Source organism: Acinetobacter piscicola (assembly GCF_015218165.1).
Lineage (GTDB): Bacteria > Pseudomonadota > Gammaproteobacteria > Pseudomonadales > Moraxellaceae > Acinetobacter > Acinetobacter piscicola_A.
This window is the reverse complement of sequence record NZ_CP048659.1, coordinates 1-57,671: the sequence shown is the minus strand read 5'-3', so window position 1 is coordinate 57,671 and position 57,671 is coordinate 1. Positions and strand designations below refer to the sequence as shown.

At 39.6% G+C, this 57,671-nt stretch carries 37 protein-coding genes, 2 tRNA genes, 3 rRNA genes and 1 pseudogene (1 of these 43 running past the window's edge); 14 read left to right on the top strand and 29 right to left on the bottom strand.

The window, feature by feature from the left end; translation table 11 throughout:
- Both dkgB and G0028_RS00210 read left to right on the top strand, forming a co-directional pair.
- On the top strand, window positions 1-77 hold the 3' end of the coding sequence (gene dkgB / locus G0028_RS00215) for a 2,5-didehydrogluconate reductase DkgB (protein ID WP_180047501.1). The gene continues 733 nt to the left of window position 1, outside the view; 77 of the gene's 810 nt are visible here — the last part of the coding sequence; its start codon lies beyond the left edge, outside the window; it ends in the stop codon at window positions 75-77.
- Between the two features lie 6 nt (window positions 78-83).
- Window positions 84-1,256: an MFS transporter gene (locus G0028_RS00210; protein ID WP_180047502.1), complete on the top strand. Its 1,173-nt coding sequence runs from the start codon at window positions 84-86 to the stop codon at window positions 1,254-1,256.
- 56 nt (window positions 1,257-1,312) lie between these two features.
- Here the strand turns inward: G0028_RS00210 and G0028_RS00205 are convergent, their stop codons facing one another.
- Together G0028_RS00205 and dapB are read right to left on the bottom strand one after the other, a co-directional pair.
- Window positions 1,313-1,963: an START domain-containing protein gene (locus G0028_RS00205; protein WP_174494090.1), complete on the bottom strand. Its 651-nt coding sequence runs from the start codon at window positions 1,961-1,963 to the stop codon at window positions 1,313-1,315.
- 50 nt (window positions 1,964-2,013) lie between these two features.
- Complete coding sequence (gene dapB, locus G0028_RS00200) at window positions 2,014-2,835, bottom strand: 4-hydroxy-tetrahydrodipicolinate reductase (protein ID WP_130075472.1); 822 nt, start codon at window positions 2,833-2,835, stop codon at window positions 2,014-2,016.
- A gap of 260 nt (window positions 2,836-3,095) precedes the next feature.
- Between dapB and G0028_RS00195 the strand changes: the two genes are divergently transcribed.
- Together G0028_RS00195 and G0028_RS00190 are read left to right on the top strand one after the other, a co-directional pair.
- Window positions 3,096-3,314: a hypothetical protein gene (locus G0028_RS00195; RefSeq protein ID WP_180047503.1), complete on the top strand. Its 219-nt coding sequence runs from the start codon at window positions 3,096-3,098 to the stop codon at window positions 3,312-3,314.
- Between the two features lie 172 nt (window positions 3,315-3,486).
- On the top strand, window positions 3,487-4,410 hold the full coding sequence (locus G0028_RS00190) for a LysR family transcriptional regulator (RefSeq protein WP_180047504.1): 924 nt from the start codon (window positions 3,487-3,489) through the stop codon (window positions 4,408-4,410).
- 12 nt (window positions 4,411-4,422) lie between these two features.
- Here the strand turns inward: G0028_RS00190 and G0028_RS00185 are convergent, their stop codons facing one another.
- A complete protein-coding gene (locus tag G0028_RS00185; protein WP_180047505.1) occupies window positions 4,423-5,166 on the bottom strand; it encodes a sulfite exporter TauE/SafE family protein in 744 nt (247 codons plus the stop codon).
- A gap of 213 nt (window positions 5,167-5,379) precedes the next feature.
- On the opposite strand from G0028_RS00185, the gene G0028_RS00180 reads away from it, so the two are divergent.
- A complete protein-coding gene (locus tag G0028_RS00180; protein ID WP_130075404.1) occupies window positions 5,380-5,880 on the top strand; it encodes a nuclear transport factor 2 family protein in 501 nt (166 codons plus the stop codon).
- Between the two features lie 61 nt (window positions 5,881-5,941).
- On the opposite strand, the gene G0028_RS00175 is transcribed toward G0028_RS00180, so the two are convergent.
- From G0028_RS00175 to G0028_RS00140, 8 genes and pseudogenes are all read right to left on the bottom strand, one after another.
- A complete protein-coding gene (locus G0028_RS00175; RefSeq protein ID WP_130075410.1) occupies window positions 5,942-6,229 on the bottom strand; it encodes a chorismate mutase in 288 nt (95 codons plus the stop codon).
- Window positions 6,210-7,544 carry a hypothetical protein gene (locus G0028_RS00170; RefSeq protein ID WP_180047506.1) on the bottom strand — a complete coding sequence of 445 codons (1,335 nt, stop codon included), beginning with the start codon at window positions 7,542-7,544 and terminating at the stop codon, window positions 6,210-6,212. The genes G0028_RS00175 and G0028_RS00170 overlap by 20 nt, the downstream gene beginning before the upstream one ends.
- Window positions 7,545-7,739: 195 nt before the next feature.
- Window positions 7,740-8,105, bottom strand: a complete 366-nt coding sequence (locus tag G0028_RS00165) for a hypothetical protein (RefSeq protein ID WP_174494084.1) — start codon at window positions 8,103-8,105, stop codon at window positions 7,740-7,742.
- 65 nt (window positions 8,106-8,170) lie between these two features.
- The gene (gene ilvD / locus G0028_RS00160) at window positions 8,171-10,000 is read right to left on the bottom strand and encodes a dihydroxy-acid dehydratase (protein WP_174494083.1); all 1,830 of its coding nucleotides are present in this window, start codon (window positions 9,998-10,000) and stop codon (window positions 8,171-8,173) included.
- Window positions 10,001-10,336: 336 nt separating this feature from the next.
- Complete coding sequence (locus G0028_RS00155; RefSeq protein WP_180047507.1) at window positions 10,337-10,771, bottom strand: hypothetical protein; 435 nt, start codon at window positions 10,769-10,771, stop codon at window positions 10,337-10,339.
- Window positions 10,772-10,802: 31 nt separating this feature from the next.
- Entirely contained in the window at window positions 10,803-11,603 is an 801-nt protein-coding gene (gene tpgA, locus G0028_RS00150) for a trimeric autotransporter adhesin/peptidogylcan-associated protein TpgA (RefSeq protein ID WP_180047508.1), read from the bottom strand.
- 65 nt (window positions 11,604-11,668) lie between these two features.
- A pseudogene (locus tag G0028_RS00145) lies at window positions 11,669-21,658 on the bottom strand (YadA-like family protein); the annotation flags it as partial.
- Window positions 21,651-22,649: an ESPR-type extended signal peptide-containing protein gene (locus tag G0028_RS00140; RefSeq protein WP_180047610.1), complete on the bottom strand. Its 999-nt coding sequence runs from the start codon at window positions 22,647-22,649 to the stop codon at window positions 21,651-21,653. The pseudogene G0028_RS00145 and the gene G0028_RS00140, both read right to left, overlap by 8 nt.
- A gap of 446 nt (window positions 22,650-23,095) precedes the next feature.
- Here G0028_RS00140 and fmt point away from each other — a divergent pair, with 446 nt between their 5' ends.
- Window positions 23,096-24,058 carry a methionyl-tRNA formyltransferase gene (fmt, locus tag G0028_RS00135; RefSeq protein ID WP_180047608.1) on the top strand — a complete coding sequence of 321 codons (963 nt, stop codon included), beginning with the start codon at window positions 23,096-23,098 and terminating at the stop codon, window positions 24,056-24,058.
- The gene (rsmB, locus tag G0028_RS00130) at window positions 24,055-25,365 is read left to right on the top strand and encodes a 16S rRNA (cytosine(967)-C(5))-methyltransferase RsmB (RefSeq protein ID WP_180047607.1); all 1,311 of its coding nucleotides are present in this window, start codon (window positions 24,055-24,057) and stop codon (window positions 25,363-25,365) included. The genes fmt and rsmB overlap by 4 nt, the downstream gene beginning before the upstream one ends.
- A gap of 88 nt (window positions 25,366-25,453) precedes the next feature.
- Here the strand turns inward: rsmB and G0028_RS00125 are convergent, their stop codons facing one another.
- The 4 genes from G0028_RS00125 to G0028_RS00110 all read right to left on the bottom strand — a co-directional run bounded on the left by G0028_RS00125 (window position 25,454) and on the right by G0028_RS00110 (window position 29,466).
- Window positions 25,454-25,564, bottom strand: a complete 111-nt coding sequence (locus tag G0028_RS00125) for a methionine/alanine import family NSS transporter small subunit (protein ID WP_081406165.1) — start codon at window positions 25,562-25,564, stop codon at window positions 25,454-25,456.
- Between the two features lies 1 nt (window position 25,565).
- Window positions 25,566-27,050 (bottom strand): sodium-dependent transporter, encoded by a 1,485-nt coding sequence (locus G0028_RS00120; RefSeq protein ID WP_180047605.1) that lies wholly within the window; start codon window positions 27,048-27,050, stop codon window positions 25,566-25,568.
- A 333-nt stretch (window positions 27,051-27,383) separates the two neighbouring features.
- Window positions 27,384-27,971, bottom strand: a complete 588-nt coding sequence (locus tag G0028_RS00115; RefSeq protein WP_180047603.1) for a DUF1287 domain-containing protein — start codon at window positions 27,969-27,971, stop codon at window positions 27,384-27,386.
- 64 nt (window positions 27,972-28,035) lie between these two features.
- Complete coding sequence (locus tag G0028_RS00110; RefSeq protein ID WP_180047601.1) at window positions 28,036-29,466, bottom strand: aldehyde dehydrogenase family protein; 1,431 nt, start codon at window positions 29,464-29,466, stop codon at window positions 28,036-28,038.
- A gap of 137 nt (window positions 29,467-29,603) precedes the next feature.
- Between G0028_RS00110 and G0028_RS00105 the strand changes: the two genes are divergently transcribed.
- Window positions 29,604-30,287 (top strand): TIGR04219 family outer membrane beta-barrel protein, encoded by a 684-nt coding sequence (locus G0028_RS00105; RefSeq protein ID WP_130075517.1) that lies wholly within the window; start codon window positions 29,604-29,606, stop codon window positions 30,285-30,287.
- A 478-nt stretch (window positions 30,288-30,765) separates the two neighbouring features.
- Here the strand turns inward: G0028_RS00105 and rrf are convergent.
- The 6 genes from rrf to G0028_RS00075 all read right to left on the bottom strand — a co-directional run bounded on the left by rrf (window position 30,766) and on the right by G0028_RS00075 (window position 38,807).
- Window positions 30,766-30,880: ribosomal RNA gene (gene rrf, locus G0028_RS00100) — 5S ribosomal RNA — on the bottom strand.
- A 161-nt stretch (window positions 30,881-31,041) separates the two neighbouring features.
- A 23S ribosomal RNA gene (locus tag G0028_RS00095) occupies window positions 31,042-33,934 on the bottom strand.
- Between the two features lie 361 nt (window positions 33,935-34,295).
- A tRNA-Ala gene (locus G0028_RS00090) sits at window positions 34,296-34,371 on the bottom strand.
- Between the two features lie 74 nt (window positions 34,372-34,445).
- Window positions 34,446-34,522: transfer RNA gene (locus G0028_RS00085), tRNA-Ile, on the bottom strand.
- Between the two features lie 59 nt (window positions 34,523-34,581).
- A 16S ribosomal RNA gene (locus G0028_RS00080) occupies window positions 34,582-36,118 on the bottom strand.
- The 16S, 23S and 5S rRNA genes sit together here with 2 tRNA genes alongside, the layout of an rRNA operon.
- 565 nt (window positions 36,119-36,683) lie before the next feature.
- Entirely contained in the window at window positions 36,684-38,807 is a 2,124-nt protein-coding gene (locus G0028_RS00075) for an AAA family ATPase (RefSeq protein WP_180046937.1), read from the bottom strand.
- Window positions 38,808-39,416: 609 nt separating this feature from the next.
- Here G0028_RS00075 and G0028_RS00070 point away from each other — a divergent pair.
- The 4 genes from G0028_RS00070 to erpA all read left to right on the top strand — a co-directional run bounded on the left by G0028_RS00070 (window position 39,417) and on the right by erpA (window position 43,497).
- On the top strand, window positions 39,417-40,421 hold the full coding sequence (locus G0028_RS00070) for a putative solute-binding protein (protein WP_130075109.1): 1,005 nt from the start codon (window positions 39,417-39,419) through the stop codon (window positions 40,419-40,421).
- Window positions 40,422-40,838: 417 nt separating this feature from the next.
- Window positions 40,839-41,843: a putative solute-binding protein gene (locus G0028_RS00065; protein WP_180046934.1), complete on the top strand. Its 1,005-nt coding sequence runs from the start codon at window positions 40,839-40,841 to the stop codon at window positions 41,841-41,843.
- 184 nt (window positions 41,844-42,027) lie between these two features.
- On the top strand, window positions 42,028-43,032 hold the full coding sequence (locus G0028_RS00060) for a putative solute-binding protein (RefSeq protein ID WP_174494073.1): 1,005 nt from the start codon (window positions 42,028-42,030) through the stop codon (window positions 43,030-43,032).
- Between the two features lie 129 nt (window positions 43,033-43,161).
- The gene (gene erpA, locus G0028_RS00055; protein ID WP_130075112.1) at window positions 43,162-43,497 is read left to right on the top strand and encodes an iron-sulfur cluster insertion protein ErpA; all 336 of its coding nucleotides are present in this window, start codon (window positions 43,162-43,164) and stop codon (window positions 43,495-43,497) included.
- A 66-nt stretch (window positions 43,498-43,563) separates the two neighbouring features.
- On the opposite strand, the gene G0028_RS00050 is transcribed toward erpA, so the two are convergent.
- Both G0028_RS00050 and G0028_RS00045 read right to left on the bottom strand, forming a co-directional pair.
- Window positions 43,564-44,403 (bottom strand): alpha/beta fold hydrolase, encoded by an 840-nt coding sequence (locus G0028_RS00050; protein WP_218946344.1) that lies wholly within the window; start codon window positions 44,401-44,403, stop codon window positions 43,564-43,566.
- A gap of 149 nt (window positions 44,404-44,552) precedes the next feature.
- Window positions 44,553-45,680 (bottom strand): anhydro-N-acetylmuramic acid kinase, encoded by a 1,128-nt coding sequence (locus G0028_RS00045; RefSeq protein WP_130075113.1) that lies wholly within the window; start codon window positions 45,678-45,680, stop codon window positions 44,553-44,555.
- Between the two features lie 80 nt (window positions 45,681-45,760).
- Here G0028_RS00045 and tyrS point away from each other — a divergent pair, with 80 nt between their 5' ends.
- Window positions 45,761-46,975 carry a tyrosine--tRNA ligase gene (gene tyrS / locus G0028_RS00040; protein ID WP_180046932.1) on the top strand — a complete coding sequence of 405 codons (1,215 nt, stop codon included), beginning with the start codon at window positions 45,761-45,763 and terminating at the stop codon, window positions 46,973-46,975.
- Window positions 46,976-47,097: 122 nt separating this feature from the next.
- Here the strand turns inward: tyrS and G0028_RS00035 are convergent, their stop codons facing one another.
- Window positions 47,098-48,117, bottom strand: a complete 1,020-nt coding sequence (locus G0028_RS00035; protein ID WP_373687893.1) for a putative solute-binding protein — start codon at window positions 48,115-48,117, stop codon at window positions 47,098-47,100.
- Window positions 48,118-48,334: 217 nt separating this feature from the next.
- On the opposite strand from G0028_RS00035, the gene G0028_RS00030 reads away from it, so the two are divergent.
- The gene (locus G0028_RS00030) at window positions 48,335-50,272 is read left to right on the top strand and encodes an ATP-binding cassette domain-containing protein (protein WP_180046929.1); all 1,938 of its coding nucleotides are present in this window, start codon (window positions 48,335-48,337) and stop codon (window positions 50,270-50,272) included.
- 582 nt (window positions 50,273-50,854) lie between these two features.
- On the opposite strand, the gene G0028_RS00025 is transcribed toward G0028_RS00030, so the two are convergent.
- The 5 genes from G0028_RS00025 to dnaA form a co-directional block, all read right to left on the bottom strand.
- Entirely contained in the window at window positions 50,855-51,220 is a 366-nt protein-coding gene (locus G0028_RS00025; protein WP_174494069.1) for a hypothetical protein, read from the bottom strand.
- A 178-nt stretch (window positions 51,221-51,398) separates the two neighbouring features.
- Window positions 51,399-53,870 carry a DNA topoisomerase (ATP-hydrolyzing) subunit B gene (gene gyrB / locus G0028_RS00020; protein ID WP_180046927.1) on the bottom strand — a complete coding sequence of 824 codons (2,472 nt, stop codon included), beginning with the start codon at window positions 53,868-53,870 and terminating at the stop codon, window positions 51,399-51,401.
- A 52-nt stretch (window positions 53,871-53,922) separates the two neighbouring features.
- On the bottom strand, window positions 53,923-55,005 hold the full coding sequence (gene recF, locus G0028_RS00015) for a DNA replication/repair protein RecF (RefSeq protein ID WP_130075118.1): 1,083 nt from the start codon (window positions 55,003-55,005) through the stop codon (window positions 53,923-53,925).
- 23 nt (window positions 55,006-55,028) lie between these two features.
- Window positions 55,029-56,177, bottom strand: a complete 1,149-nt coding sequence (gene dnaN, locus G0028_RS00010) for a DNA polymerase III subunit beta (protein WP_130075119.1) — start codon at window positions 56,175-56,177, stop codon at window positions 55,029-55,031.
- 108 nt (window positions 56,178-56,285) lie between these two features.
- Window positions 56,286-57,671, bottom strand: coding sequence for a chromosomal replication initiator protein DnaA (gene dnaA, locus G0028_RS00005; protein ID WP_130075120.1), 1,386 nt, complete (start codon window positions 57,669-57,671; stop codon window positions 56,286-56,288).

The window sequence follows — 57,671 nt, the reverse complement described above, 5'->3', positions numbered from 1 at the left end:
AAATGCAGATGATTGCAGAGTTGGAACGCAACGGACGAGAGGTTAATCCTGAAGGCTTAGCGCCGATTTGGGACTGATCCACAATGAAAATTAATTTCCCTTTATTTGCGCTTGCCATTGGGGCTTTTGCCATTGGCACCACAGAATTTTCCCCCATGGGCTTCTTGCCCCAGATTGCGGAAAACCTGAATATTTCCATTCCCACCGCAGGTATGCTGATCACCGCCTATGCCTTAGGTGTGATGATTGGAGCACCGATCATGACGCTTTGGTTTGGACATTTTTCCAAACGTAAAGCCCTGATTCTTGCTATGAGTATTTTTACGGTCGGAAATATTTTAGCTGCCATAGCACCCAATTATTGGGGACTGATGAGCGCACGAATTCTGACCAGTTTGAATCATGGCGTGTTTTTTGGGATAGGTTCCATTGTTGCAACCAGCGTCGTTCCAAAAGAAAAGCAAGCCAGTGCCGTTGCCACCATGTTTATGGGGTTGACCATTGCCAATATTGGCGGTGTTCCGCTTGCCACATGGGTTGGGCAAAATATTGGTTGGCGCACGTCCTTTGCCACTATTGCTGTTTTGGGTGTCGTCACTATGTTGTGCCTATGGAAGGCATTGCCTGAGGGAACTGCGGGACAACGTCCCAATGTCAAAGCTGAATTAAAGGTGCTGACCCGTCTACCTGTCATGCTTGCCTTACTCACCACGGTGATGAGCGCAGGTGCAATGTTTACCTTGTACACCTATATTGCCCCAACACTGCAAAATATTACCCATGCAAGTCCAGGCTTTATTACGTTCATGCTGGTGCTGATCGGGGTGGGTTTTTCGATTGGGAATCATTTAGGCGGTACACTTGCAGACAAATCTTTAACTAAAACCCTGACCGGCTTTTTGTTATTGCTGATGCTGTCCATGTTGCTCTTCCCTATTTTGGCAACTACGCATATCGGTGCAGCTTTGGCATTGGTGGTGTGGGGCACAGCCGCTTTTGCTGTAGTTCCTCCCTTACAAATGCGCGTCATGTCTGTGGCACATGAGGCACCTGGTTTGGCATCATCTGTCAATATTGGGGCATTTAACTTAGGAAATGCTGTGGGTGCAGCAGCAGGCGGTGCCGTACTCAGTCTAGGCATGAGCTATGTTATGGTATCGATTACAGGTGCGCTACTCACCGCTCTAGGGCTACTCTTAGTTTGGCTGCAAATGCGCTTACCTGAGGCAAAACTTCAGTATTCATCTAAATCGTAAATAAAAAATCCCACTATCAAATGGGTGGGATTTTTAGATCTTCACTTTTGTACGATTTATTTTAAAATTTCAGGTAACGCAGGCAATGCCTTATTTTTAGCCAACTCAGCTTTCATTTTTTGCAACATCTGATACGGCTGCTGCTCGACTAGCATGTTGGTCACACTTTGTGGAATAGCGCCTTCGGGATCGGCAAATCCTGTGGTACTGACTTTAACTTTATTGGCTGCTAATTTTTGGAAAGTCCAATCACCTTCATAGTTCCTTAAACGTACAAAGTTCGCATTCGGGGCTTTACCTTGTGTAATCGCTTTATTTTTAATGCTGATTACACCATTACTGTCTTTGGAAATTTTTCCTTTCACCACCATATCACGGTCTTTGAGTGGAAATGGAAAATCCAAAACCATATAGAGCGTAAATTCACCTTTTTTATCATCACGGGAAAGTACTTCAGCTTTCGCCACATTCGGCACCCATTTTGGCGCATTATTCACATCAAAAACCAATGCAACCGCACGTTCAATCGGCACATCCAAAGTGGTTTCTGCTTTATAAGACATCACCGTATTGTTCGGGGCTTTAAATGTCCATACTTTGATATTGTTTTTGTCAAGGCTAAGCTTGATATCATTTGGAGCAGCAGCCTGTGTAGTCAGGCTCATGGCACTGACTACACCTGCAAGAAACATCACTGTTTTTTTCATTTTTTTTATTCAAATTGATTTCGTTGTTTTAGATCATAATGGATTATGCTTTAAGCTTGAATATCATTTAAACCTAAAACATCTTTCATATCGTATTTTTTAGCATCTTTACCTACAACCCATGCCGCTGCACGTACCGCACCCGATGCAAAGTTCATGCGACTGGTGGCTTTATGGGTCACTTCAACACGCTCGCCTTCACCAATAAACATCACCGTATGTTCACCGACAATATCACCACCACGGATGGTTTCAAAACCAATAGTTTCACGTTCACGTGGACCTGTATGCCCTTCACGACCATAAACAGCGACTTTCTTCAAATCACGACCTAAAGTATCAGCAACCGCCTCACCCATCATCAGTGCTGTACCTGATGGTGCATCTACTTTATGGCGATGGTGTGCTTCAATGATTTCAATATCCACCGTATCACCAAAAACTTTTGCAGCAAGCTCAAGTAATTTAATCGATACATTCACACCCACAGAGTAGTTTGCGGCATAAACCACAGGTGTTTGCGTTGCTGATTCATTTAAAACTTGTTTTTGTTCTTCTGAAAAGCCCGTGGTACCAATCACCATCGCCACACCTGCTTCACGGCAGAGTTTTAAGTTATTTTCAGTTGCCGCAGGTGCAGTAAAATCAATTACAACGTCCACATCTGCAAGTACTTCTTCCAAGCTACCCACGACTTTCACGCCAACAGCACCAATGCCTGCAAGCTCACCTGCATCTGCACCAATTAATGAACTTTCTGGGCGCTCAACGGCTGCTGCCAATTGATAACCTGCTTGTTGTACCGCTTGGATCAATGTACGACCCATACGACCACCTGCACCCAAAATACCAATGCGTGGAGTAGCTGACATGCTGATCTTCCTAAATCTATGTTTAAAATTTTATCTACTATAACAAAACTCTGCGAAGAGGCTAAGTTGCGTTATTGAAAATTCGGCAAAAATATCTCAGCTATTTTTGCATTTCACTCGAAATAGTTGACCGAAATGCGCAATTTTTTTCAAAATGACACACTTGTAAAGCGAAAAATGTTTTTCTATATTTTTGTTGAAGTTTAAATGATAGCGAAAATGAGAACTTCATCATTACAATAAAGATATAGGATATTCCCATGAATTTGAAAAAAATTGCATTTGTCATCTTCTTTTCTAGCATCATGTCTAGTGCATGGGCAGATGATGCGCTCGATGCCGCGATGGCTGCAGCAAATGATGTAGTTGAAACAGCAAATATCGAGACCACAAATACTGAAACTAAAACATCTACAACAGATGACACTTCAGATCCCACAGTAATTGATGCACCTGTGATTGAGGATGCTGCCGAATAATTTGCTTGTCAAGGCTACAAAATTTTCCTTCAATCATAGAGCTTCGACAAAGAACATTACGGTGTGCTTTGTCGTTATGTCCAAAATTTCTTTGATGAACATACAAGAACACTGCGCTATTTCAACAAAATCCTGTTTAATATATGAAAAGCCCATTTCACTGTTGTTTATTATGCGTTTCGACTTTTTCGATTTACATTTATTTTTAAATATTGTGGATACCGGTAGCCTGACTAAGGGGGCTGAACGTTCTGCCATTTCATTACAAGCAGCCAGTGAACGTATTAAAAAACTTGAACAACAATTTAATACCACGCTCTTTACCCGTCATGCATTGGGTGTGAAATTAACTGTTGCAGGTCAAGTCTTTACTGAACAAGCACAACGACTGATTCAACAAGAACAGCAGCTCCAACACGCCATGTCTCCCTTTGCGCAAGACTTAGCAACACAGGTGACTTTATGGTGTAATTCATCGGCACAAAGTGAATATTTACCGATACTTTTACCACAATATTTAGTCGAAAATCCGCATATTCAAATTGAACTCAAAGAAGCTGAAAGTCACGATATTATTCAAGCAATTGAAAAAGGCACTGCTCAGCTAGGCTTAATTTCTAGTTTTTTTAATTCCCGAAATCTACACACTTTAGACTTTTCACCCGATCCTTTGGTGCTGATCTGCCCACAACAACATGCGCTCACGCAGCATAAAACTTTAAATTTATCCGAAACTTTAAATTTATCCGAAATTTTAAATTATCCCTTTGTGGGACTGATGCAATATCATTCTTTACAACAGTCCATTGAAGCACAAGCCAAACGCTTAAATTGCACGATGCAATATCGCTTACGTTTACCCAATTTTGCAGCGATTGCACACGTCGTTGCTGATGGTGTCGGAGTGGCTATCATTCCAAAACGTGCAGCACAACGTTTGAATAAATTGTATAAATTTCATCAAATTGAACTGTCAGGTGCTTGGGCAAATCGTAAATTATTATTGGCGGCTACACAGTTCGATATACTTCCTACCGCTTATCAACACTTTGCTCAATTTCTCATTTCACAAAAAACTAAATTGATTTTGGACTGATTCATAGCATTGTTAAAGCACACCCAATTGGTGTAAAACCGAGTACATACCAAAAATTACTAAGCCGAAGAAAAATACTTTACGGAACTTTTGTTCGGAGATGCGATAACGGATTTTTGTACCTAACCACATCCCTATGAGTGCAGGAAATAAGGCCATCAAAGACAGTTGATAATCGATGGGCGTATCATCCACGGGGTTGAAGTGTAAAAAAGCAGCTAAACAAAAAGTCGATACGGTAAATGCCAAACCTAAAGACTGTACCAAATCGTCACGTTTTAGTTGTAAAGACTGTAAATAAGGCACCACAGGAATAACCACTACACCCGTTGCCACAGTTAATGCACCTCCCAAATAGCCCATCACAGGCGATAACCATTTTTCATAGGGTGCAAGATTTGGCATCTTTTTAGCAAATAAACCATAAAGCCCATACAAAGCTAACATGCCTCCCAATAACGCTTCACTGTGAAAATGATCATTGGCATGTCCTAAAGTGGGAAAAATACTGAAAACTGAACCAAGGATAATGCCGAGCAATAAGGGATAAAAACGGCGCACTAAACGCCAAACCTGCCCTTCTGCAAAAAGTTGCCAAATATTGGTCACTACGGAAGGAACAATCAACAAAGTCGCTGCTTGAAATGGGCTAATCATTAAGGTTAATAACCCCATCGACACAGCAGGTAAACCTAAGCCGATCGTCCCTTTAATCATCCCTGCAATCGCAAAGACAGCAATAACAAAACCTAGCACGACATGCGCCTCATCATATTTTAGGTCATGCTACAAAAAATTTTTAAAATGAAATATCAGCTTTTTTAGAAGTCAGCCTCAATAAAATATTGAGGCTTCGAATATCCTATTTTTGATATTCTGCATATTATTTCCCAACTTTATTTTGGGATCCTATTCACAGCATAATGATCATCACATTCATAATTTTTATCATCACAGTAGGTGGATCCAATGTCGAATGATTTGATTGAAAATGCATTAAAAACAAAAAATCCTAAAGATGTGGTCTTAGCTTTCTTAGCCAATTCATCAAAAGAAAATGTTAAACATGCCGCTGAAAAATTGGTTGCAGAAGATGCAACTTATATGTCTCTAAGTTTTGAAAATAAAGAACTTGAAGCGATTGAGCCATGGTGCGGCGTGCGTAGAGGCCGTCAAATTTATATTGATACGTTTTCCAATGTCGGCACATATTGGGAAGTGAATGATTTCCAAATCACCCAAGCTTTGGCTGAAAATGAAGATGTAGCGGTCTTTGGCCAATTCACTTATACCTCAGTCGAAGTAGATTATCGTTTTACCTCGCCATTTTCAATTTGGGCAAAAGTAGTTGATGGTCAAATCATCTATTTCCGCTTTATGGAAGATACCTATCTTTCAGCTCGCTCGTTCCGTAAATCTGGAACATGGGAAATTCAAAATAATGGACGTGGCTTTAGTGTAGGTGAATAACCCCTAAGATCATTTTCTTACGTTCAAATGAGAAAGCTGTAGTAAAACTACAGCTTTTGATTTATGGGCGAATTTCTTTTAATTCTCGTTGAATAAAATGCTGAATCATTTCACGATAAATCTTTTCAACCAAATCTGGGTCGGTGTGTAATTGATTGGCTTTTTCTCGGACTTTATTAATGACCTGTTGCACACGTTCAGGAGACTGAACATCTTCAGCAGTACGCTTAAAACGAGTCGCTTGATCGACATAAAACTGGCGTACAGCAATCATTTCAATTAAAGCCTGATCAATTTCATCAATATGCACTCGGGCTTGTTCAAGTGATTCACATTTTTCTTTTTTCATTGCTGAGGTGTTCTGCATCTTTTAGCTCTGTATCATTATCACTTTTGTACTTCTGTTCTAACACATTACTGAAAATACTTTCAATCATCCAAACGCGATATAAGCTATTAAATACGTAACGTTTTCCTTCAATTGTCAGTTCTAACACTGGAAAATCAGGTTGATGCTTCTCTGCACAACGTTGATCATTTTCCTCTAAGAACGATGCGACATCTACATCTGCAAGTTTTTCAATTCCTAGATCTTGTTGTAATTTTTGTAAATGTGCTTTACATGAAGGGTCTTTGCCCTTTGTCCATACTGCCTCTAAAATCGTATACATCGCATCGGTGCGCTGTTCTTCATCCACACTATAGAAAAGCTGTGCCATATTTAAAATACTGTCCGCCGTTGGACGACAAAATGGCGTAAACTTTACTTCGGTACGTTTTGACAAACGGCTTGCCAAGCTCCAATCAAAAAAGTCCCGTCCATGATACGTTAAAGGACAAACATTCAACTGAATATTATAATAATTAGCGAGTTCTTCTTTAATATACGCGAGCAATAACCAACTGATCGGATCTTCAAGCGCAATATACAAATTTAACTCAGGATGCATCGCTTGAATTTCAGCAAGCTCCTCAGCATCACTCATCAGATGTTCACGCCACTCGATGTGATTAATCAAGAAAATAGGATTATCAATCAATAATTTTTGCTGTTTTAAACGGCGTGTTAAACGTAATAAATCATCAACTGCATGATATTTACGCCCACCAAATTCAAAATAGCTTTCTAAAACAGGCGTATGATCAAAGATTCTTTCTGGAAAATGTTGTTCTTTTTGTTGTTTACTTGCCATTACAAACAGCATTCGTAATTTTCCGTATTGTTGCTGCCACAACATATGGAACACATCTTCAAGTAAATACAGAAAATTTTGACCTGTTAATGGGGTATTACGCAAAATAATTTCGGCTTGCTGTAAGGCTTCTTGTGTGGGTTGTTCTGGTTTTTCTTCGTCATAACTAAAGCGGTGCTGATTGGCTAAAATCTTGGCATCATTCAGACTATAATTCCGCCATTCCTCAATACTCATACCATTAGGTGGTTCAGCGGTCGTATCCGAAATAATGATTTTCAGTGGCTTCAAATCATCATTTAAAATATCATCCAATTGGGTTAATTGTTGCACAGCTAAATAGCTATACACATCATCTAAACGTAAATAAATTTTTAGCCCTTGTGCCGTGGGTAACACCTCTTGACGGGTGGGTTTTGCATAAAACCAACTCGATCGGATTGGATCAAACCAACGGCGTAACAGTGACATGGAATAAGCCTCGGAAAAGCACTGAGTCATGGAAAAAAATGTGATTGAAACTCGCTCAAGGATATCATTCATTGACTGAAGATGCTGAAAAAATTAATCCCACTCAGTCAAACAAAATTTATAGCAATTCAATAGCAAGTGATCAATAACTAAAAATTCAATAAAATTTAAACGATTAGGTCAATTATTTTTTTATCAGCAAACAGTTATTGAGCATGTATCTAAATTTTGAGCTCTTAACGTATCGTAAAATGATTTCAATTCTAAATAAAGTTGTTCACTCATTGGAAAATCATCATATACAAATAATTGATTCAAATTAGATTGTTGCTGTCCCACGCTGAGCAAAAGTAATCTCATTTCCAATATCAGTTCCATTAATACTGTTTCACCCGATAAACTTAATGGCTCATCTGTTCCTGAATCAGCAATCAGTTTTTCAAATAATGGGAAAGTCACTAAAAGCTTTTTCGGAATCTGTAAATAAAAAGCGCTATACGAGCCTAAATAAAATCCATGAATCATTTTATCTTTTTCACATATGATGATTTCAATTCCCATTTTCATCCCTTAAAAAAGCACTCAACCTGTGAGTGCTTTTATATAGTGTGAATAAACTTTAAAACTTAGAGTTCACGTACTGCGCCTTTTGAAGCACTTGTGGTATGCATTGCATAAGCCTTGAGTGCTTTCGAGACTTTACGTGGACGCTCTTCAGCAGGATGCCAACCTTTAGCTTCTTGTACTTCACGACGCGCAGCCATGGTTGCTTCATCAACCGCAAGGTGAATGGTACGATTTGGAATATCGATTTCGATACGGTCACCATCTTCAACCAAACCAATTGCACCACCTTCAGCCGCTTCTGGTGAAACGTGACCAATGGAAAGACCTGATGAACCGCCAGAGAAACGACCATCCGTCAACAAGGCACAATCTTTGCCCAATCCTTTTGATTTTAAATAACTAGTTGGGTAAAGCATTTCTTGCATACCTGGACCACCACGTGGACCTTCGTAGCGAATCACCACTACATCACCTGCAGTAATTTTTCCACCCAAAATTGCGTCTACAGCAGCATCCTGACTTTCAAAAACACGTGCTGTGCCGTTGAATTTCAAGATTGAATCATCCACACCTGCAGTTTTAACAATACAGCCTTCCAAAGCGATGTTACCGTAAAGTACTGCCAAACCACCATCTTGTGAGAATGCATTAGCAACATTACGAATCACACCACCCTCACGGTCACCATCCAAACGTGAATAGTAACGATCTTGAGAGAATGCAGTTTGCGTTGGAACACCGCCCGGTGCTGAACGGAAGAATTGGTAAACCTCTTCGTCTTCAGTACGGATAATATCCCATTTATCTAAAGCATCTTTTAAGGTTTTTTCATGTACAGTTGGAACCGAAGTATCAAGCAAACCTGCTCGATCTAACTCGCCAAGAATTGACATGATCCCACCTGCACGATGTACATCTTCCATATGGACATCTTGTTTTGCTGGCGCAACTTTACATAATACAGGCACTTTACGAGATAAACGGTCAATGTCTGTCATGGTAAAGTCAACTTCAGCTTCATTCGCCGCAGCCAATAAATGTAGAACTGTATTTGTAGAACCACCCATCGAAATATCAAGCGTCATTGCATTTTCAAAAGCAGCTTTGGTCGCAATTGAACGTGGTAACAAACTATAGTCATTTTGTTCATAATGACGTTTGGTGATTTCAACAATCAACTGCCCCGCTTTTTCAAATAATTTTTTACGGTTGGCATGTGTTGCAAGTGTTGAACCATTACCCGGTAAAGATAGACCTAAAGCTTCCGTCAAACAGTTCATTGAGTTTGCAGTAAACATCCCTGAACATGAACCACAGGTTGGACATGCTGAACGTTCGTATTCAGCCACTTCTTCGTCAGTAAAGTTGTCATCTGCTGCAACAATCATGGCGTCAACAAGGTCAATGGCTTTTTCATTACCACGGATTTTGACTTTACCCGCTTCCATTGGCCCACCAGACACAAATACCACTGGAATGTTCAAGCGCATAGATGCCATCAACATTCCCGGAGTGATTTTGTCACAGTTGGAAATACACACCATCGCATCTGCACAGTGTGCATTCACCATGTATTCCACGGAGTCTGCAATCAAATCACGTGAAGGTAGTGAATAGAGCATACCGTCATGCCCCATTGCAATGCCATCATCAACCGCAATGGTATTAAACTCTTTAGCTACACCACCTGCTTGTTCAATTTGACGAGCAACCAACTGTCCTAAATCTTTAAGATGTACATGACCTGGTACAAATTGGGTAAATGAGTTGACCACCGCAATAATCGGTTTACCAAAGTCCTCATCTTTCATTCCTGTCGCGCGCCATAAGCCACGCGCACCAGCCATGTTTCTTCCGTGTGTCGATGTTTTTGAACGATAGTCAGGCATTGTTATCTATTTCCAATGAAAGTTATGCTTGAGTTAAATCTAATGATTCACTCTGGCCAAATAATATGAATATAAGTTTAAATCTGATGAAATTTGCATCATTATACTATAGGTCATTCACAAACAAATGAATATGTAACCCTTTTCATATCTATGATACATCTTCAATTGGAGATTTAAGAACAATAAGGAATGAGATTAATATAGCGCGATCAAGATAAATTAAATACCAAACTTTCATGAATATTTTTTAATTTTTTAATAAGTAAATTTTATAATTAAATCACCTCTAAAATGTTAAAAAGCCTAATCATTTGATTAGGCTTTTAAAAAATATTAAAGCTTTGGTCTTAAATATACAGGACAATTTTTTCCCGTATAATCAGTGCATAAATAAATTTTATCTTTCGACGCTTTCTTCAAAAAATTTACGTTGGATATATTTACGTCATTATTTGAATTTCCATTACAATCCTCTTTAAGATTATCTGTTTCAAAGGTAATTCCTAAAGCGGGTAAATTATTTTCATCCTGAGGCAAAATATATTGATAAAATCCAGTGACCTTTTCTTTATTACTTTGAATCGTAATATCGCCCTTAGGTAAAAATTGATAGCTTTCTTTACAGGCTGTATTGGGTTGAATTAATTCCCAATTTTGCACCTGTTGTAAAATATCAACAATCTGTTGAGGTTCTACTATTTTTTCTTCAGCTTGTATTGCTGAGCTAAACAGCAAAATTAGACTCAATGCTAATAATTTTACACGCATATATTTCTACCTTAAAACCTTAAATTTAATTTTACCACTGTATATTTACACGGCGGTTAGGTGCCAAGCACTGAATTAATCCTGATGTTTTCGCTTGTGCAGAACATTCTTGATAAGCCGTAGTAGAACCGTTACCTTGTAAAGAAATAATATTTGGGTTTATTCCCTGCTGTACGAGTAGCTGCGCTACCGTATTGGCACGATTTGCAGATAGACGTTGATTATAGGCATATTTCCCTAAACGATCTGCAAAGCCTGATATTTCTATACGCTCAGGATTATCTGCCTTAATCTGTTCAACAATAGTTGATACTGAACTATAGTTTTGGTCAATTGCTTGTGGATCATAACGATCAAATGCGAATAAGACATTTGCATTTTTACGTTGTTTATCTACAGGATAGACCATCTGTGGAGGAACTTGATTATTTGCACCATAGACCATTAAGCCTTGGCACTCTTCACCTTTCCAATATAAATTTTCAGATAGTTTATCTTTATTAAAATCTATACGTAACTGACAACGTTTATATTCATTCGTATTTGGTTGGCGGATATCTAAAACATAGTTCCATGTTTTAACAAAAAATAAGCCTTCATTAAATTGAGGATTACCCAAAATAAAGCGGATTTGATCTTTTGTTAAGCCTTTATCCAAACGTGCAACTTCGTCATATTCATAACGATGAACTTGTTTTAAATAGCTGTCTTTAACTTCAGGAAAATTAATTTCTTCTGGTGTATTTTGTGGATCAATTTCAGCAGCAGAACTCATTGTTGTCACTAGACCGCTGAGCACACTGAACAGCAAAATTGTGTTTAATGTTTTCATTAATTTATCTCTCTTAAAATAGGGAAAAACCAAGGAAGATCCGAAGATCTTCCTAGTCTAGTGAATTAGTCAATTACACCACTGATACCGATACGTACACTTGGATCACCTTCGCTCGCTGCCGCAATACCACCAGTCAATGACCAACGACCATTATCAGCAGTTTTACGTAAAGTCACACCGATTGCACTTTCACCACCGTGATATGACGCACCTGCTGCGTAGGTGTATTTACCTGGAATATACGGTGCATTTTCAAGAGCCATTGCTGCTGCAATACCTGCATTTGCACGTTTTTCAACATCATCAATACGTTGGTTAGTCGATTGGAATGCTTGCTCTAAACGGTTGCTCACATTGTTAATCTTATTACCAAGCTCTTGATCTGCTTTATTCAACGCATCAATCGCACCACCAACATTATTGTACTTACTATCTCCGACTGTGTAAGACGGCGCAGTTGTGAAGCTACCTATAATGTTGTCAATCGCAGCACCACCACCTAAGTACTCAACAACTTTTTGATTCGTTTCAACTTTTTGTGCATGTAGTTGAGAACCATTAATTGCATCTTTAGAGTCTTTATTCACAGCACCATCAGCAACACCAGTGACAATACGATCACCATCCTTACCAGCCATATTCACTGTTGTACCACCTGTATTCTTACCTACAGTGATATCAGCTTTTGAGCCTCCAGTTTGTTGAACTAAGCCAAGCGAACCATTGTTAATCTCATTTTTGATATTGTTAATATCACTTGTATTTTGATTAACCTTCTGCTCCACACTCCACAATTGACCACCATTAACGGCATCTTTGGAGCCTTCTTGAACTTTACCTTCAGCGACATTAGTTAAGGTTGTACCATTACTACCGCCACCTAAAGTTACACTGTCTTTATTTACGCTACCATCAGCTTTTTTATCATACTGAACTGAGCTGTTATTGGCTTGATCAACTTGGTTCGTGATATTGCTAATTGCGCTATCTAACTGACCTTTATTCACTGCATCAGAATCTTTTTGACCTGCTGCAACATTACTAATTACTTTGTTACCTGCATTAATTCCTGTTGTTGTTACACTTGGACCATTTTGGATAATGAGGCCTGTGCCGCCTAACTGTACAACTTGTCCAATTGATACTCCACCGTGATTAATTACAGTATCACCAGCTTTTAACTGTTCAACATCAAGCTTTTTATTCAACTCGACAGCAAGTTTTGCATTACCCTCTTTGTCGTTTTCTTGAGTTACAGTGATATTGTCATCTCCAACAAACTCAACCGTTGCTTTCGGTTTAATAGTTTGGGATTGATCACCAGCTTTCACTGTCCAACCTGCATTTGCAGTGGTATCTACATTATTCACTTTAGTATTTAAAGCATCTAATGCATCGCCCACATTAGTTTGTGTGCCACCACCAACATTATAAGTTGGGCCAGTGATTGTGCCATCTTGGTTAACTTTCGAACCACCACCTAAACTATCAACTAAAGCACCTTGAGTTGTTGTGACTTGATGATCAACTGCTTTCAACTGCGCAACGTTGACTGCATCAGAATCTGCTGTACCTGCTGCAACACCGGTAATTTGACGATAAACACCATTTGTTGCATCACCAACAGCAACCGCACCTGTAGTACTTGTCGTTTGAGTAATTGCATCACGATCCGCAGTCGTTGCTTGAGCAAGTGTATAACCTCCAACACCAGCGCCTGTAGTTGCTGCTGATTTATTACCCAACACCACAGAACCATCAACAGTTTGAGTCACATCATTACCAAGAACAAAAGTATTATCTGTAGCAACTTTATTGTTATTACCTACAGAGTAACTGCTATTTCCATCAACAATACTTGGATCACCCAAAGCGCCAGAATTATTGCCGGTCACAATATTGCCAGTACCGATACTAATTGATTGTTGACCCAATGCTTGCGCATTATGACCAATTGCAATCGTTGATGCTCCTCCAACTTTAGAACCCGAACCAACAACGACTGCGTTAGTTGCTTCATCTGTTGCTAAAGTATTATGACCAAGTGCTGCTGTACTTGTTGCGCCTGCTGCGACAATTGCATTAACACCAATTGCTGTAGAGTTTTTACCTCCTGCACTTGAGTCATTTGTTTCACCAACAACACCAGCTTCAACACTTTCATCTACTGCATTAGTATGGAAGTATTTTGCACCCTTCGTATTAATGCTTGTTACAGTTTCTAGAATGTTACGACGATCAGTTGTACTTTGACCTGACACATTATAGGTTTCAAATAGTTCACTTGGTTGACCATCAGTTGTACCAATAATACTCGTCACATCATTTTGAATTTTGTTATTAACAACATCATTCAACTGACTCACATTCACAGCATCACCAGCTGCTGTACCTGCTGCAATGTTTTTAATTTGTGTATTTCCTGCATCAATACCATTTTTCGAAACAGTAATAGGACCTACAGATAAATTATCAAACTTGACATCTTTTGCAGTCGCAACTTCATAGTTGGTTGAACCATCTGCATTGGTGCTTGACGTTATAGTGATGTTGTCGCCTTCAGTCACTGTCGTTTTCGCTTTAGTCGCTGCTGTATTTACACTAGAAATTGCATCATTGATGGTGTTTTTACCCGTACCACCAATATTGCTTGTAGTTACATTACCGCCAACATTGGTTGCATTACCACCCAAGATTGTAGTCAAGTTATCAGCGGCTTTATTCAACTGATCGCCTGTAACAGCATCAGTTGAACCTGTTGCTATCTTGCCTGCACCGACATTCGTGATCTTATCACCACCCACATCTAAACCATCTTCGGTGCTGGTCAAGATTGTTGTGTCTGCGCCTTTACCTACAGTCACGCTATCAAAGTTCACGTCTTTCGCTGTTGCAACTTCGTAGTTCACTGAACCATCTGCATTCGTCCCTGAAGTCACAACAATGTTGTCACCTTGAGTAACTGTGGTTTTCGCTTTAGTGGCTGCTGTATTTACATTTTTGATCGCATCATCAATTGTACTTTCACCTGTACCACCAATATTGGTGTTGGTTAATGTACCAGTTGTTGGATCATAAACTGTTGAACCGCCGATGATGTTTTTAACACCTTCGCCTTGTGCATTCAACTGGTTACCTGTCACAGCCTCAGTTGAACCTGCGGCAACCGTACCATCCGTTAAGCCACTGATTTTACCTGTTGCACCATCAGTCACTACATTGCCTACAGTGACTTTATCGAAGTTCACGTCTTTCGCTGTTGCAACTTCGTAGTTCACTGAACCATCTGCATTCGTCCCTGAAGTCACAACAATGTTGTCACCTTGAGTAACTGTGGTTTTTGATTTCTTCGCTTGGTCTTCAATCGCTTCAGCAATGTTGCTATAGCTGTTGCCATTGGTCGTGAATGGACCCGTTAAGCTACCTGCATTGTTGGTCACACCACCACCAATAATACTGCTTGTACTATTTTGTGCAGTATTTAACTGGCTACCATTGATTGCTTCGGTTGATGTTGATGAAACATCGCCTGCTGTTAAGCCACTGATTTTGCCTGTTGCACCATCAGTCACTACATTGCCTACAGTGACTTTATCGAAGTTCACGTCTTTCGCTGTTGCAACTTCGTAGTTCACTGAACCATCTGCATTCGTCCCTGAAGTCACAACAATGTTGTCACCTTGAGTAACTGTGGTTTTTGATTTCTTCGCTTGGTCTTCAATCGCTTCAGCAATGTTGCTATAGCTGTTGCCATTGGTCGTGAATGGACCCGTTAAGCTACCTGCATTGTTGGTCACACCACCACCAATAATACTGCTTGTACTATTTTGTGCAGTATTTAACTGGCTACCATTGATTGCTTCGGTTGATGTTGATGAAACATCGCCTGCTGTTAAGCCACTGATTTTGCCTGTTGCACCATCAGTCACTACATTGCCTACAGTGACTTTATCGAAGTTTACGTCTTTCGCTGTTGCAACTTCGTAGTTCACTGAACCATCTGCATTCGTCCCTGAAGTCACAACAATGTTGTCACCTTGAGTAACTGTGGTTTTTGATTTCTTCGCTTGGTCTTCAATCGCTTCAGCAATGTTGCTATAGCTGTTGCCATTGGTCGTGAATGGACCCGTTAAGCTACCTGCATTGTTGGTCACACCACCACCAATAATACTGCTTGTACTATTTTGTGCAGTATTTAACTGGCTACCATTGATTGCTTCGGTTGATGTTGATGAAACATCGCCTGCTGTTAAGCCACTGATTTTGCCTGTTGCACCATCAGTCACTACATTGCCTACAGTGACTTTATCGAAGTTTACGTCTTTCGCTGTTGCAACTTCGTAGTTCACTGAACCATCTGCATTCGTCCCTGAAGTCACAACAATGTTGTCACCTTGAGTAACTGTGGTTTTCGCTTTAGTGGCTGCTGTATTTACATTTTTGATCGCATCATCAATTGTACTTTCACCTGTACCACCAATATTGGTGTTGGTTAATGTACCAGTTGTTGGATCATAAACTGTTGAACCGCCGATGATGTTTTTAACACCTTCGCCTTGTGCATTCAACTGGTTACCTGTCACAGCCTCAGTTGAACCTGCGGCAACCGTACCATCCGTTAAGCCACTGATTTTACCTGTTGCACCATCAGTCACTACATTGCCTACAGTGACTTTATCGAAGTTTACGTCTTTCGCTGTTGCAACTTCGTAGTTCACTGAACCATCTGCATTCGTCCCTGAAGTCACAACAATGTTGTCACCTTGAGTAACTGTGGTTTTCGCTTTAGTGGCTGCTGTATTTACATTTTTGATCGCATCATCAATTGTACTTTCACCTGTACCACCAATATTGGTGTTGGTTAATGTACCTGTTGTTGGATCATAAACTGTTGAACCGCCGATGATGTTTTTAACACCTTCGCCTTGTGCATTTAACTGGCTACCATTGATTGCTTCGGTTGATGTTGATGAAACATCGCCTGCTGTTAAGCCACTGATTTTGCCTGTTGCACCATCAGTCACTACATTGCCTACAGTGACTTTATCGAAGTTTACGTCTTTCGCTGTTGCAACTTCGTAGTTCACTGAACCATCTGCATTCGTCCCTGAAGTCACAACAATGTTGTCACCTTGAGTAACTGTGGTTTTTGATTTCTTCGCTTGGTCTTCAATCGCTTCAGCAATGTTGCTATAGCTGTTGCCATTGGTCGTGAATGGACCCGTTAAGCTACCTGCATTGTTGGTCACACCACCACCAATAATACTGCTTGTACTATTTTGTGCAGTATTTAACTGGCTACCATTGATTGCTTCGGTTGATGTTGATGAAACATCGCCTGCTGTTAAGCCACTGATTTTGCCTGTTGCACCATCAGTCACTACATTGCCTACAGTGACTTTATCGAAGTTCACGTCTTTCGCTGTTGCAACTTCGTAGTTCACTGAACCATCTGCATTCGTCCCTGAAGTCACAACAATGTTGTCACCTTGAGTAACTGTGGTTTTTGATTTCTTCGCTTGGTCTTCAATCGCTTCAGCAATGTTGCTATAGCTGTTGCCATTGGTCGTGAATGGACCCGTTAAGCTACCTGCATTGTTGGTCACACCACCACCAATAATACTGCTTGTACTATTTTGTGCAGTATTTAACTGGCTACCATTGATTGCTTCGGTTGATGTTGATGAAACATCGCCTGCTGTTAAGCCACTGATTTTGCCTGTTGCACCATCAGTCACTACATTGCCTACAGTGACTTTATCGAAGTTTACGTCTTTCGCTGTTGCAACTTCGTAGTTCACTGAACCATCTGCATTCGTCCCTGAAGTCACAACAATGTTGTCACCTTGAGTAACTGTGGTTTTCGCTTTAGTGGCTGCTGTATTTACATTTTTGATCGCATCATCAATTGTACTTTCACCTGTACCACCAATATTGGTGTTGGTTAATGTACCAGTTGTTGGATCATAAACTGTTGAACCGCCGATGATGTTTTTAACACCTTCGCCTTGTGCATTCAACTGGTTACCTGTCACAGCCTCAGTTGAACCTGCGGCAACCGTACCATCCGTTAAGCCACTGATTTTACCTGTTGCACCATCAGTCACTACATTGCCTACAGTGACTTTATCGAAGTTCACGTCTTTCGCAGTCGCCACTTCGTAGTTCACTGAACCATCAGCATTCGTCCCTGAAGTCACAACAATGTTGTCACCTTGAGTAACTGTGGTTTTCGCTTTAGTGGCTGCTGTATTTACATTTTTGATCGCATCATCAATTGTACTTTCACCTGTACCACCAATATTGGTGTTGGTTAATGTACCTGTTGTTGGATCATAAACTGTTGAACCGCCGATGATGTTTTTAACACCTTCGCCTTGTGCATTTAACTGGCTACCATTGATTGCTTCGGTTGATGTTGATGAAACATCGCCTGCTGTTAAGCCACTGATTTTGCCTGTTGCACCATCAGTCACTACATTGCCTACAGTGACTTTATCGAAGTTTACGTCTTTCGCTGTTGCAACTTCGTAGTTCACTGAACCATCTGCATTCGTCCCTGAAGTCACAACAATGTTGTCACCTTGAGTAACTGTGGTTTTTGATTTCTTCGCTTGGTCTTCAATCGCTTCAGCAATGTTGCTATAGCTGTTGCCATTGGTCGTGAATGGACCCGTTAAGCTACCTGCATTGTTGGTCACACCACCACCAATAATACTGCTTGTACTATTTTGTGCAGTATTTAACTGACTACCGTTAATTGCATCTGTTGACGTTGCAGATACATCTCCTTTGCCTACATTAGTGATTTTATCACCACCCACATTGAGACCATTTGCTGTACTGGTCAATGTAGTATTGTTGATTGCGTCACCAAGTTTAATCGTATTACTTTCTACACTGTTTAAACCTGTTAAATCTTTTGCAAGTTGTATCGTTAACTTATCTGTACCATCTGCAACAACACCAATATTATTTGCAGATAGTTTTGTTGGGTCAGTTATACCGCCCACAATTTTAGTTGTTTCACCTAACTTACGTTGTACATTAGTTCCGGTATCACCAGCAAAAGTTAACGGGTTATTTGCAACAGACTGAACTTGACCATCAACATAAGTTTTATTGGTGGCATCCGTACCTGCAGTCGGTGCATTTTTTACCGTGACTTGATCGGCTGTGACGTTGGTAAATATTGGCGTATCAGACATGCTGATTTTCGCTTGCCCTGCTGTCACAACAGTTGAAAGATTTTTACCATCACCCACAATCGCAAATGTCGAACCTAACTTTTGAACACTTGTACCTGTTGCAGCGTCTTTAAATGTAATCGGCTGATTCACTGCCGTATCTAAAGTTGTTAAAGCCCCACCTACATTATTTGATGTAGTTTTGGTTCCAGCATTCGGATTATTCGTCAATGAGTAGGTTGGTGCCAATATCGCACCATTTGCCGAATTTACACTTGCCCCGCCGCCTAAAGCAGCGGCAGTAGAGCCTGCTAAATTACTAATCACCGCCTGAGTTGCGTATAATTGGCTACCATTGATTGCATCCGTACTTCCTGATGCAATCTCACCTGCAGCAACATTAATAATTTGACGCTCATTTCCTACAGCGCCAACACTGACCACATCACCAGTATCTGGTGTTGCTCCAGCAAAAGTACCATAGTTAATTGCTTTAGCATTTGCTGCTGTACCTGTCACAGTCGCATTTGCTGTCGGTGTTGCACTGGTAACTGTTGAACCATCACCTAGAACTACAGCACCATCTAAATTTGCACCAACAGTAACACCATTGCCAAGAACCATCACCTTAGTGGAGTTGATGGTATTTTTATTACCAATAACACGCGTATCTGTAATACCTAAACCCGTAGTAATGGTATTATTATTCCCCATAATTCCAGATTCAGAAGCATCTACAGTACCGTTGTTATTACCGACAGTATAAGTGCCTGACCCTGTAATAGTAGTTGGATCACCAATAGCACCAGAGTTGTCACCAGAAACTGTATTACCTGTACCAATACTGATCGCATTTTGACCTGTCGCTTTTGCACCTTTACCAATTGCAACAGCATTTGCTTTGCTTGTTGAACCTGCTATCGACTCACCACCCAATGCAATTGAATCTGTACCAAGAGCTCTTGCACCTGCAGTTGTATTACCACCAATGGCAATTGCACCCACTGCTGAAGCTGTTGTTTTGGTTGAATTCGCATCTGTTCCGCCTGAACCAATAGCAAGCGTATTACTTGCTGAAGCGACTGTATTTTTACCTACAGCTGTAGACTCTGAACCAAGTGCTTGAGAAGCATATCCCACAGCAACCGCATTCGCACCTACCCCTTCAGCACGACCAACTGCAACCGCATTTGCCCCTAATGCTGATGCACCACCGCCCAATGCTGTAGCAGCTGCGCCTGATGCAAGGCTGCTATAACCTACTGCAGTTGAGTTATCTTCTGTGGCAATTGCTGAACCCATAGATAAAGCATTATAAACAGCCAATGCCTGCTCTTTATTAAGAGTTTTAGTACCTAATGTACCACCAGTCACTGCACCCGTAGTTCCATCTAAAGTAAATGTAAAGTTTGTAGGTAAACGACTATTATTTGAAAATGAACCAGCAATTGAAGTTTGAGTCGGGCCTGTATATGCCGTTGACATCGTAACTGATCTAAAGCCACTTCCCATAGGAACTCCAGCAGCTAAGCCTTTTAAATCATTTGAAGCTGCACCTGCACTTACAACTGTACTCCCTGTTCCTAATGAAGCAGTACCTGTTCCGACTGCCGCACTACCTGAACCTGCAGCCCCTGCTTTATAACCTAATGCTGCAGCTTGATTTGTGGTAGCTCTTGCGCCCGTTCCAACAGCCGTTTGGTACATGCCTAGAGTATATGCATTTGCACCCATCGCAATAGAGCTACCTATAGTATTTGAACCTGTATCCGCAACTGCGTTGGTACCAATGGCAATATTGTCATTAAATTTAGAAGATGCCCCTCGGCCTATTGCTACAGTATTAGTAGCCAACGCATTCGCTTGATTACCAACAGAAATTGAAGATACACCTGAAGCAAGCGCTTTATAACCTTGTGCAAGAGCATAATCTGCATTCGCATTTGAACGATGACCTATACTTAAGCTACTAAGACCATTTGCTTTATTATATGTACCTAACGCAATTGCTTGATTACCTGTAGCATTAGCAACGTTTCCTAATGCCATTGAGTTTTCACTGTTACTTTGTGCACCATTACCCAAAGCAAGAGAGTTTCTCCCGTCAGCTTTAGTGTTAACAGTTTGAGTACCACCATCAGCAGCATCAAAAGCCCAATCTAATTGCGAACCAATTGCCATCGCGCCAGTCGCATTAGTATTAGTGACTTGTGCTTTACGTCCAAAAGCAAGAGAATTTGTAGCTAAAGCTTCAGCTTGTGTACCTAATGCAATCGCACTAACTCCCGAAGCAACAGACTCACCACCTATTGCAGTTGCATTTATATTTGAAGCTTGCGCACCTGCATTGGCATTACCACCTAATGCCAATGCACCATCTGCAGTTGCTTGGGTCGCTTTCGAAACTGTATTACCACCTGAACCTATAGAAGTCGCATACTCACCTGATGCAGTACTGTTTAAACCAATTGCAGAAGCATATTTCTTACTCGCTGATGAATTTACTCCAATAGCCGTGGTTGCATCTGATGAAGCAGTTGCTTTAGATCCAATACCAACTGATAGATTACCCGTCGCAGCTGAAGCCATACCAATTGCAGTACCATAATGCCCACTTGCTTTTGCTTGCACCCCAACTGCAGTAGAAGCATCACCAGAGCTTTGTGTAGAAATATAACCTGATGGTAAATCGACTCCGGTCAGCGCTTTATAAACTGCATTATTACCACGTGCTGAGTCAATATCATCCCCCCCAATGGCAACTGAAGCCGCACCAGTAGCACGGCTATTAGCACCTAATGCTGTTGATTGATCTCCTAAAGCCAATGAGTCTGCACCAATTGCGATGGATTGATTTCTAAGCGCCAATGCTGATGAACCTATGGCAACTGATTGCCCTGCCCCCCCCCCCAGCAGCAGCACCACTTGTTAGTGATTCATATAGCACATGAGCTGTTGCTGCATCCAAGGTACTTGTTGTACCAGTAATTGGATTATCACTTGAATCTAGTAATGTATATGTTCCACCTGTTGCCGAACCATTAGAAATATTTAAATCAAAACTATAACGCCCATTTGTAGAGCCTTGTGTTTTTCCAACAAATTTAGTTGCGCTATTTGTTGTAATGTTTAGGGTTCTAGAACCAGGTATTTGATTTCCAGTAGAACCTGTAACCGTTGATGTTCCTTTCGTAATTGCAGAATTCTGTGCACCACCAATTGCTACAGAAGCCGATCCAGATGCATAAGCATCTTGTCCTATTGCTGTAGTACGAGAAGAGGTTGCTTGTGCACGATAACCAAATGCACTTGCACCAACAGCAGATGCTTTACTGTCAGCACCAAATACAGTCGCATATGCCGCTGTCGCTTCAGCAAAAGAACCAACAGCAGTAGCACGCCCTCCATCGTTAAGCGTAGTTGTTGCTTTAGTATTGTGACCAATGGCTATATTATTTCCTGTGCTATTGACTCCACCACTAGTCGCTGTCGCACCAGACATTATTGCTAAATTATCATTCCCAATGGCAGTTGTTGTGTTATAGCGATTATCACCTATCGCAATAGCTCCCCCAATACTTGCTTGAGCTAAAGCAGCACCACTACCGCAGTTAGCATCTAAACTTGTGTTAGTTGAATTCCCTACGACAGCACCTGTTGTTCCACTTGCTGCGGTAGTACCACAAACAGATAAGTTTGCAGCAGCATCTGGACTAAACGTCACCATCAAACTGACTGTCGCAGCACCCATGATTTTTGTCACTTTAGATGACTTGGTTTTTCCCTTTGCAACTTCAGACACTGCCACCCAAATACCTAAGGTTGCGTTCCAAATTACTTTGTAAATCTTATTCATTAGATATTCCTCATTGGGTGGCACTTAGAAGTTTTTAGTATTCTTTCTGAAGCGCACACAAAACATACAAAATTAACTACAATTAAATAACGAATGCAGTCAAAAATCAACAAAATTATGCGACTTTGATCACACTAAGACTTTAATTCACTCTCTTAGTTCAATTTTTAGATTAACTGCTTAATATTCAACCATATTAATCAAAAATTTACTATTATTCAAAATATTAACAATCCATTAACATTGATTAATTTTTCTTACAAATGTTGAAATTTAAAATTTAAGCTTTTGTTTTCAATTGTTTTTTTAATTAAGCAATTTTTATTTGTAATATTTATACCTTTTATATTTACATTTTTTTTATTTTATTATGAAAATTGATCAAAATCGTCTGATTTGATGTAGCTTTGATATACTGCTTTTTAATTTTTCTTAGAGCTCCTATCTTGAAAATAATTTTTGCAGGTACCCCCGAATTTGCAGCACATGCACTCAGCGCCCTTTTAAAAACTGATCATGAAATTGTTGCAGTTTACACTCAACCTGATCGTAAAGCAGGACGTGGACAAAAGCTTACAGCCTCTGCCGTCAAACAACTTGCTCTTGAGCATCACTTAACGGTTTATCAACCTGTAAATTTTAAATCATCTACTGAAGAAGGTTTGGCTGCACAAAAACAATTAGCGGAATTGAATGCTGATGTCATGGTCGTGGCTGCGTATGGTTTAATTTTGCCACAAGTCATTTTAGACACACCCAAATACGGATGTCTTAATATTCATGGTTCCTTGTTACCACGTTGGCGCGGTGCAGCACCGATTCAGCGTGCCATTTCAACAGGTGATACTGAAACAGGCGTGACTATCATGAAAATGGCAGCAGGGTTAGATACAGGCGATATGATGTATAAAACCATCTGCCCTATTACAAATGAAGATACCTCTGCAAGCCTACATGACAAACTGGCAATTCAAGGTGCTGAAGCAATTTGCACGGTATTAGCGTCCGAACAAAGCTTACAAAAGTATCTAGCTGAACGTGAAGTTCAAGATGAAGCCTTGACTGTATATGCCACTAAATTATCTAAAGCAGAAGCACAGATCGATTGGTCACGTTCTGCTGTAGAGATTGATCGTAATATTCGTGCTTTTAATCCTTGGCCTGTGGCATTTACCCCGATTGATGAGAATAACAATTTGCGGGTATGGAATTCTGTTTTATCAACTTTAGATGCTTCAGATAAACAAGCAGGTGAGATTATTGCATTGGATAAAAATGGTGTGCATGTGGCTTGTGGCGATCAGCAAGCTGTCTGTATAACCAACTTACAATGGCCAGGTGGTAAAGCATTGAATGCTGTTCAAATTAACCAAACTCAAAAATTAACTGTAGGACATCTCTTCGCATGAGCCAAAAACATTCCTCTGCAAAATCAACAGTGAATTTACGTGCACAAGTGGTTCGCACTTTACTGTCTGTACAAGATGGTAAATCACTGAATAGTTTTTTGCACCAAAATTTGGAGCAAGTAGCGGAGCGTGATCGTGCGTTATTTCATGAGTTAGTTTTAGGCACATTGCGTCAATGGTATGCGCTCAAAGCCATTACTTTGCCTTTGCTCAATAAACCTTTAAATAATCCATCGATTGAAACCTGTTTGTATTTGGGTTTGTATCAGTTACTGTGTACTCGTATTCCTGCCCATGCTGCAATTTCTGAAACAGTGACTGCGACCAAACAACTGGGTTATGAAGCAATGGGCGGTGTGGTGAATGCAATTTTACGTCGTGTTTCACGTGAAACATCAGAATTTCAAGCTGCTTTAGATCAAGCACATGGTTTGCCAAGTTGGTTATTTAAACGTTTAAAGAAAGATTGGGCTGAGCATGTTGATGAGTTATGTCATAACTTAAAACAAAGTGCACCTTTAACATTACGTGTGAATGATCGTCAAGTCAGCCGTGATGAATATCTTGAGATTTTAGATGAAGCAGGCATTCAAGCACATGAATGTGATTTGTCTCATGTGGGCATCGTACTAGAACAAAATACCAATATTACCCATTTACCAGGTTTTGCAGAAGGTGGCTTTTCGGTTCAAGATGAACATGCACAACTTTGTGCAACTTTGCTACCTAATTTAAATGACAAAATTGTCGTCGATGCCTGCGCCGCACCAGGTGGAAAAACTGCGCATATTTTGGAAAAATTCCAACCTAAAAAATTGATTGCACTTGATCATGATACCAAGCGTTTACTTCGTGTTTCAGAGAACTTAGAACGTTTGCAACTCAACAATATCAGTGAGCTTGAAATTCTCACTGCGGATGCAACAACTTGGACAGCTCCTGAACAAGTTGATTGTATTGTGCTTGATGCACCATGTTCAGCCATTGGGGTAATGCGTCGTAATCCTGATATTCGTTTGTTGCGTCAGTCAGGTGATATTCAACAGACTGTAGATTTGCAACACAAGATTTTAAATCAGATGTGGCAACAGCTTAAAGTTGGTGGAACATTGCTTTATATCACCTGCTCGATTTTGAAAGCTGAAAATGAACAACAAATGGTTCAATTCTTTGCAGATCATACAGATGCCAAAGAAGTCAAAATTGAAGCAAATTGGGGATTAAAACAAATTCATGGTCGCCAGTTATTGCCTGAAACGGATTTTGGTGACGGCTTCTATTATTGTCGAATTGAAAAAATCGCGTAAAGATTTATCGATCTAATGTTTCGTTTTTAAATACCATAAAAAATGCCCAATCATGTGATTGGGCATTTTTTATTCTGATGATAAAGAATTAATCTTCTGCCTCATCAGGGTTTTTAACCAAATGAATGGTTGCCAAAATCAACCCACCCCATAATAAAACAATCGATAGAATCATCATCACAATCGCAGATGTATTCATTTTAATTCTCCTTCGACGCTGTGTCTTTCGTCAAACTTAAAAGGATTGCACCAAGGACAAAGAACGCCACGACACCACCACCAATCAACCATAAAGTTAATGCAGGATAACCACCATACCCTTCTGTGATGATTGCTTTAATCGTCAATAATAATGCAACCAACAATGAAATCGGTGTAATAATAGTCAGAAGAAAATTCCAACCAGTACCCAGCTTAATACTTGAGTATTGATTCACATGAGCTTCTAATTGAGCCATCAATGGACGACGGAACCAAGACACTAAAATAATCGACAATAAACCACCACCGACAATACCAATGTTATTGGCAAAGTAATCGATGATGTCAACAAAAGTAATTGCACTGTGTGTAGAGAATAAAATCGTTGAAATGACAGCAGATACACCACCAATAATAGTTACAGCTTTATTTTTAGACCAACCAAATTTATCCTGAAATGCGGCAATAGGCACTTGTAAAATACTCACCATAGAGGTAATCCCTGCTACGACAAGTGAAGCAAAGAATAAGAAGCCAAATAAGTCACCGCCTGACCCCATACTTGAAATGATTTTTGGGAATGCGATAAAGGCTAAGCCAATTCCCCCTGAAACCACATCTTTTACGGGAACACCTGAACTTTGTGCCATAAAACCAAGTGCAGCAAATACCCCAATCCCTGCCAGAATCTCAAAGGATGAGTTTGCCAATGCCACAACAACACCTGAACCCGTCATATTGGCTTTTTTATTTAAATAAGATGCATACGTCAACATAATCCCGAAACCCACAGAAAGTGAGAAGAAGATATGACCAAATGCAGCCAACCATACTTTATAATTGGTCATGGCTTCCCAATTTGGCGTGAAAAAAGCATTTAATCCTTCTGTTGCCCCTGGCAAGCGTAATGCTTGAATCACAAGGATAGAAAATAAAATGACCAATAAAGGCATAAAAATTTTATTGGCAAGTTCTACCCCACGACGTACACCACCATAGAGAATAAACATCACTACAGCCCATACAATGACTAAACCAAAAAACAAAGTGGGTACAAAACCAAATGCCAGACCTTCCCCATTTGCTAAATAACTTTTAAAGAAAAAGGCCTCTGTATCGTTACCCCATTGTTGACCAAAGGAATAGAACATATAACTACCTGCCCATGACAAGACACTGGCATAGTAAATCCCGATGACCAAAGTCACCATGACTTGCCACCACCCCAATGCTTCACTATTCATTAATTTTTTATACGCAATTGGTGGCGCTTTACGATATTTGTGCCCCACTGCGTAGTCTAAAAATAATAAAGGCAACCCTGCTGCAAAAATTGCAATTAAGTAAGGTACTAAAAATGCACCTCCACCATTTTCATAAGCGACATAAGGGAAACGCCAAATGTTACCCAAACCTACGGCTGAACCAATCGCCGCCAAAATAAAGCCTGATCGTGCAGACCAACTTTCACGATTATCTGACATAGAAAATACCTACGATGTGTGGACTCCACATTGCCGCATATTGTGTTTATCTTTAACATGCAAAAGGAGTCCAATTCCTAAATTCTTTTTGTTTGAATAAAACAGCACCTTGTGAGCACTTTGTTGTTATTACAAACCAATATTTTTTGTGATTTCTTGCTTAAAGAAAATCTTAAAAAATATTGTTTAATGGCGCAACAATACCTGTTTTCCTTGCCTTTTACTGTAATTTCTACACTAAATTCGACTTTAGAATGAACATTTTCTAATTAATTGCTTATTTTTTTATCCTTTCCCCCCTTTAGTAGATTTTTATTTTTTAAGCCTTAAGTTTTATTTCGCATTGCTCGGAATTCGATAATGCCCAATAATTTTATATTCATTTAAAATATCATTTTCACGCGTTCCATAACCAATGTTATGAATCACCAATGGCACTTTTGAAAGTACCGTAGTTTTGTCAGAAATAATACCGATATGTGTCAGCCCTTTGCCTAAATCCCATGCCACAATATCGCCTGCTTTATAGTGCTGATCCTGAACTGCATAACCTTGTCGTTGAAAATAGGTCATAATGTTCGGAACACGACGATGATCAATATTTTTATCTGTTGCTTTTAATCCCCATTTTTTTGGGTACTTAGAAAAATTAGCTTTCATGTCTTCGTGGATACGTTGTTGTAAATCAATCCCTTGATGACGTAATGCTCGAATCACCACATCTGTACACACACCTTTGACCAAAGGTACATCCCCCATGGGATATTTGAGCTGTGTATAGGCTGAGTCGTAATAGAGTGTTTTCCAAATTTGTGAACGTGCATCGGTTACCAATTTATCAGATTGAAATGCCCAAATTTGCACACTGAGTAACGATACAACGAATAGTACAGATAATTGTTTAAATGATTTTATTGTCATTAGAAAATACCTAAGAAAAACAAGGAGCCGAGACTCCTTGATAAATGAATTACTGTTAAAAATATTATTGTTTAATCACCAAAAGGCGTTCTTCCTGCATATCACGAATCGCCGATTGAATGCCCTCACGACCTAAGCCTGAATCTTTCACACCGCCATAGGGCATGTTGTCCACACGGAAAGTTGGGATATCATTAATAATCACACCACCCACATGGAGATGATCCCATGCATAGAGCATCTTGTTTAGATTTTGAGTATAAACACCTGCTTGTAAACCAAAACGACTCTTATTGATTGTGGCAATCCCTTTTTCAAAATCCTTATATTTTTCTAAAATCGCCACTGGACCAAAGGCTTCATTTTGGTAAATTTCAAGAGACTCGTCGACATTTTCCAACAAAGTAGGCTCAAATAAAACACCATTTAGAGTACCACCAGTTAAGATTTTAGCACCTTTCTTTTCAGCTTTATCTACCCATTTTTTCAAACGAACAGCTTCAGACGCTTTGATCATTGGGCCAACAATCGTCGTTTCCAAGCTTGGATCTGCCGCATGAATTTTCTTCAATTTCGCTAAAACTTTCTTCTTAAACTCGGCATAAATATCTGAATGCACCAAAATCCGTTGTACACTAATACAAACTTGCCCTGCATGACTATATGCACCACTGATCACACGATCCACCAATGCATCAGTCATTTCAGTATCTGGTTCAATCAAAACCGCTGCGTTGCCACCCAATTCTAAAGTGACTTTCTTACGGCCTGCACGTGCTTTCATATCCCATCCCACTTGGTCAGAACCTGTGAAACTTAATAGTTTAAAACGGTCATCCGTCACTAAAACATCTGCATGTTCACGTGGGCATGGCAATACAGAGAAAGCCCCTTTAGGCAATTCTGTTTCTGCCAATACTTCAGCAATTTTCAAGGCTGAAATTGGTGTCAAACTTGCAGGTTTTAAAACAAATGGACAACCTGCAGCAATTGCAGGTGCAATTTTATGAGCAGTTAAATTCAATGGAAAATTAAATGGGCTAATCAAAGACACTGCACCAATTGGAACATGTTGTACCATCCCCCGATAAGCCGAAGCTGCTGCAGTCACAGCCAAAGGCATCAAGCGACCATCATCGATTGTAGTAACAGCATCAGCTGCGATTTGAAAAGTATTAATTAATCGTTCTACTTCTGCTGCGGCAGCAAGTTTAGGTTTTCCACCTTCTGCGATTAATAATGCCGTCAATTCACTACGCATTTCTTTAAAACGATTGACGCAATGTAAAAGAATTTTTTGCTTTTGAAATGGTTTTAAATTTGCCATCTCTTGTTCTGCTTTGACTGCTGAACTGATCGCTTTGTCTAAGATTTTGTCATCGGCCAAAGCAACTTTTGCATAAAGTTGACCCGAAAACTTATCATTAACCTCAAGCCATTGTCCTGTTTTTACAGGCTTCCCTGCCACATATAATGGGAATTCTAACCCTGCCATACTTCATCTCCTTTATTATCTATATTCTCATAATGCAAAATGGCTGAAACCTCTATATCATGCCCTTAGTTTATAAAACTATGAAATGTATTTAAGTAACAATTCAGCACAATACATCTATTCAGTCAGAGGATCTTATGAAGTTAAAACAATTACCTGTGTTTATTGCAGTTTTAGGATTAAGCTCATTCGCACAAGCCGATTTTATTGGCTTAAAAGGTGACATCAGCTATTGGAATGTAGATGGCAAAGCCAATATTGATGAAAAACGATTAGCAGATCAAGACTTAGATCGTAAAGGCACTGTACAAGCCTCTGTTGCATTTGAGCATCCTGTGCCAATCATTCCAAATGTAAAAGTGAAATACACAAAATTAGATACCGAAACTGAAGCCAATACCATCAATAAAACAGATATTAATTTAGATCATACTGATTTAATTTTATATTACGAAATTCTGGACAATATCGTTAAAGCGGATGTCGGTGTAGGTGCAACACGCTTAAATGGTGATGTAAAACAATTCGGTCAATCTGTTGATGTAGATGAATATTCACCGATTATTTATGCAGAAGTTGGTGGAAAATTACCATTTACAGGTTTCAGTGCCAAAGCTGAAGCAACTTATACCAATGTCAATGATGTCAAAATCACCGATGCGCAAGCAGAAGTTCAATATAACTTTGTACAAAGCATATTATTGGATTTAGGTGCAAAAGTTGGTTACCGTGTCATGAATATCGAATTAGACGACATGGACAAACGTGATATGAAATTTGAATTCAAAGGTCCATATATCGGCTTAGATGCACATTTCTAAGATTTAACAAACCAAGAAGAAAACAAAGAGCAGATCATAGGATCTGCTTTTTTATTGAAAACTTATAATATGACGATGTAAGCAAATGCTTACAGTTAGTGGTGCAAATTGCATCTTTTCGGAGAAGCATGAATTTCATATTCTATAAACATAGGGAACAGGACGTTTCCCAGACACAAAACAACAATGAACAGTCTGAGCATCAGGAATGTGAGATTCGACAGGAGTCAGATCTAACTCACTAATATGAAAGAACCCCATCAGGATGATGGGGTTTCTTTTTTATATCTAATTTATTTTAAGGACTTAGGAAGATTTAAAAAATATTTCAATTAAAATACTTTTTAGCATAATTTTTATCACCTGTTTCTGTTATTGATGGTTATTTAATATTCATTATATTCTAATCAGTCTAAAACTTTCCCACCCGCCATAAAAAACACCCCCAACCTTTCAGTTGAGGGTGTTTAAATTTAAAAGCTGGCGATGACTTACTCTCACATGGGTAATCCCACACTACCATCAGCGCTAAGAGGTTTCACTTCTGAGTTCGGGAAGGGATCAGGTGGTTCACTCTTGCTATTGTCGCCAGCAAACTGTTATGGATACTCGCTATGGTCTTATTTAGATGCCACGGCTTTCAACCAAATGAGTTATTAACAGGATAATTTGAGTTGCTATTGTAACTAGCTTTTGAACTAAATCAAGCATTTTGCTTTGAATTCATTGAAACATACAACTGTTTGGGTGTTGTATAGTCAAGCCTCACGAGCAATTAGTATTGGTCAGCTTCATGCATCGCTGCACTTCCACATCCAACCTATCAACGTCGTAGTCTTCAACGGCTCTTTAGAGGACATAAAGTCCTAGGGAAATCTTATCTTGAGGTAGGCTTCCCGCTTAGATGCTTTCAGCGGTTATCCCTTCCGAACATAGCTACCCGGCGATGCGACTGGCGTCACAACCGGTACACCAGAGGTTCGTCCACTCTGGTCCTCTCGTACTAGGAGCAGATCCTCTCAAATTTCCAGCGCCCACGGTAGATAGGGACCGAACTGTCTCACGACGTTCTAAACCCAGCTCGCGTACCTCTTTAAATGGCGAACAGCCATACCCTTGGGACCTGCTTCAGCCCCAGGATGAGATGAGCCGACATCGAGGTGCCAAACACCGCCGTCGATATGAACTCTTGGGCGGTATCAGCCTGTTATCCCCAGAGTACCTTTTATCCGTTGAGCGATGGCCCTTCCATACAGAACCACCGGATCACTAAGACCTACTTTCGTACCTGCTCGACTTGTGGGTCTCGCAGTTAAGCGCGCTTTTGCCTTTATACTCTACGCGTGATTTCCGACCACGCTGAGCGCACCTTCGTACTCCTCCGTTACTCTTTAGGAGGAGACCGCCCCAGTCAAACTACCCACCAGACATGGTCCTCGTCCCGGATCACGGGACAGAGTTAGAACCTCAATATTACCAGGGTGGTATTTCAAGATTGGCTCCACCGAAACTAGCGTCTCGGTTTCAAAGCCTCCCACCTATCCTACACAAGTAAGATCAAAGTTCAATGTCAAGCTGCAGTAAAGGTTCACGGGGTCTTTCCGTCTAGCCGCGGGTACACCGCATCTTCACGGCGATTTCGATTTCACTGAGCCTCTGCTGGAGACAGCGCCCCCATCATTATGCCATTCGTGCAGGTCGGAACTTACCCGACAAGGAATTTCGCTACCTTAGGACCGTTATAGTTACGGCCGCCGTTTACTGGGGCTTCGATCAAGAGCTTCGCTTACGCTAACCCCATCAATTAACCTTCCAGCACCGGGCAGGCATCACACCCTATACGTCCACTTTCGTGTTTGCAGAGTGCTATGTTTTTAATAAACAGTTGCAGGGGCCTAGTTTCTGTGGCTGCTCTCAGCTCAGGAAGCAAGTTCCATCACCAAAAGCAGCGTACCTTCTCCCGAAGTTACGGTACCATTTTGCCTAGTTCCTTCAGCAGAGTTCTCTCAAGCGCTTTGGTCTACTCGACCTGACCACCTGTGTCGGTTTCGGGTACGATTCCTGTGTAACTGAAGCTTAGAGACTTTTCTTGGAAGTATGGTATCAGCCACTTTACTGTACAAGTACAGCTTGCTATCAGTTCTCAGCATAGAGTACCCCGGATTTGCCTAAGATACATGCCTACAACCTTTCACCTGGACAACCAACGCCAGGCTGACTTAACCTTCTCCGTCCTCTCATCGCATTACACAGAAGTATTGGAATATTAACCAATTTCCCATCGACTACGCCTCTCGGCCTCGCCTTAGGGGTCGACTCACCCAGCCCCGATTAACGTTGGACTGGAACCCTTGGTCTTTCAGCGAACGGGTTTTTCACCCGTTTTGTCGTTACTCACGTCAGCATTCGCACTTCTGATACCTCCAGCAGACTTCTCAATCCACCTTCATCGGCTTACAGAACGCTCCCCTACCACGTATACATAGTATACATCCGCAGCTTCGGTACTATATTTTAGCCCCGTTACATCTTCCGCGCAGGCCGACTCGACTAGTGAGCTATTACGCTTTCTTTAAAGGGTGGCTGCTTCTAAGCCAACCTCCTAGCTGTCTATGCCTTCCCACATCGTTTCCCACTTAATATAGATTTTGGGACCTTAGCTGGCGGTCTGGATTGTTTTCCTCTTGACTACGGACGTTAGCACCCGCAGTCTGTCTCCCGGATAGTACTCATTGGTATTCGGAGTTTGCATCGGTTTGGTAAGTCGGGATGACCCCCTAGCCGAAACAGTGCTCTACCCCCAATGGTATTCGTCCGAGGCGCTACCTAAATAGCTTTCGGGGAGAACCAGCTATCACCGAGTTTGATTAGCCTTTCACCCCTATCCACAAGTCATCCCCTGGCTTTTCAACGACAGTGGGTTCGGTCCTCCAGTTAGTGTTACCCAACCTTCAACCTGCTCATGGATAGATCACCCGGTTTCGGGTCTATACCCAGCAACTATACGCCCTATTAAGACTCGATTTCTCTACGGCTCCCCTATACGGTTAACCTTGCTACTGAATATAAGTCGCTGACCCATTATACAAAAGGTACGCAGTCACCGAACAAGTCGGCTCCCACTGCTTGTATGCATGCGGTTTCAGGATCTATTTCACTCCCCTCACAGGGGTTCTTTTCGCCTTTCCCTCACGGTACTGGTTCACTATCGGTCAGTCAGGAGTATTTAGCCTTGGAGGATGGTCCCCCCATATTCAGACAAGGTTTCACGTGCCTCGCCCTACTCGTCATCATTATATGTGCCCTTTCGTGTACGGGACTATCACCCTCTACGGTCGCACTTCCCAGAGCGTTCCGCTAAAACACATATAACTTAATGGGCTGATCCCCGTTCGCTCGCCGCTACTGAGGGAATCTCAATTGATTTCTTTTCCTAAGGGTACTGAGATGTTTCACTTCCCCTCGTTCGCCTCGTATGACTATGTATTCATCATACGATACCTACCTTATGGTAAGTGGGTTTCCCCATTCAGAAATCTCCGGATCACAGGATATTTGCCGCCTCCCCGAAGCTTATCGCAGGCTATTACGTCTTTCATCGCCTCTGACTGCCAAGGCATCCACCACATGCACTTAATTACTTGACTATACAACCCCAAACAGTCGTTCATCCCTACAAGTAGGATAACCAACATTACAGTTTGAAGTACTGTGTATCTAAACACCGTACAGCTTCAATCTAAATTCATATACCAAAACGCTTGATTCAGTTTTATCGCTAGTAACTCATTTCTTGTAGTTGCCTACTTGAAACGAGTATGAACAATTTATTTCAACTCAAATATATTCTGTTAATGATTCACTACGTCTTCGTCAGATCGCAGTCAACTGTGATAAATCACAGAGCTTAATAACAATGCAGCGTATTATACGCTTCTTTATCACTAAGCTCTATAAGCTATCATTTTATTTGCTTGTTTATTAGCTAGTTAACATTCCGTAAGAATGTGGTGGAGACTAGGAGAGTCGAACTCCTGACCTCCTGCGTGCAAAGCAGGCGCTCTACCAACTAAGCTAAGTCCCCAGCTTAAGATCTAAAATATCTAATTCCCTGTACTCAATATTTAATTTTTCAATTAAATAATGTGTTCGTCAGAATGGTGGGTCTGACAAGACTTGAACTTGTGACCCCACGCTTATCAAGCGTGTGCTCTAACCAACTGAGCTACAGACCCTCAGATACTTCAATGAAGAACAACTTGTTGTGGATTCTTACCGATCGTCAATCTTTCGTTAAGGAGGTGATCCAGCCGCAGGTTCCCCTACGGCTACCTTGTTACGACTTCACCCCAGTCGTCGGCCACACCGTGGTAAGCGTCCTCCTTGCGGTTAGACTACCTACTTCTGGTGCAACAAACTCCCATGGTGTGACGGGCGGTGTGTACAAGGCCCGGGAACGTATTCACCGCGGCATTCTGATCCGCGATTACTAGCGATTCCGACTTCATGGAGTCGAGTTGCAGACTCCAATCCGGACTACGATCGGCTTTTTGAGATTAGCATCCTATCGCTAGGTAGCAACCCTTTGTACCGACCATTGTAGCACGTGTGTAGCCCTGGTCGTAAGGGCCATGATGACTTGACGTCGTCCCCGCCTTCCTCCAGTTTGTCACTGGCAGTATCCTTAAAGTTCCCACCCGAAGTGCTGGCAAATAAGGAAAAGGGTTGCGCTCGTTGCGGGACTTAACCCAACATCTCACGACACGAGCTGACGACAGCCATGCAGCACCTGTATGTAAGTTCCCGAAGGCACCAATCCATCTCTGGAAAGTTCTTACTATGTCAAGACCAGGTAAGGTTCTTCGCGTTGCATCGAATTAAACCACATGCTCCACCGCTTGTGCGGGCCCCCGTCAATTCATTTGAGTTTTAGTCTTGCGACCGTACTCCCCAGGCGGTCTACTTATCGCGTTAGCTGCGCCACTAAAGCCTCAAAGGCCCCAACGGCTAGTAGACATCGTTTACGGCATGGACTACCAGGGTATCTAATCCTGTTTGCTCCCCATGCTTTCGTACCTCAGCGTCAGTATTAGGCCAGATGGCTGCCTTCGCCATCGGTATTCCTCCAGATCTCTACGCATTTCACCGCTACACCTGGAATTCTACCATCCTCTCCCATACTCTAGCTCCCCAGTATCGAATGCAATTCCTAAGTTAAGCTCAGGGATTTCACATCCGACTTAAAAAGCCGCCTACGTACGCTTTACGCCCAGTAAATCCGATTAACGCTCGCACCCTCTGTATTACCGCGGCTGCTGGCACAGAGTTAGCCGGTGCTTATTCTGCGAGTAACGTCCACTATCTTTAGGTATTAACCAAAGTAGCCTCCTCCTCGCTTAAAGTGCTTTACAACCATAAGGCCTTCTTCACACACGCGGCATGGCTGGATCAGGGTTCCCCCCATTGTCCAATATTCCCCACTGCTGCCTCCCGTAGGAGTCTGGGCCGTGTCTCAGTCCCAGTGTGGCGGATCATCCTCTCAGACCCGCTACAGATCGTCGCCTTGGTAGGCCTTTACCCCACCAACTAGCTAATCCGACTTAGGCTCATCTATTAGCGCAAGGTCAAATGATCCCCTGCTTTCCCCCGTAGGGCGTATGCGGTATTAGCGTCCCTTTCGAAACGTTGTCCCCCACTAATAGGCAGATTCCTAAGTATTACTCACCCGTCCGCCGCTAGGTCCAGTAGCAAGCTACCTTTCCCCGCTCGACTTGCATGTGTTAAGCCTGCCGCCAGCGTTCAATCTGAGCCATGATCAAACTCTTCAGTTTAAAATCATTAGTACCTATAAGGGTACAAATCTTGGCTCATCAATTTTCTGACTTTAATTTCTCAAATAAACTTCGAGTAATTTCTACCATCAATCAATGAAAATAATTTCGATCAATCAATCAGTAAAAATCCACACAAGTTGTTCTTCATATTCTCTTAATGATCTTCTTAATGCTTCGTCAGCATCAAGCTAGGTCGGCTATATTACTCTCTATCTCTAGAAAGTCAACATGTAATGAAAATTATTTTTAATCCTTCCTTCTAAAACCCAACTTAATCAATTCAACCAAGTCATTGTTTTATCAGAAGTTTTAATCTTCATCACCGCCGATGGATGTGCATTCTACAGCATTTCAGATACGACGCAACCCCTTTTTTTAAAGTTTTTTATTGCATGGGTATTTTTTCTACGAAAATCGTTAAAAAAATGTTTTTTTATCTATTTTTTAAACAATTTTAATTATTTTTTTCACAATTAAAGCATTTTTGTAATTTATTTTTTATTATCACTGCTGAAGATTTAGTCTACATTTTTTAATTTTCGATTAAAAAAGAAAAACCGCATCAATTTGATGCGGTAAATCCAATACTTTGTGAAGTTTTATATTTAACAGCCATTTCTTCATGTAAGTGTTGTAGTACAGCATTTACATTTTTAAATGGCTGAAAACATGCTTGGCGAACAATAACAGCAAAGTCTCCTGCACAAAGACGATTTAGTCCTTGTAGCTGTACTTTGATTTGAACTTCGTCTATTTCAAGATTTAATTGTTGGCAAACATTTTCCAATAAAGCGAAACGCTGTGCATAGGTTAAGAAATCAAAGTGCATTTTAAAATCGAAACGACGTAAAGCAGCTTGGTCTAATTCTTCAAAACGGTTGGTCGTTGCAACAACAATGCCGTTAAAACTTTCCATTTGAACCAAGAACTCGTTTACTTGTGAAATTTCCCAAGATTTACTTGCTTGTCGTCGATCTTGTAATAAGCTATCGACTTCGTCTAACAATAATACGGCTTGCTGCTCTTCAGCTTCAGCAAAAGCTTGTGCTAAGTTTTGTTCAGTTTGCCCAACCCAAGGTGAAATTAAGTCAGAGCCTCTCTTGATCAGCAAAGGTTGATCAATGAATTCAGCCAACCAACGTGCAAATGCCGTTTTACCTGTACCTGATGCACCATATAAACATAAGCGACCAAAACCATGGCGTTGAATTCCTGTGGCAATGTCTTTTAGGTTAGAGGATGTATTGATATAGCTCAGGTCATAAAATTGTGGCAAAGCATTACTGTCTTGTAATTTAACTGCACGAAAACCTTGCGCCTTTAATGTATTTGAAATTAATTTCGTCATACTATTGGGTAACGCTAAATTGTCATTGTGCATTTTTGCCATTTTCGCAACTTTATAACTACGATTTAAAATCGCAGGTGAAAGCTGTTCGATATTTGAAAATGCCTCTTGATACATTGGGTCTAATTCATGACCACATTGTTTAACAATAAAGTTCATACGTTGCTTTTTCGGCGGTACTTTTATTTCCAAGACCATATCAAAGCGACGAATAAATGCAGGATCAAGCTGATCAGAATTAGACACCCAAATTGTAGGTGTTTGGTTTTGCTCTAAAATACGATTTACCCAAGCCTTACGACTCTGGGCAGTACTTTTCATTCCCATTCCATTTTCAGTATCATTAAATACATCTTCAACTTCATCAAACATCAATAAAGCAGATTGGCTGTCAAAAATACATTGTGCTGCACGATAAGCACATAAACGCCCTGTTGCAGAAATGGCATCACCATCCGCATCTTCATAAGAAATTTCAAAAAGTTGTACCGCTAACTCAGCAGCTAAGACTTTACATAGCTGCGTTTTACCTGTACCTGAGCTTCCATAAAGGAAGATATTGACACCTTTTTGTTTGGTATTTTTGACTTGTTTTAAATAAGCCAACAATAAATTTAAATCTTTTTGTAGATGAGGATAATCTTGAATCGTAAGTTCAGCCCTATCACTTTTATTAATCGTACCCGTGAACAAATCCATCACATCATTGGCTTTAACCAGTAATTTATCCACCAATTGATTTGAGACTAAACTTAATTTAATACGTAAATAATTACGGTAATACTGCTGTAAACTGACTAAACCACTACGCTGTAATCGTCCTTGTGTAGAGAGTGCTTGACGAATTTCTTCATAAGGCACATCCAACACAATCGCTAACGCACGTAAGGTTTTAGACGCTGTTAACTCGCCTAATGTATCTGCAATATCATCTAAAAGTTGTTCACTATTGAGTAAAATCACAAAACCTAAAATCAGACTTTCAACATCATTTAAATCTAAAAGCTGTTGTAATAATTTAAGATTAAATTGTAATTCTTCACTAAATTGAAATGGCTGATTTAAATGCTGCTGTTCAATATTTTGATGAAGCTGTTTAAGTTCTTGATAGGCAGCTTGCTCGTTAAATTGATCATTTAACAAAGGTTCAGAAAAGCCCAACTGTTTTGCAATCCACTGATTATTAAAACAATTGTCTAAAATAAACTCTTTTGCACCACCTAATTCAACTAAAAAACGAAAAGCCCATAGCTTCGCCAATGGATGAATTTCAGTAAAACTCTCCATCTCACCTTGTTGCACATCATCGGCAAAAGGTTGATTTACATATTTATTCATATTTTCACTAACAATTTTTTAAATGTCAGTACGCGCGTCATTTTTCATTAAAACAACGTACCGAAAGCATTTATATTCTTTAAAAAGTTTTTAAATTTTTCACGCAATTTAAAGCGTTCAGTTTTATATGGTTTTATTGCAAACCAAAGTGCATAAGTACAGTTAACAACATGATTTTTCTCCCGAATATTCCAAATACAATTCTGCTGTTTTGGATCAAATAAATGGCGGGTTAAATCAAGATATTATGGTCATCCTGCAACCAGTTAAGTGTAAAGAGACTCTTGTCAAAGGCAACGTACAAGATGAATAAAGGTTAAATGTCAATTGAAATCATTATTGATCAAAGCCACAATGGCTGATTTGAGCGCTATATTAATTGCTCATTTTTCAAACTTCAAGTTTTTTCTGTATTCTCCATTTTCCGCTTTATAAGATCAAATCATCTATATTTAAACAAGCACTAAATATATTGCGTGATTTTTAAAAAATTTAAGGTTGAGTATCTCCTTACCACTCAGCGCTTAGTATTGGATTATGATTCTCTTTTTATGTTAAAAATAATAAAAACTTATGGGTTAAGTTAGATAAAAAGTTAAGGAAATAACAATGAAAAAAAAATTATTTTTAGTTTGTGCCTTCGGGATATGTATTCCTTCAATAGCACAAGCAAAACAAAATGTCTGTGTATTTGACCTTTTAGGTAAGGCTGGCGAATCATATAAAGTCATGGAAGAATGGGCTTTAGCTGCTAAAAATTGGGGGGCAGATATCAACCTCGTTGCTTACAAGTCAGAAGAACAAGCTGATAAAGATTTTAAAACGAATAAATGTGATGCTGTTGCGATGACCACAATGCGTTCGCGTGAATATAATAAGTTTGGTGGCTCTATTGATGCATTAGGAAGTGTTCCAAGCTATGCAATTGCCCAAAAAGCAATTGCCTATGCACTTGATAAACGTAATGATAAAAGACTCATTTCTGTTAAAAATGGTATCAAATATGAACTAGCGGGTATCAGTCCCTTGGGTATGGCTTATATTTTCGTTCGTGACCGCAAAATCGACTCATTTGAAAAAGCTAAAGGGGTTAAATTTGCTTATTTACATTATGATATAGCACAAAAAGCTGCGGTTGATCGTGTCGGCGCAATCGGGGTTCCTTCCGATTTATCAAATTTTGTCAAAAGATTTAATTCAGGTGAAGTTGACTCTGTACCTGCACCAGCATATGCCTTTAAACCCTTAGAAGTTTACAAAGGCTTAGGTACTAAAGGTGCCATGTTTACGTATCCCGTTATGCATGTCACAGCAGACATCATCATCAAAGCAGACCAATTTCCTAATAGTTTTGGTAGCCAATCACGTGCTTGGTCGCTCAAAAGATTGCCAAAAACATTTAAACTTATTGAGCGGCTAGAGGCTGAAATTCCCACAAAATATAAACTGAATATCTCAAAAGAAGATGAAATCAAATATCAAAAACTCTTACGCGAAGTCCGTATAGAACTGACAAAACAAGGCGTTTATGATGCAACCATGATGTCCGTTCTTAAGCGTGCACGTTGTACCGTAGAACGTACTAACTTTGAATGCTCATTGACTGATGAATAACCGTATCAGGACTGTATAATATGCACATTTTATTTACAGTCCTGTTGACTCCTAGCTGTCTGTCATAAAAAACGATTCGGCTTGTGAAAGATTCACTCTGCTTAATGTAGGAAAAAGAGGTTTTTGTTGTAATCAAACATAAACTGTTACGTTCAATTTATTCAGTATTTTAATACACAAATTATTTTTTATAAAATATTGCATAATATATAAATTTAAAAATACAATAAAATACAAAATCTTAAATAATTTAACTTAATTTTTTTTAACTGATTTACAATGAAAATTTAAATAATGCAATGATCTAAAATAGATAAAAAAATGGAGTAAAAGCTCTATTTTTTTTAAAAAAAGTTGATTAAGATTGCGTTTAAAAGAAACTCCAATTATGGACGTATAATTGACAAGGACCAAATTATGAAAAAAATAGCGCTCGCTGCAACAACAATCTTAGGTTTAACCGCTGCCAATGCAAATGCGGCTATCAATGTATGTGTATTTGATTTACTTGGTAAATCTGGTGAATCATTCCAAATGGCACAAGAATGGGCTTTAGCTGCAAAAGGTTGGGGAGCAGATGTGACTCTGATCCCTAAACAAGATGAAGCTGTTGCTGATAACGACTTTAAAGCAGGTAAATGTGACGGCGTATTCATGACAGCAATGCGTGCACGTCAATATAACAAATTTGTTGGTTCTATCGATTCTTTAGGTGGTGCGCCAAGTAATGCGATTGCACAAAAAGCGATTACTTTTGCTCTTGATGCGCGTAACGCAGGCAAAATGGTGTCGAATCTTGGTAGTAAAAAATATGAAGTTGCAGGTATTGCACCTTTAGGTTCTGCATTCATTTTTGTTCGTGACAAGAGCATTAACTCAATTGAAAAAGCAGCGGGTAAAAAATTCGCAGTTTTAGGCTATGACCAAGCACAAAAAGTTATGGTACAACGTGTTGGTGCACAAGCGGTTATTTCTGATATCTCTAACTTTGCTGCAAAATTCAATAACGGTCAAGTTGATATGATCGGTGCGCCAGCATATGCATATAAACCTTTAGAATTAAACAAAGGCTTAGGTGCAAATGGTGCAGTATTTAACTTCCCAGTGCTACAAATTACAGCTGACTTCTTAATTCGCCCAGAAAAATTCCCTGCAGGTTTTGGTCAAAAGTCTCGTGATTATTTCGTGAAGAACTTACCAAAGAGTTTTTCAATGATTAGTCGCTTAGAAGCATCTATCCCAGCGAAATATAAAGTAAACTTGACTGCTGATGATAAATTAAAATATCAAAAGCTCATGCGTGACGGACGTTTAGAATTAACAAAAATGGGCATCTATGATGCGAGCATGATGTCTGTATTGAAAAAAGCACGCTGCTCTGTCGATAAAGCAAACTTCGAGTGCTCTTTAGCAGGCGAATAATATTGATTTAAAAAGAAAAACCCAGAATTAATTCTGGGTTTTTTTTTAGCTTATAATTTGTCATTTAAGTCATTGTTGAGCAAATGCTTAACACTTAATCTTATATCAAGATGCCTGCGCAAGAATAAGACTCTTCACACAGCACCTATCAAAACAATAACTTAATCACGGAAAGGAAAATAAAATGAGTTGGTCTAAGACACTCTTAATTGCAGCAGGCTTATGTACTGCAATCTCCAGCGCCCAAGCCAAACAAGTGGTCTGCGTATTTGACTTAGTTGGAAAAAATGGTGACGTATTTAATCTCATGAAAGATTATCAGCTTGCCGCTAAAACATGGGGGGCTGACATTGAACTCAAAGTTAATCAAAACGAAGCCGTCATTGCAGAAGATTTCAAAGCAGGAAAATGTGATGGGATCAGTGTCACAGGCATGCGTGGTCGTCAATTTAATAATTTTACAGGTTCACTCGATGCAATTGGGGCTATTCCTGACTTAAATCTTGCGGTTAAAATTATGCAAGGTTTAAGTTCACCGAACTTTGCAAAATATATGACTAACGGTCAATATGAGGTTGTCGGGGTCATTCCTGTAGGTGATGCATTCTTGATGGTCAATGATCGTAATATCAATACTGTGGCGAAAGCCGCTGGTAAAAAAATTGCAGTTCTAGACTATGACCAAGCACAAAAAATCATGGTACAACAAGTGGGTGCCCAAGCGGTGAGTGCGGATGTTACCAACTTTGGTGCAAAGTTCAATAACGGACAGGTAGATATTATTGGTGCGCCTGCTGCGGTGTTTAAACCCTTAGAATTACATAAAGGTTTAGGTACGAAAGGCGCGATTGTGAACTACCCTATTTTACAAGTGACAGGTAATTTAATTATTCGCAAAGACAAATTCCCGGAAGGTTTTGGGCAAAAATCTCGTGATTGGGTCAAAGCGCAATTACCACGTGCTTTTGGCATTATCGGTAAAATGAAAGCAGATATTCCAGCAAAATATTGGATGCAAGTTCCAGCTGCCGATAAACCAGGCTATCAAAAACTAATGCGTGAATCTCGAATCAGCTTAACAAAGCAAGGGGTTTATAATAAGCAAATGATGAAACTTTTATGGCAGTTCCGTTGTAAAAATGACCCTAAAAACTTTGAATGTGCGCTTCAAGACGAGAACTATAAATAATTTAGATTAAAAACCAACAATTTTACTCAGAATTGACTTTAAAGTTCACAGACTGACCATATATTAGGTATACTATATATGGTCTTTTTTTTGTAAGACACAATCGAACTCGTTTGAGGAATATCGCCCATGAATGCCCAAGCTCTTGAACTAACTGATAATGCAGCGAATAAAGTTCGTCAACTTCGTGATAGTGAAGGTAATCAAGAACTTATGTTACGTGTCTATGTCACTGGCGGCGGCTGTTCAGGATTTTCTTATGGCTTTAACTTTGCTGAAAGCATGAATGATGATGATGCTGAATTTAGTAATGGCGATGTTAAAATGTTGGTAGATTCACTCAGCTACCAGTATTTAGTCGGTTCAAAAGTCGATTATATTGAAGGTTTAGAAGGTTCTCGTTTTATTGTAGATAATCCAAATGCAACAACAACCTGTGGTTGCGGTTCTTCATTTTCAATCTAAGATTGAAACAGATTTTTAAAATGCCCTGAAATTTGAGGGCATTTTTATTGCAATTTATATCATCATTTAAGCCACAGTTTCTAAAATGTATCCGCTCAGTTCCTTGGCATTTTGCACAGGAATCCAGTGCGTCGCATCCATAATAATTTCTTTATATGGGGCATCGATATATTGATGATTGAGTTCCACACTTTTATAACCAATCGCAGCATCGTGTTTCCCCCAAATAAATAATGTGGGTACAGTCACAGCTTTGAGTAAGTTTTTATTGGAACTAAAGGGTATGCCTCGATACCAATTTAATGCAGGGCTTAATCTTTTTTCAGTCACAATATCTTGTTGAAAGTCTTGTAACTGTTGTTCTGTCATGCCAGTATTTTTCAATAACCCCAAACCAATTTTTGTAAATTTTTCAAAGAGTAATTCAGGAATTTTAGGTAGTTGAAATAACCCCATATAATAGGATTTCAGTAGTTGATTACTCATTAACATGGAACGTATATAAGCTGCTTTATGCGGTACTGAAATAGTAATCAGATGATTGATTTTTTCAGGATATCGCTGTGCCACATCCCAAGCCACCACTGCGCCCCAATCATGTCCCACCAAATAGACAGGTTGTGCAATCAAATCAAGTAAAGCATTGACATCTTCAACCAATGCCGAACTACGATAATCACGGCGTTTGCTGGGTTGTGCCGTTAAACTATAGCCTCTTTGGTTAACTGCAAAAGTACGATAACCTGCCTGATTTAAAATCTGGGCAGTCTCTTGCCAACTTTTATTTGTTTCAGGAAAACCGTGCAATAAAACAAAAATCTGTCCATCTAAAGGACCTGAGTCAATCACATCAAAATGCAGACCTTCACGTTGATATTCAGTTAAACGTTGTGTGTGTAAAGCCATACTTATACTCAATTCAATTTTTTATTGATATTGAGAGTTTATGGCACTTTTTTTAACAGCAGAATAGGACATACATCAGGCTAAATAGGTCGAGAATTGTTTAACAATTTCGACCTCATTTTATATTTTAAATTGAATGATAAGAGCGATTAAACCGTTGTGATCGTCCCTAAAACACGATAACCCTTTGCCCCTGTCACAGCAGGTAAATTACCACTAAGCTGTTGATCAAAACGCATTGCCAACCAAGCAAATGCTGTTGCCTCGACCCAAGTTGGGGACAATCCTAATGCCGATGTCGTTTGTACTGACCAATTGTGTTTACGTAAACGCCAACGTAATTGCTCAAGCAAATGTGAATTATAAGCTCCACCGCCACAGACATAGACTTCACCTGTATCTAAAGGTGAACGATAGATGGCTTTTTTAATTGCACGGGTTGTAAGTTTTAATAAAGTTGCTTGCACATTTTCAGGCGTATCTTCAAGTTCATCATATTCTAGATCATTCTTCCAGTCTGCAATCTGCTCATCTAGCCATTCTAAATTAAAGTCTTCACGTCCTGTACTTTTGGGTGGTTCTTTAGAGAAAAACTCATGTGCTTGTAAACGGTCTAATAAACTACGAATCGGTTGTCCATATGCGGCCCAATTGCCATTTTCGTCATAAGGTTGCCCTGTATAGCGATGGCACCATGCATCCATAAGAATATTCGCTGGTCCTGTGTCAAAACCATAAACTTCATCAGGCTGACCTGCAGGTAATAAACTCACATTGGCAATGCCGCCTAAATTTAAAATTACGCGATGAATCGTGGGATGTTGAAAAAGTGACTGATGAAAAGCAGGAACGAGTGGTGCACCCTGCCCACCTGCCGCCATATCACGGCGACGAAAATCTGAAATGACAGGAATTTGAGTGATTTCAGTAATAATATTGGGATCACCAATCTGCAAGGTAAAACCATGTTCAGGACGGTGACGAATGGTTTGCCCATGTGAACCAATGGCTTTAATCTTTGATTTATCTAAGTTGTTTTCTTGAATCAGTTGATTGATTGCCTGACCAATCATGGTAGCAAGCGCAACATCTGCTTTACCCATTCGATCTATTTCATTATCACCTGGTAAAGTCAGTGCCATCAATTCATCACGTAAATCGGGATCAAATGGCACTGTCAGAGTGGCATGGATATGTAGCGGATCGAATGAAGCGGCAACAAAATCGACGCCGTCCATGCTGGTTCCAGTCATTACGCCAATATAGATTGTTGTCATGAGAGATTCTTTGCCTGCATTTTGCTGAAAAAATGTTAGTATATCGCACAAATGAGATAACTGATGTATTGGATTTTGTGATGTCAAATTTCCTTCCTGCGGAAGAACAACTCGCCCTCATTCAACGAGGAACCCATGAAATTATTTCTGAAGAGGATCTATTGAAGAAACTCAAGGAAAATCGTCCTCTAAAAATTAAAGCAGGTTTTGATCCAACAGCACCTGATTTACACTTAGGACATACAGTTTTAATTAATAAACTAAAAACTTTCCAAGATTTAGGTCATGAAGTTACTTTTTTGATTGGTGACTATACCGCAATGATCGGTGACCCAACAGGAAAAAGTGCAACACGTCCACCATTGTCACGTGAACAAGTTTTAGAAAATGCAAAAACCTATCAAGAACAAGTCTTCAAAATTCTTGATCCAAATAAAACTAAAATCCGTTTTAACTCTGAATGGTTTGCTACAAAAACTGCTGCTGATTTAATTCAATTGGCATCACAACAAACTGTGGCACGTATGTTAGAACGTGATGATTTTACCAAACGTTATAGTAATCATCAGCCGATTGCGATTCATGAGTTTTTATACCCACTTGTTCAAGGCTATGACTCCATTGCGCTTGAAGCGGATGTAGAGCTTGGTGGTACAGACCAAACCTTTAATCTACTGATGGGTCGTACATTGCAAGGTCGTTATGACCAAGAAGCACAAGTATGTATTACTGTGCCTATTCTTGAAGGTTTAGATGGCGTAAATAAAATGTCTAAATCTTTAGGTAATTATATCGGTGTATTTGATGCACCTGGTGCGATGTACCAAAAGGTATTGTCGATGCCTGACAGCTTGATTGAGCGTTATTTCGACCTTCTTAGCTTTAAATCTTTAGATGAAATTTCAATCTTACTTAAAGAAATTAAAGAAGGACGAAATCCACAAGAAGTGAAGAAAATTCTTGCACTTGAATTAGTAGAACGTTTTCACGGAAGCGACGCCGCTGAACATGCACATAAAGGTGCAGGTAACCTGATTACTGAAGGTGAATTACCTGAAGGTACACCTGAAATTACGATTTCACGTGCTGAGTTTGGTGGTGAAGTATCTATTATTTCAATTCTTCGTGCAGCAGGTTTAACCAAGAATTCAGCACAATCTAAGGATGCTGTTTCACGTGGAGCCGTTAAAGTAGATTGGCAAGCTGTAGATGCAAGTTATATGGTTAAAGAAAATGTCACTTTGATTATTCAAGCAAGTAAGAAAGCCATCGCAAAAGTGACTTTTGTCGATTAAAACAAATTCACTATTAGTAACAGCATTTTAAATAAAATCCCCAATAACAAAATATTGGGGATTTTTATTTCAAAGCATAAGATCACTACCGAGCATGTAGTGCATCATTTAACATTCAAACTTTATTCATCCATTAAAGAACATTCAAAGTTTGTCCGCTCAATCGTACAACGTGCTCTTTTTAAAACAGACATCATGGTTGGGTCATAAACACCCTGTTTGGTTAATTCCACTCGAGCATCTCGTACGATCATTTGATATTTTGTCGTCTGTTCCTTGGTTAATGTTAATTTATATTTATTCGGAATATCGCGTTCCGTTCGTTTTACATAATTTAATGTTCTTGGTAAATTTTTAACAAAAATTTCTCGTGAATTTACACCAAAACCTAAAGGAAATTTTTCAGGTCGTATCACCATCAGCATCGTCACATTAACCACAGGAAACATTACAACTGCCCCTTGCGCACCAAGACCTTTATGCATTTCAAAAGGTTTAAATAGGTAAGCCGGTGCGGCTGTCATATCCACTTGATTATTATTAAATTTAGCAACCAAATTAGATATTTCTGATGAAACTGGAACAGCTTTTATTTTTTTTAACATGTATCTTTGTGCTTCATCATAGCCCAAAAATGAAAATTTCTGTCCTTCTAAATCTTTGATTGGATCTTGAGGATTTTTAATTTTATTATATTTTACAAATAAATAAGCTGTCCCAATTTGGTCAATCCCCGCCACTTCAAAGGTATTTCCATTCACTTTAGAAATCATGCGCTTCGCATTTCTTTTATCCAAAGCGTACTTAATGGCTTTTTCAGCAATGGTAATATTAGGTACAGCGCCCAATGCATCAATAGAACCGGCAAATTTATTGTAATAACGTGCTCTTAACGATGTCAGATACACACCATCACATTTACCTGCTTTAAAAGCTGCATCTGCTTCTTCTTCCTTAGGATAAGGAATCAATTTAATATCCGCTCTAACACTTTGGGATGCTAAAGCCCACTCCTCCATGCCTTTAAAAATATCCCCTGAACGTCCTTGCACATCAAAAACACACACTGTTTGTTTGGCTTGCACCAATGTTGAAGTAAACAGAATGCATGATAGTAATGCCCCTAAATTTAATGTTTTTATTTTAAACACAGTTTATTTTCTCCTTACTGCAGTTTTTATCCTATATATTTTAATATGATTTGTATCACAAAAATTTATTTTTATCTGCTTTTATATACAAAAGCAGTAGTTTATATTTACCCAAATAGATAAATTATCATGAATCACGCTATTATTTTGGTTCAAGTTAAATTATCTATTAAAATGGCATATCTATTTTCCAATATAGCTTTTATTCATGATTCAGTTAGAACAACTTTCTTTACGCCGCGGTGGACGTATTTTATTTCAAAAGGCATCCATGCAACTTCATCCAGGTTGGAAAATTGGTTTAACTGGGGTCAATGGTGCAGGTAAATCAACCTTATTTTCAGCATTATTAGGTGGAATCGAATCTGACAGTGGCAGCCTCACACGTCCAAATGTATGGACTGTGGCACACATGGCACAAGAAATTAAAGCTTTAGAGATGAAAGCAATTGATTTTGTACTGTCGGGTGATGAAGAATATTGGGAAATTCAACACAAACTCAATGATCCTCAAAATTTAACTGATACTGAATTAGCACACTTATATAGTCGTTTTGACGAAATTCATGGTTACTCAGCACCATCAAAAGCATCACAATTGATGGCAGGTTTAGGTTTTTTTGAGCATCAATCTGAACGCTTAGTCTCAAGTTTCTCAGGTGGATGGCGGATGCGCCTCAATTTGGCACGTACGCTGATGAGTCGTTCCGATTTGCTGTTACTTGATGAGCCGACCAACCATTTGGATTTAGATGCAATTTTATGGTTAGAAGATTGGTTAAAAGCTTACGAAGGCACATTAATTTTAATTTCGCATGACCGAGACTTTTTAGACGCAATTACCGATCATATTTTACATATTGAAAATCAAGAATTAATTTTATATACAGGTAATTATTCTACTTTTGAAACAACCCGTGCAGAGCGTTTAGCTCAACAACAACAAGCTTTTGAAAAACAAGAAGAAGCCAAAGCACATTTACAAAAATTTATTGATCGTTTTAAAGCCAAAGCCACCAAAGCACGCCAAGCACAAAGCCGAATAAAACAACTTGAGCGTATGCAAGAACTTGCACCTGCACATATCGACACGCCATTCACCTTCAGTTTCCGTGAACCAAGTAAAATGAGTTCACCTCTACTGACTTTAGAACATGCAGATGTCGGTTATGGCGATAAACTGATTATTACCAATGTTAATTTACAAATTACCCCAAGTAGTCGTATTGGCTTATTAGGGATGAATGGTGCAGGTAAATCGACCTTAATTAAATCGCTCGTAGGTGACTTAGCCTTACTTCAAGGTATTCGCAAACCTTCTGAATTACTCAATATTGGTTATTTTGCACAGCATCAAATGGATGCACTCGATGGCAATGCTAGCCCAATGTTGCAACTTGCCCGTATTGCTGACCCTAAAATCAGCGAAGCAACGCTACGCTCATTTTTAGGCAGCTTTGGTTTTAGCGGCGAACGTATGGATACTCCGAGTGAAGGCTTTTCAGGGGGTGAACGTGCACGTCTAGCATTAGCCCTGATTGTTTGGTTAAAACCGAATGTACTCATTCTCGATGAGCCAACCAACCATTTAGACTTAGATATGCGTCACGCACTCACCATGGCATTACAAGATTTTGAAGGTGCTGTCGTTTTAGTATCACACGAACGCCAACTGATCGCCTCCGTCTGTGATGAACTGATTTTGGTGCACAATGGTCAAAGCAAAGAATTTGATGGTGACTTACAAGACTATGCAACTTGGCTACGTCAAGCACGTGTTGAAATAATGAAAAAAGGTCAAGAACCTGTTACCCCATTACAATCTCAAGTCGAAGTAAAACCTCAAGTTTCTAAAGTCGATAAAGAAGCACAACGTAAGCTTGCCGCACAACGCCGTGAACAAACCCGCCCTATTCGCAAAAATATCGAAAAATTAGACACACAAATCAGTAAAATTCAGCCTCGTTTAGCTGAAATTGAGGAGTCTCTTGCGGATACAGCATTATATGATGCAAGCCGTAAAGATGATTTACTCAAACTCATGAGTGAACAAACTGAATTAAAAACTAAACTTGAACAAGCAGAAGAACAGATGCTTGAACTCATGATGGAACTCGAAGCGCTTGAGAGTTCTTTTGAAGAATAATGTTTGATCAAGAGAAAGTAATTTTGATATTACTTTCTCTGCCTCTTTTATCTGCCTTCTGGTTCTGCTGTTTCTGTCCGTGCTTATATTTTTTAATGATTATATTTCAAGCATGTAGACATTCTAAAAACCATAAAACTTAAATTATAACTTTTAGTTATAGCTTAATATTTACCGCGTGGAACATATTTAAAATACTGATATGTGATTTATTCTCTGTTTCAGCTCCAACATTTTAGGCAAGCTTCAAAAACTCATCTCTTTTAAATTTAAATTCATTTTCCCCTACAATATAAAACAAAACTTATTTTTTAAATTCAAAAATCCTAAATGAACGATCAACAAATGAAATTTAGAACTGAAAAATGAATATATTGATATTTTTTTCGATGATTTTACTTATTTTTGCGTATTTTAACCTGACAAATTAAAGTTATCCACAGCTTTATTTAAGATTTTTTAGGTTATTTTTCTTTATTTTTTATCAATAAAAGATCATTTGGATCTCTTAAGCATGATAAAAAGCACCTAAACATGCTATTTCAAGTGCCTTTATTCAAACATGAAACACGAAGTATAAAATTATGATTCAATATGATGTTCTGTTGTACAAAACCTGAGTTCAGTAATTTTCCAATCTTCTTGAAATGTCCATTTTTCCTGAATCACTGTACTTTCATCTTCTAAATAAATTTTTATTAAACATACTGTTTGATCACGATTAAACTCATAATCCTCACTTTGCACATTAGGTTTCTGTGGCTTCCACACGCCATTTTTTACAGCATGAGCAATCTTTTCATAGCGCGTAAAATTACTCTCCACACGCCCTTCTTGCTCATAAACCACCTTAAATTGCGCATCTTCATACTGCGCTAAAACCTCGTAGTTGCCTGTAAAAAAAGCATTCACCCAAATATCACGCGTATGTTCTAACTGATTATCCATAACTCTAGCCCCTTGTTTTATCTCATGTTGTCTAACAAGATAGTGGCATAGAAATAAGACATTTTGATAAAAAAATCATGAACGTACAAAGATTCTAAAAATAAATACAAAACAGCAAGAAAAATCCCCCTGAATACTCATATTCAGGGGGATTTAAACAGATTGAGCTCGAAATTAATTAAGCATCAATATCTGCATTTAACGCATTTTCTTCAATAAATGCACGGCGTGGTTCAACGTCATCACCCATTAAACATGCAAACATACGATCAGCTTCAATCGCATCATCCACCGTCACTTGTAGCATATTACGGTTTTCAGGATCCATCGTGGTTTCCCAAAGTTGTTCCGCATTCATCTCACCCAAACCTTTATAGCGTTGGATCATCATGCCACGGCGTGAGTCAGAAAGGATGTGCTGCCAAACTTGATGGAAATTTGACACATTAATTTTACGCTCACCTTTTTGTAAATATGCGCCATTTTCCAACAAAGCGAACCAACTTTTCGAGTTTTTCAACAAACGAATATATTCACTTGAGCCCAATAAACCTGCATCTAACAAATAGTGATGCGGTAAATTATGCACATAAATGGTGATACGCGGGAAATAAACAGTTGAGCGAATGCCTTCAGCATCTTCACGATCAAAACTTTCAATACTCAATTCAGGACGTAAACTTGGTTGTGCAGTTTCAATTTCCACACGAAGCTTCTCAGCCCAATCTTGTACATAGTTTTGATCTGTCGTTTGATCCAACTTAAATGCTTCTAAGCCGAGCAAACCATCTAACAATGTTGCAGGATAGCGTAGTGTCAAACGATGCAAACTCTTTTGTGATGTTTGATAATCAGCAATTACATTTGCCAATGCTTCACCACGGATTGCAGGTGCATCTGCACTGATATGCAATTCTAATTCATCAATTGCATTTGAAATCAGGAAAGTCTCTAAAGCATCATTGTCTTTGATGTACTGTTCTTGCTTACCTTTTTTCAATTTATACAATGGTGGCTGTGCAATATAAATATGACCACGTTCCACCAATTCAGGCATTTGACGGAAGAAGAATGTCAATAAAAGCGTACGAATATGTGAACCATCCACGTCCGCATCGGTCATGATAATGATTTTGTGATAACGCAGCTTATCAGGATTGTATTCTTCACGTCCGATGCCACAGCCTAATGCTGTGATCAACGTACCTACTTCTTGTGAAGAAATCATTTTGTCAAAACGTGCACGTTCCACGTTCAGAATTTTACCTTTTAACGGTAAAATTGCTTGCATCTTACGGTTACGACCCTGTTTTGCAGAACCGCCCGCAGAGTCACCTTCGACTAAGTAAAGTTCAGACAATGCCGGATCTTTCTCTTGGCAATCTGCCAATTTACCTGGCAAACCTGCGATATCCAAAGCACTCTTGCGGCGTGTCATTTCACGTGCTTTACGTGCTGCATCACGCGCACGTGCTGCATCAATGATCTTACCTGCAATCGATTTAGCCGCCGCAGGATTTTCCAATAAATATTCAGAGAAGGATTTATTCATCGCCTGCTCAACCGCAGGTTTCACTTCGCTCGATACCAATTTTTCTTTGGTTTGTGATGAGAATTTTGGATCAGGCACTTTGACTGAAACAATCGCAGTTAAACCTTCACGTGCATCATCACCTGTCACCGCAACTTTTTCTTTCTTGAGAATATTTTCATTTTCAAGGTATTGATTTAAGCCACGTGTTAACGCTGCACGGAAACCTGCTAAATGCGTACCGCCGTCTTTTTGTGGAATATTATTGGTAAAACAACGCACATTTTCCTGATAGCTATCATTCCACTGCAAAGCCACTTCCACAGTGATGCCAGATTCAGCAATTTGTGAAGTGAAATGAAAAATATCATTGAGATGTGTTTTACCTTGATTAATATATTTTACAAATTCAGATAAACCACCTTCATAATCAAAAATGTGTTCAGCATGAATACGCTCGTCACGTAAAACAATGCGAACGCCCGCATTTAAGAAAGACAGTTCACGCAAACGACGCGCTAAAATATCAACATTAAAAATGGTTTGACTAAAAGTTTCAGCACTCGGCCAAAAACGTACAGTTGTTCCCGTAATCTCTGTATTACCAATCACTTTTAAAGGATAAACAGGATCACCATGTTTATACTCTTGTTGGTGAATATGTCCTGCACGATTAATGGTGAGTTCCAATTTACTCGATAAAGCATTTACAACTGAAACACCGACACCATGTAAACCGCCAGAAACTTTATAACTGTTATCATCAAACTTACCACCTGCATGCAGAATCGTTAAAATAACTTCTGCCGCAGACACACCTTCTTCAGGGTGAATATCTGTTGGAATACCGCGTCCATTATCAGACACACTCACCGACTCATCTTCATGAATGGTGACGATAATCTCATCACAATGACCCGCTAAAGCTTCATCAATGGCGTTATCAACAACCTCAAACACCATATGATGCAAGCCTGAACCATCATCTGTATCACCAATATACATTCCAGGACGCTTACGGACTGCGTCTAGACCACGTAATACTTTGATACTAGAGGAATCATAAGCCTTTTCAGTGGTTGGATCTGTTTGAGAAGCGATTTGATCTTCTGAACTCATGGTTTCTCCCTAGTGAAAAATAGGTCTAAATGAATTAGCGTAAAATAAAAAATCATGGCGCAACACGTTGAACTTGACCGTTGTCAACATTGAATAATTGGTAGGAAATAGACAAATCATGTAAATGTTTTTTTACTGAATCTTGATCCAAAGTCGTCAAAAAAACCTGACTCCCAAGTTGGCTTAATCGTTCAATTAAACGCTGTTGTGCAGTTAAATCTAATTCTGCTGTCACATCATCTAATAATACCACAGTTTCTTTATTACAGGCATGTAACATGGCAATTTGTGACAGTTTTAATGCCATGATGAGCAACTTTTTTTGCCCTCTAGACAGCACTACATCAGCATCGCCTGTTGTGGTTTTTAAACGCAAATCAGCGCGATGTGGGCCATACTCCGTATAGCGGCGCTCAACATCTTTTTGATGATATTGAATCAAGTCTTGTGCTAGTCCTTGCTCGACATGAAACCCTGCACTATAGTCCATTTCAATGCTTAAATTGGGCAACAATACAGCAAGATCTTCTGCCAAATAGGTTTTCCATTGCTCAACAATTTCCACGCGTTGTGAATGTAAAATCTCACCATATTCACTCAGCATTTTGTTCCACGGCTCAAGATCTTGTAAGCTGAGATTACGCTGCATTTTTAAGAGACTGTTGCGCTGTTTTAACGCCCGTGAATAATATTGCCATGCATGATAAAAATCAGGTTCCACGTGAAACATAAGCCAATCGAGTAACTGTCGCCTAGGTTTTGCCCCATGATCAATAATATCTGTGCTTAAAGGATCGATAAGTTGTAAAGGTAGAATCCTAGCCAACTGCCCTTGTGTTGCGACAGAGTCACCATTGACCTTAATCAGTTGCTCACCACTGAGTAATTTCTGCATTCCAATCTTTTCAGTCGCAGATTGAGCAAAGATCAACGCATCTGCAGTGTCATTTTGAATATAATGTTTTGGCATATGCGTTCGAAACGAACGCCCTGTCGCAAGCAAATGTATTGCCTCTAAAACAGAAGTCTTTCCTGAACCATTTTTGCCATAAAAGACATTAAACGGCTGCAACTCATGGAGTGCAACCGCTTTTAAATTTCGAACACGCTGTATATTAAGCCGTGTAATCTGCATGATCTTAAACGTTAGACCGAAGATTAAACACGCATCGGCATCACAACATAGGTTTGGTTGTCTTGGGTTGGATCTTGCACCAATACCGACTGATTTGCCTCAGTCATGGTCATTGACACATCATCACCATCTAACACACCCAATACCTCTAAGATATATTGTGCATTAAAAGACATTTCCATTGGAGTGTTGTTATATTGGATCGCTAAGTCTTCAACCGCCTCATCTTGCTCTGGGTTATTGGCACGCAATTGCAAAGAATCAGCATTGAAGTTTAAGAATACACCGCGTAATTTTTCATTACTTAAAATTGCCACACGCTGCAAAGATTGCTTAAACACATCATGTGCAATCAATACATTTTTATCACCACCACGTGGAATCACACGGCGATAATCAGGAAATTTCCCATCAATAAGTTTGGTCGTGAAGCGTACTGTAATGTCACCTTGTTCTTTATCACGACTCGGTGCTTGAATCGTCACATTGAGTAATTCACGTCCGATCAATAAAACCAGTTGATCATCTTCAATACTCAATAAACGTTGTAATTCTGCAACCGCTTTACGTGGCACAATCGCTTGTACCAACTGTGTTGCATTAGATTCAGCTAAGGTTTCACACATTGCCAAACGATGACCATCTGTAGTAACTGCACGCAATTGATTTTGATCAATTTCAAGCAATGTCCCTGTCAAATAGAAACGCACGTCTTGCACTGCCATTGCAAATGCCGTTTTTTCAAATAAACGTTTTAATTCACGTTCAGTCACTTGAACTTGTGTCCCTTGACTATTTTCATTAGCTAATAATGGATAGTCTTCAGCAGGTAAAGTCCCCAACACAAAACGGCTATTACCTGATTTTAAAATACAACGCTGATCTTCAGTAATTTGTAAATCAATCAATGCTGCTGTCGGTAAAGACTTACAAATATCCATCAACTTACGCGCAGGAACAGTCGTTTGACCTGCTTGGATACATGCCCCTTCAGCAAGGGTGGTACTTGCGACCAATTCCACTTCCAAGTCAGAACCTGTAATGATTAATGCCTGCTCGGTCACTTGGATTTTAACGTTTGAAAGAATGTTTAAGGTATGACGGCGTTCAACAGCACCCACTACATTAGACAAAACATTGAGTAAGCTCTCTTTCGCGATTTTCAAACGCACTGTGGAATTCCTCTAAACACAAATTAAAAATGATAGGATAAATATATTTTTAGTCCTGTACTATGCGGCAGATTATATCGCATTGCAAGAACATAATTTGATCAAAAATTAGCTTTGAAGTAAGCGCATGAGATTTTTATAATCTTCATTAAAAATCGGGTCTTCATTACACAAGCTTTGCACTTTTTCACATGCATGCATCACGGTACTGTGGTCACGACCACCAAATGCCATACCGATTTCAGGGAAGCTATCCCCTGTCAGCTCACGGGCTAAACCCATTGCCAACTGACGTGGACGCGCATAGATCCGTGTACGCTTTGGTCCAACTAACTCTTTCAAAGGAATACGGAAATATTCACTCACCACACGTTGAATATTTTCAGTGCTAATGGTACGTGCACGAATCGCAAGTACATCCTTCAAAGATTCACGTACCACATCCAAATCAATGGCTGAACCTTTAAAGCGTGAAATCGCCACAACTTTATTTAACGCTCCTTCGAGCTCACGAACATTGGCAACCACTTGCTGTGCAATAAACAACGCACAATTTCTTGGCAAATCGATACCGTTACTTTCAGCTTTTTTAAGTAAAATCTCAATACGAGTTTCAATATCAGGTGGTTCTACACCAACAGATAACCCCCAAGAAAAACGTGAAACTAAACGAGGATCGAGTTCAGTCAATTCTTTTGGATAACGGTCTGATGTCAAAATAATTTGTTTTGATTCATCTAATAAAGCATTAAACGTGTAAAAAAATTCAACCAAACTGGCTTCTTTTCCTGCCAATAAGTGAATATCATCCACTAACAGCAAATCCAAAGAACGACAATTTTTCTTAAATTCTTCAACTTTTCCTTTTTGCAAAGAACTGACAAAATCCTGTACAAAACTTTCTGCTGTCATGTACATCACACGAGCATTCGGTTTCGCTTGCAATAATGCATTACCAACAGCTTGCATCAAGTGTGTTTTACCCAAGCCTGTCGGACCATATAAAAATAATGGATTATGTTGTGACTCTCCCAATTGCGTTAACACCTTACGACAGGTTTCTGCTGCCATTTGATTTGAACGCCCTTCTACAAATAATGCAAAAGTGAACTGAGGATTAAGTAATTTCTTTTTCGCATTTTTTGTAACAACCAATTCTGGCTCTTTGTCTTTCTTTGGTTTTGCACTTGGCACAGGTGTACTGTCCAACGCTGCCGTTGTGGTTGCCGGCTGTTCTGATGCAGACAGAATCGCACCTGGACGAGAATCAACCAAAATTTCAACCTTACGAATACGACCTTCAGAAAGTTGCTCAGCCAATATGGTAATGAGTTCCAGATGATGCTCTTGGATATAACGAGTCCAATAAGGATTTGGCGCATACAATTTTAATGTATCGTCCGTTTCATCTGCAACCAAAGGACGAATCCACATGGCAAAGACATTATCAGAGAGCTCTTGTCGCAAGCGAGTTAAGCAGTCTGTCCAAAGCAT

Excerpts from the sequence above, each read along its gene's own strand:
- G0028_RS00195 (WP_180047503.1), top strand. The coding sequence starts at position 3,096 with ATGAATTTGAAAAAAATTGCATTTGTCATCTTCTTTTCTAGCATCATG.
- G0028_RS00120 (WP_180047605.1), bottom strand. The coding sequence starts at position 27,050 with ATGTCAGATAATCGTGAAAGTTGGTCTGCACGATCAGGCTTTATTTTG.
- gyrB (WP_180046927.1), bottom strand. The coding sequence starts at position 53,870 with ATGAGTTCAGAAGATCAAATCGCTTCTCAAACAGATCCAACCACTGAA.
- G0028_RS00180 (WP_130075404.1), top strand. The coding sequence starts at position 5,380 with ATGTCGAATGATTTGATTGAAAATGCATTAAAAACAAAAAATCCTAAA.
- G0028_RS00045 (WP_130075113.1), bottom strand. The coding sequence starts at position 45,680 with ATGACAACAATCTATATTGGCGTAATGACTGGAACCAGCATGGACGGC.
- G0028_RS00205 (WP_174494090.1), bottom strand. The coding sequence starts at position 1,963 with ATGAAAAAAACAGTGATGTTTCTTGCAGGTGTAGTCAGTGCCATGAGC.
- G0028_RS00170 (WP_180047506.1), bottom strand. The coding sequence starts at position 7,544 with ATGTCACTGTTACGCCGTTGGTTTGATCCAATCCGATCGAGTTGGTTT.
- G0028_RS00190 (WP_180047504.1), top strand. The coding sequence starts at position 3,487 with ATGCGTTTCGACTTTTTCGATTTACATTTATTTTTAAATATTGTGGAT.
- G0028_RS00140 (WP_180047610.1), bottom strand. The coding sequence starts at position 22,649 with ATGAATAAGATTTACAAAGTAATTTGGAACGCAACCTTAGGTATTTGG.
- G0028_RS00075 (WP_180046937.1), bottom strand. The coding sequence starts at position 38,807 with ATGAATAAATATGTAAATCAACCTTTTGCCGATGATGTGCAACAAGGT.
- G0028_RS00065 (WP_180046934.1), top strand. The coding sequence starts at position 40,839 with ATGAAAAAAATAGCGCTCGCTGCAACAACAATCTTAGGTTTAACCGCT.
- G0028_RS00060 (WP_174494073.1), top strand. The coding sequence starts at position 42,028 with ATGAGTTGGTCTAAGACACTCTTAATTGCAGCAGGCTTATGTACTGCA.
- G0028_RS00050 (WP_218946344.1), bottom strand. The coding sequence starts at position 44,403 with ATGGCTTTACACACACAACGTTTAACTGAATATCAACGTGAAGGTCTG.
- G0028_RS00105 (WP_130075517.1), top strand. The coding sequence starts at position 29,604 with ATGAAGTTAAAACAATTACCTGTGTTTATTGCAGTTTTAGGATTAAGC.
- G0028_RS00175 (WP_130075410.1), bottom strand. The coding sequence starts at position 6,229 with ATGAAAAAAGAAAAATGTGAATCACTTGAACAAGCCCGAGTGCATATT.
- tpgA (WP_180047508.1), bottom strand. The coding sequence starts at position 11,603 with ATGAAAACATTAAACACAATTTTGCTGTTCAGTGTGCTCAGCGGTCTA.
- tyrS (WP_180046932.1), top strand. The coding sequence starts at position 45,761 with ATGTCAAATTTCCTTCCTGCGGAAGAACAACTCGCCCTCATTCAACGA.
- erpA (WP_130075112.1), top strand. The coding sequence starts at position 43,162 with ATGAATGCCCAAGCTCTTGAACTAACTGATAATGCAGCGAATAAAGTT.
- G0028_RS00125 (WP_081406165.1), bottom strand. The coding sequence starts at position 25,564 with ATGAATACATCTGCGATTGTGATGATGATTCTATCGATTGTTTTATTA.
- G0028_RS00155 (WP_180047507.1), bottom strand. The coding sequence starts at position 10,771 with ATGCGTGTAAAATTATTAGCATTGAGTCTAATTTTGCTGTTTAGCTCA.
- G0028_RS00110 (WP_180047601.1), bottom strand. The coding sequence starts at position 29,466 with ATGGCAGGGTTAGAATTCCCATTATATGTGGCAGGGAAGCCTGTAAAA.
- recF (WP_130075118.1), bottom strand. The coding sequence starts at position 55,005 with ATGCAGATTACACGGCTTAATATACAGCGTGTTCGAAATTTAAAAGCG.
- G0028_RS00025 (WP_174494069.1), bottom strand. The coding sequence starts at position 51,220 with ATGGATAATCAGTTAGAACATACGCGTGATATTTGGGTGAATGCTTTT.
- G0028_RS00210 (WP_180047502.1), top strand. The coding sequence starts at position 84 with ATGAAAATTAATTTCCCTTTATTTGCGCTTGCCATTGGGGCTTTTGCC.
- G0028_RS00165 (WP_174494084.1), bottom strand. The coding sequence starts at position 8,105 with ATGGGAATTGAAATCATCATATGTGAAAAAGATAAAATGATTCATGGA.
- rsmB (WP_180047607.1), top strand. The coding sequence starts at position 24,055 with ATGAGCCAAAAACATTCCTCTGCAAAATCAACAGTGAATTTACGTGCA.
- G0028_RS00070 (WP_130075109.1), top strand. The coding sequence starts at position 39,417 with ATGAAAAAAAAATTATTTTTAGTTTGTGCCTTCGGGATATGTATTCCT.
- ilvD (WP_174494083.1), bottom strand. The coding sequence starts at position 10,000 with ATGCCTGACTATCGTTCAAAAACATCGACACACGGAAGAAACATGGCT.
- G0028_RS00030 (WP_180046929.1), top strand. The coding sequence starts at position 48,335 with ATGATTCAGTTAGAACAACTTTCTTTACGCCGCGGTGGACGTATTTTA.
- G0028_RS00115 (WP_180047603.1), bottom strand. The coding sequence starts at position 27,971 with ATGACAATAAAATCATTTAAACAATTATCTGTACTATTCGTTGTATCG.
- dapB (WP_130075472.1), bottom strand. The coding sequence starts at position 2,835 with ATGTCAGCTACTCCACGCATTGGTATTTTGGGTGCAGGTGGTCGTATG.
- dnaA (WP_130075120.1), bottom strand. The coding sequence starts at position 57,671 with ATGCTTTGGACAGACTGCTTAACTCGCTTGCGACAAGAGCTCTCTGAT.